General features: G+C 66.3%; 55 protein-coding genes (2 of these 55 running past the window's edge). 38 read left to right on the top strand and 17 right to left on the bottom strand.

Annotated elements, in window-relative coordinates; genetic code table 11:
- The 5 genes from ACFC0O_RS04345 to ACFC0O_RS04325 form a co-directional block, all read right to left on the bottom strand.
- A protein-coding gene (locus ACFC0O_RS04345) for a CocE/NonD family hydrolase (protein ID WP_375953733.1) crosses the window boundary here: on the bottom strand, window positions 1-548 show its 5' end (the start). Its footprint begins 1,084 nt before the window's first position; only the first 548 of its 1,632 coding nucleotides appear in the window; its start codon is at window positions 546-548; its stop codon lies off the left edge, out of view.
- 208 nt (window positions 549-756) lie between these two features.
- On the bottom strand, window positions 757-1,953 hold the full coding sequence (locus ACFC0O_RS04340; RefSeq protein ID WP_375953731.1) for an Ig-like domain-containing protein: 1,197 nt from the start codon (window positions 1,951-1,953) through the stop codon (window positions 757-759).
- A gap of 134 nt (window positions 1,954-2,087) precedes the next feature.
- The gene (locus ACFC0O_RS04335) at window positions 2,088-3,284 is read right to left on the bottom strand and encodes an acyltransferase (RefSeq protein WP_375953729.1); all 1,197 of its coding nucleotides are present in this window, start codon (window positions 3,282-3,284) and stop codon (window positions 2,088-2,090) included.
- 155 nt (window positions 3,285-3,439) lie between these two features.
- Window positions 3,440-4,390 (bottom strand): M23 family metallopeptidase, encoded by a 951-nt coding sequence (locus ACFC0O_RS04330; RefSeq protein WP_375953728.1) that lies wholly within the window; start codon window positions 4,388-4,390, stop codon window positions 3,440-3,442.
- Window positions 4,391-4,958: 568 nt separating this feature from the next.
- Window positions 4,959-5,450 carry a nuclear transport factor 2 family protein gene (locus ACFC0O_RS04325; RefSeq protein WP_375953726.1) on the bottom strand — a complete coding sequence of 164 codons (492 nt, stop codon included), beginning with the start codon at window positions 5,448-5,450 and terminating at the stop codon, window positions 4,959-4,961.
- 648 nt (window positions 5,451-6,098) lie between these two features.
- On the opposite strand from ACFC0O_RS04325, the gene ACFC0O_RS04320 reads away from it, so the two are divergent.
- From ACFC0O_RS04320 to ACFC0O_RS04285, 8 genes are all read left to right on the top strand, one after another.
- The gene (locus ACFC0O_RS04320) at window positions 6,099-6,485 is read left to right on the top strand and encodes a transcriptional regulator (RefSeq protein ID WP_375955927.1); all 387 of its coding nucleotides are present in this window, start codon (window positions 6,099-6,101) and stop codon (window positions 6,483-6,485) included.
- A gap of 134 nt (window positions 6,486-6,619) precedes the next feature.
- Window positions 6,620-7,657 carry an agmatine/peptidylarginine deiminase gene (locus tag ACFC0O_RS04315; protein WP_375953724.1) on the top strand — a complete coding sequence of 346 codons (1,038 nt, stop codon included), beginning with the start codon at window positions 6,620-6,622 and terminating at the stop codon, window positions 7,655-7,657.
- The gene (locus ACFC0O_RS04310) at window positions 7,654-8,640 is read left to right on the top strand and encodes a nitrilase-related carbon-nitrogen hydrolase (protein ID WP_375953722.1); all 987 of its coding nucleotides are present in this window, start codon (window positions 7,654-7,656) and stop codon (window positions 8,638-8,640) included. The genes ACFC0O_RS04315 and ACFC0O_RS04310 overlap by 4 nt, the downstream gene beginning before the upstream one ends.
- A 34-nt stretch (window positions 8,641-8,674) precedes the next feature.
- The gene (locus ACFC0O_RS04305) at window positions 8,675-10,321 is read left to right on the top strand and encodes an ABC transporter substrate-binding protein (protein WP_375953720.1); all 1,647 of its coding nucleotides are present in this window, start codon (window positions 8,675-8,677) and stop codon (window positions 10,319-10,321) included.
- A 1-nt stretch (window position 10,322) separates the two neighbouring features.
- Complete coding sequence (locus ACFC0O_RS04300; protein WP_364632136.1) at window positions 10,323-11,270, top strand: ABC transporter permease; 948 nt, start codon at window positions 10,323-10,325, stop codon at window positions 11,268-11,270.
- Window positions 11,270-12,127, top strand: a complete 858-nt coding sequence (locus tag ACFC0O_RS04295) for an ABC transporter permease (protein ID WP_375953717.1) — start codon at window positions 11,270-11,272, stop codon at window positions 12,125-12,127. Before ACFC0O_RS04300 ends, ACFC0O_RS04295 begins: the two co-directional genes overlap by 1 nt.
- Entirely contained in the window at window positions 12,124-13,122 is a 999-nt protein-coding gene (locus tag ACFC0O_RS04290; RefSeq protein ID WP_375953715.1) for an ABC transporter ATP-binding protein, read from the top strand. The genes ACFC0O_RS04295 and ACFC0O_RS04290 overlap by 4 nt, the downstream gene beginning before the upstream one ends.
- Window positions 13,119-13,922, top strand: a complete 804-nt coding sequence (locus ACFC0O_RS04285; RefSeq protein WP_375953713.1) for an ABC transporter ATP-binding protein — start codon at window positions 13,119-13,121, stop codon at window positions 13,920-13,922. Before ACFC0O_RS04290 ends, ACFC0O_RS04285 begins: the two co-directional genes overlap by 4 nt.
- A 10-nt stretch (window positions 13,923-13,932) precedes the next feature.
- Here the strand turns inward: ACFC0O_RS04285 and ACFC0O_RS04280 are convergent, their stop codons facing one another.
- Window positions 13,933-14,964, bottom strand: coding sequence for an agmatine deiminase family protein (locus ACFC0O_RS04280; protein WP_375953711.1), 1,032 nt, complete (start codon window positions 14,962-14,964; stop codon window positions 13,933-13,935).
- Window positions 14,965-15,055: 91 nt separating this feature from the next.
- Here ACFC0O_RS04280 and ACFC0O_RS04275 point away from each other — a divergent pair, with 91 nt between their 5' ends.
- A complete protein-coding gene (locus ACFC0O_RS04275) occupies window positions 15,056-15,628 on the top strand; it encodes a TetR/AcrR family transcriptional regulator (RefSeq protein WP_375953709.1) in 573 nt (190 codons plus the stop codon).
- A 29-nt stretch (window positions 15,629-15,657) separates the two neighbouring features.
- Here ACFC0O_RS04275 and ACFC0O_RS04270 read toward each other — a convergent pair whose 3' ends face one another.
- On the bottom strand, window positions 15,658-16,368 hold the full coding sequence (locus tag ACFC0O_RS04270; RefSeq protein ID WP_375953707.1) for a YoaK family protein: 711 nt from the start codon (window positions 16,366-16,368) through the stop codon (window positions 15,658-15,660).
- A gap of 203 nt (window positions 16,369-16,571) precedes the next feature.
- On the opposite strand from ACFC0O_RS04270, the gene ACFC0O_RS04265 reads away from it, so the two are divergent.
- A complete protein-coding gene (locus tag ACFC0O_RS04265) occupies window positions 16,572-17,708 on the top strand; it encodes an agmatine deiminase family protein (protein ID WP_375953705.1) in 1,137 nt (378 codons plus the stop codon).
- Window position 17,709: 1 nt separating this feature from the next.
- Here ACFC0O_RS04265 and ACFC0O_RS04260 read toward each other — a convergent pair whose 3' ends face one another.
- Window positions 17,710-18,441, bottom strand: coding sequence for a peptidase S1 (locus ACFC0O_RS04260; RefSeq protein ID WP_375953703.1), 732 nt, complete (start codon window positions 18,439-18,441; stop codon window positions 17,710-17,712).
- Window positions 18,442-18,650: 209 nt separating this feature from the next.
- Between ACFC0O_RS04260 and ACFC0O_RS04255 the strand changes: the two genes are divergently transcribed.
- Window positions 18,651-21,953 carry a hypothetical protein gene (locus ACFC0O_RS04255; protein WP_375953701.1) on the top strand — a complete coding sequence of 1,101 codons (3,303 nt, stop codon included), beginning with the start codon at window positions 18,651-18,653 and terminating at the stop codon, window positions 21,951-21,953.
- Between the two features lie 47 nt (window positions 21,954-22,000).
- On the opposite strand, the gene ACFC0O_RS04250 is transcribed toward ACFC0O_RS04255, so the two are convergent.
- Together ACFC0O_RS04250 and ACFC0O_RS04245 are read right to left on the bottom strand one after the other, a co-directional pair.
- Window positions 22,001-22,774, bottom strand: coding sequence for an ATP-grasp domain-containing protein (locus tag ACFC0O_RS04250; protein ID WP_375953699.1), 774 nt, complete (start codon window positions 22,772-22,774; stop codon window positions 22,001-22,003).
- An 83-nt stretch (window positions 22,775-22,857) separates the two neighbouring features.
- Window positions 22,858-23,370 (bottom strand): hypothetical protein, encoded by a 513-nt coding sequence (locus tag ACFC0O_RS04245; protein ID WP_375953698.1) that lies wholly within the window; start codon window positions 23,368-23,370, stop codon window positions 22,858-22,860.
- Between the two features lie 220 nt (window positions 23,371-23,590).
- Between ACFC0O_RS04245 and ACFC0O_RS04240 the strand changes: the two genes are divergently transcribed.
- The gene (locus ACFC0O_RS04240; protein ID WP_375953696.1) at window positions 23,591-26,002 is read left to right on the top strand and encodes a DUF4132 domain-containing protein; all 2,412 of its coding nucleotides are present in this window, start codon (window positions 23,591-23,593) and stop codon (window positions 26,000-26,002) included.
- A 10-nt stretch (window positions 26,003-26,012) separates the two neighbouring features.
- Here ACFC0O_RS04240 and ACFC0O_RS04235 read toward each other — a convergent pair whose 3' ends face one another.
- On the bottom strand, window positions 26,013-26,429 hold the full coding sequence (locus ACFC0O_RS04235; protein ID WP_375953694.1) for a hypothetical protein: 417 nt from the start codon (window positions 26,427-26,429) through the stop codon (window positions 26,013-26,015).
- 365 nt (window positions 26,430-26,794) lie between these two features.
- Between ACFC0O_RS04235 and ACFC0O_RS04230 the strand changes: the two genes are divergently transcribed.
- The 3 genes from ACFC0O_RS04230 to ACFC0O_RS04220 all read left to right on the top strand — a co-directional run bounded on the left by ACFC0O_RS04230 (window position 26,795) and on the right by ACFC0O_RS04220 (window position 31,763).
- Entirely contained in the window at window positions 26,795-29,044 is a 2,250-nt protein-coding gene (locus ACFC0O_RS04230; protein WP_375953693.1) for a SulP family inorganic anion transporter, read from the top strand.
- A gap of 209 nt (window positions 29,045-29,253) precedes the next feature.
- Window positions 29,254-31,467 carry a SulP family inorganic anion transporter gene (locus ACFC0O_RS04225; RefSeq protein ID WP_375953691.1) on the top strand — a complete coding sequence of 738 codons (2,214 nt, stop codon included), beginning with the start codon at window positions 29,254-29,256 and terminating at the stop codon, window positions 31,465-31,467.
- Window positions 31,468-31,613: 146 nt separating this feature from the next.
- On the top strand, window positions 31,614-31,763 hold the full coding sequence (locus ACFC0O_RS04220; RefSeq protein WP_364632171.1) for a hypothetical protein: 150 nt from the start codon (window positions 31,614-31,616) through the stop codon (window positions 31,761-31,763).
- Here the strand turns inward: ACFC0O_RS04220 and ACFC0O_RS04215 are convergent.
- Window positions 31,760-32,104 (bottom strand): hypothetical protein, encoded by a 345-nt coding sequence (locus ACFC0O_RS04215; RefSeq protein WP_375953689.1) that lies wholly within the window; start codon window positions 32,102-32,104, stop codon window positions 31,760-31,762. The two genes, ACFC0O_RS04220 and ACFC0O_RS04215, sit on opposite strands and share 4 nt — an antisense overlap.
- A gap of 123 nt (window positions 32,105-32,227) precedes the next feature.
- A complete protein-coding gene (locus ACFC0O_RS04210; protein ID WP_375953688.1) occupies window positions 32,228-32,689 on the bottom strand; it encodes a hypothetical protein in 462 nt (153 codons plus the stop codon).
- A 417-nt stretch (window positions 32,690-33,106) separates the two neighbouring features.
- On the opposite strand from ACFC0O_RS04210, the gene ACFC0O_RS04205 reads away from it, so the two are divergent.
- From ACFC0O_RS04205 to ACFC0O_RS04125, 17 genes are all read left to right on the top strand, one after another.
- Window positions 33,107-33,847, top strand: a complete 741-nt coding sequence (locus ACFC0O_RS04205; RefSeq protein ID WP_375953686.1) for a (2Fe-2S)-binding protein — start codon at window positions 33,107-33,109, stop codon at window positions 33,845-33,847.
- 112 nt (window positions 33,848-33,959) lie between these two features.
- Window positions 33,960-36,011, top strand: a complete 2,052-nt coding sequence (gene thrS / locus ACFC0O_RS04200; RefSeq protein WP_375953685.1) for a threonine--tRNA ligase — start codon at window positions 33,960-33,962, stop codon at window positions 36,009-36,011.
- Between the two features lie 3 nt (window positions 36,012-36,014).
- On the top strand, window positions 36,015-36,629 hold the full coding sequence (locus tag ACFC0O_RS04195) for an HIT domain-containing protein (protein ID WP_375953684.1): 615 nt from the start codon (window positions 36,015-36,017) through the stop codon (window positions 36,627-36,629).
- A gap of 1 nt (window position 36,630) precedes the next feature.
- Entirely contained in the window at window positions 36,631-37,302 is a 672-nt protein-coding gene (gene pgsA, locus ACFC0O_RS04190) for a phosphatidylinositol phosphate synthase (protein ID WP_364632185.1), read from the top strand.
- Window positions 37,299-38,315 (top strand): phosphatidylinositol mannoside acyltransferase, encoded by a 1,017-nt coding sequence (locus ACFC0O_RS04185; protein ID WP_375953682.1) that lies wholly within the window; start codon window positions 37,299-37,301, stop codon window positions 38,313-38,315. The genes pgsA and ACFC0O_RS04185 overlap by 4 nt, the downstream gene beginning before the upstream one ends.
- On the top strand, window positions 38,312-39,436 hold the full coding sequence (locus ACFC0O_RS04180; RefSeq protein WP_375953680.1) for a glycosyltransferase family 4 protein: 1,125 nt from the start codon (window positions 38,312-38,314) through the stop codon (window positions 39,434-39,436). Before ACFC0O_RS04185 ends, ACFC0O_RS04180 begins: the two co-directional genes overlap by 4 nt.
- Window positions 39,436-40,464 (top strand): NUDIX hydrolase, encoded by a 1,029-nt coding sequence (locus ACFC0O_RS04175; protein WP_375955926.1) that lies wholly within the window; start codon window positions 39,436-39,438, stop codon window positions 40,462-40,464. Before ACFC0O_RS04180 ends, ACFC0O_RS04175 begins: the two co-directional genes overlap by 1 nt.
- Before the next feature lie 454 nt (window positions 40,465-40,918).
- Window positions 40,919-41,587 (top strand): hypothetical protein, encoded by a 669-nt coding sequence (locus ACFC0O_RS04170; protein ID WP_375953678.1) that lies wholly within the window; start codon window positions 40,919-40,921, stop codon window positions 41,585-41,587.
- Window positions 41,588-41,742: 155 nt separating this feature from the next.
- Window positions 41,743-42,303, top strand: coding sequence for an RNA polymerase sigma factor (locus ACFC0O_RS04165; RefSeq protein WP_375953676.1), 561 nt, complete (start codon window positions 41,743-41,745; stop codon window positions 42,301-42,303).
- A complete protein-coding gene (locus tag ACFC0O_RS04160; RefSeq protein WP_375953674.1) occupies window positions 42,294-42,884 on the top strand; it encodes an anti-sigma factor family protein in 591 nt (196 codons plus the stop codon). The genes ACFC0O_RS04165 and ACFC0O_RS04160 overlap by 10 nt, the downstream gene beginning before the upstream one ends.
- A 34-nt stretch (window positions 42,885-42,918) precedes the next feature.
- A complete protein-coding gene (locus tag ACFC0O_RS04155; RefSeq protein ID WP_375953672.1) occupies window positions 42,919-43,290 on the top strand; it encodes an Asp23/Gls24 family envelope stress response protein in 372 nt (123 codons plus the stop codon).
- Complete coding sequence (locus ACFC0O_RS04150; protein ID WP_375953670.1) at window positions 43,287-43,589, top strand: hypothetical protein; 303 nt, start codon at window positions 43,287-43,289, stop codon at window positions 43,587-43,589. The genes ACFC0O_RS04155 and ACFC0O_RS04150 overlap by 4 nt, the downstream gene beginning before the upstream one ends.
- Window positions 43,590-43,633: 44 nt before the next feature.
- On the top strand, window positions 43,634-44,110 hold the full coding sequence (locus ACFC0O_RS04145) for an Asp23/Gls24 family envelope stress response protein (RefSeq protein WP_375953668.1): 477 nt from the start codon (window positions 43,634-43,636) through the stop codon (window positions 44,108-44,110).
- Window positions 44,111-44,135: 25 nt separating this feature from the next.
- Entirely contained in the window at window positions 44,136-44,324 is a 189-nt protein-coding gene (locus ACFC0O_RS04140; protein WP_364632201.1) for a hypothetical protein, read from the top strand.
- Complete coding sequence (locus ACFC0O_RS04135; RefSeq protein WP_375953666.1) at window positions 44,321-44,662, top strand: Asp23/Gls24 family envelope stress response protein; 342 nt, start codon at window positions 44,321-44,323, stop codon at window positions 44,660-44,662. The genes ACFC0O_RS04140 and ACFC0O_RS04135 overlap by 4 nt, the downstream gene beginning before the upstream one ends.
- Window positions 44,659-45,195: a DUF6286 domain-containing protein gene (locus ACFC0O_RS04130; protein ID WP_375953664.1), complete on the top strand. Its 537-nt coding sequence runs from the start codon at window positions 44,659-44,661 to the stop codon at window positions 45,193-45,195. The genes ACFC0O_RS04135 and ACFC0O_RS04130 overlap by 4 nt, the downstream gene beginning before the upstream one ends.
- Complete coding sequence (locus ACFC0O_RS04125; RefSeq protein WP_375953662.1) at window positions 45,196-45,765, top strand: alkaline shock response membrane anchor protein AmaP; 570 nt, start codon at window positions 45,196-45,198, stop codon at window positions 45,763-45,765. It abuts the gene before it with no gap.
- Window positions 45,766-45,964: 199 nt separating this feature from the next.
- Here ACFC0O_RS04125 and ACFC0O_RS04120 read toward each other — a convergent pair whose 3' ends face one another.
- A complete protein-coding gene (locus ACFC0O_RS04120; protein WP_375953660.1) occupies window positions 45,965-47,230 on the bottom strand; it encodes a hypothetical protein in 1,266 nt (421 codons plus the stop codon).
- A 141-nt stretch (window positions 47,231-47,371) separates the two neighbouring features.
- Between ACFC0O_RS04120 and ACFC0O_RS04115 the strand changes: the two genes are divergently transcribed.
- Window positions 47,372-49,003, top strand: a complete 1,632-nt coding sequence (locus ACFC0O_RS04115; protein ID WP_375953658.1) for a hypothetical protein — start codon at window positions 47,372-47,374, stop codon at window positions 49,001-49,003.
- A gap of 313 nt (window positions 49,004-49,316) precedes the next feature.
- Here the strand turns inward: ACFC0O_RS04115 and ACFC0O_RS04110 are convergent, their stop codons facing one another.
- The gene (locus tag ACFC0O_RS04110) at window positions 49,317-50,450 is read right to left on the bottom strand and encodes an acyl-CoA dehydrogenase family protein (protein ID WP_375953656.1); all 1,134 of its coding nucleotides are present in this window, start codon (window positions 50,448-50,450) and stop codon (window positions 49,317-49,319) included.
- Window positions 50,451-50,528: 78 nt separating this feature from the next.
- Between ACFC0O_RS04110 and ACFC0O_RS04105 the strand changes: the two genes are divergently transcribed.
- The 5 genes from ACFC0O_RS04105 (at window position 50,529) to ACFC0O_RS04085 (ending at window position 55,138) form a co-directional block, all read left to right on the top strand.
- A complete protein-coding gene (locus ACFC0O_RS04105; RefSeq protein ID WP_375953654.1) occupies window positions 50,529-51,191 on the top strand; it encodes a winged helix-turn-helix transcriptional regulator in 663 nt (220 codons plus the stop codon).
- A gap of 143 nt (window positions 51,192-51,334) precedes the next feature.
- Complete coding sequence (gene pdxS / locus ACFC0O_RS04100; RefSeq protein ID WP_364632214.1) at window positions 51,335-52,237, top strand: pyridoxal 5'-phosphate synthase lyase subunit PdxS; 903 nt, start codon at window positions 51,335-51,337, stop codon at window positions 52,235-52,237.
- 124 nt (window positions 52,238-52,361) lie between these two features.
- The gene (locus tag ACFC0O_RS04095; RefSeq protein WP_375953652.1) at window positions 52,362-53,012 is read left to right on the top strand and encodes a hypothetical protein; all 651 of its coding nucleotides are present in this window, start codon (window positions 52,362-52,364) and stop codon (window positions 53,010-53,012) included.
- Window positions 53,009-54,019, top strand: coding sequence for a nucleotidyl transferase AbiEii/AbiGii toxin family protein (locus ACFC0O_RS04090; protein WP_375953650.1), 1,011 nt, complete (start codon window positions 53,009-53,011; stop codon window positions 54,017-54,019). The genes ACFC0O_RS04095 and ACFC0O_RS04090 overlap by 4 nt, the downstream gene beginning before the upstream one ends.
- A 249-nt stretch (window positions 54,020-54,268) precedes the next feature.
- The gene (locus tag ACFC0O_RS04085; protein ID WP_375953648.1) at window positions 54,269-55,138 is read left to right on the top strand and encodes an MHYT domain-containing protein; all 870 of its coding nucleotides are present in this window, start codon (window positions 54,269-54,271) and stop codon (window positions 55,136-55,138) included.
- Between the two features lie 21 nt (window positions 55,139-55,159).
- On the opposite strand, the gene ACFC0O_RS04080 is transcribed toward ACFC0O_RS04085, so the two are convergent.
- Both ACFC0O_RS04080 and ACFC0O_RS04075 read right to left on the bottom strand, forming a co-directional pair.
- Window positions 55,160-55,807: an ester cyclase gene (locus ACFC0O_RS04080; RefSeq protein WP_375953646.1), complete on the bottom strand. Its 648-nt coding sequence runs from the start codon at window positions 55,805-55,807 to the stop codon at window positions 55,160-55,162.
- Window positions 55,804-56,829: the 3' portion of a flavin-containing monooxygenase gene (locus ACFC0O_RS04075; protein ID WP_375953645.1), read on the bottom strand. It continues 489 nt past the right edge of the window; only the last 1,026 of its 1,515 coding nucleotides appear in the window; the start codon falls outside the window, past its right edge — the gene reads right to left on this strand; its stop codon occupies window positions 55,804-55,806. Before ACFC0O_RS04075 ends, ACFC0O_RS04080 begins: the two co-directional genes overlap by 4 nt.

Below are 56,829 nucleotides of genomic sequence, written 5' to 3'. Positions count from 1 at the left end.
CTCAGTGCGGCAACGGCTTTGACCCGCTCATCGGCCTGGGCGACCAGCAGGCTGATACCGGAACCGTAGGAGATGCCCGCCATGCCGATCCGCTCCGGATCGACATCCGGCACATTCTCCAGTGCCCAATCGATCACGCTGCGGCCGTCCGCGACATCCTCGGGACCGGCGACGGTCAGTTCACCCTCCGATTCGGGCAGGCCCCGCTCGGTATAGGCAACCACCGCGTATCCGCGCATGAGCAGCCGAATAATGGCTCCGGAGTACATTTTCCAACCGGTCGGATCCAATCCGGCGGGCAGGACGATGAGCGGATGCGGACCGCCGAGCAGCGGCCGTGCGGCGAATCCGTCGAGCATGACGCCGCCATCACCGGGAATGCGCACCCGGCCGAGCGTGCTCGCGGCGCGCACCGCGACGATATCGTCGACGAGATACTCCGGTACGCCGGTGGCGGCCCCGGTGAGCAGGCCGTTCACCACCGCATCGAGGGTGATTTCCTGGTCCGGAGCCAGCAACCGCAATTGATTCGAACGCGCTTGTGACATGTTCCTATCCTTTGATGGGCAGGAGGGAGCCGCGGACGGCATTGTCGCGGAAAGGAATTCGAGCAGACGCAAATCGGTCCCCGCGCGGGCGAATCGATATTCGCCGCGCGACCATTTGCCGAAAGCTGTTTGAAAACAACAGCTTTGAAAAGGCTACCGCGACCCTCCGGCGCCCGGATGGGAATCGAAATGCATACCGCAGGTCAGGTCAGGCGGGTGCGCTGCCCTGCTGCCACTGCGGCCATGGAATGCTCCAGTCGCCGTTCTGCCAGATATCGAGGGGATCGCCGCCGGTATTGCGGACCTCCACCACATCGCCGGGGATGACGAAGTCGAAGAACCAGGCCGCGTCATCGGGGGAGATGTTCAGGCAGCCGTGCGAGACATTCGTATTGCCCTGTGCCCACATGCTTTGCGCGAGCGCGTGCACGAAAATGCCGTCGTGGCTGATGCGGACGGCATGGTCGATCTTGGTGCGATAGCCGAGACCGGAATTGGTCGGCAGGCCGTAACTGGAGGAATCCATCATCACCGGATGCTGGCGATCGAGCACGGTATAGGTGCCGGGGCGGGTCCAGAACGACAGCAGGCGACCGCCGACCATCGACGTGCCACCCATACCCATCGAGGTGGGCATGCTGCGCACCAGGTTTCCGTTCTCGAAGACATCGATCATCTTGGTGTTGTCATCGGCGATGGCCACGTGCGCGGGGCCGATGAGCACCGAAATCCGTTGATCGCGCAGGCCGAATCCGCCACCGCCCAGATCCGCGCCGAAGAGTTCGGCGGCGATGGTGACCCGGGTGCCGGGCGCGTAGTAGAACTCCGGCCGCCAGTGCGCGTTGCGATCGTCGAGCCAGTACCAGGCTCCGGGTACCGGGGGTTCGGTGGTGACCTTCAGGCGTGCCGCGGCGGCCGCACGGTCGACCGCTTCGGTGAAATGCGCCAGGATTACGAAACCGACTCCGTAGGTGTCGTTTTCGGTGAGGTCGACCATATTCTGCGAGCCCAGCGAGAAGTCGATCAGGTGATCGGGGGTCACCGTCGAACAATTCGCGGCGGCGTTCACCTCGCCGGTCGCACCGTGTGCCACGGCTTTCGCGGTGTAGGTGTGGCCGTAGCCGAGTGGTTCGGCGCTGATCCAGCTGCGCTTATCGGGTGACAGCGTGCCCGGCAGCGCCCGGCCGGTTTCATCGAGCCATTCCACGCTGCGCAGTTCGCCATCGGTGACGGTGACCGTACCGGGTTTGCGGGCGTCGACGTCATGGGCCTCGGCGACCGGATCGAAGCGGATCACCGCGGGTTTCGGTGGGGCGGGCGGGGTTTGGTCACCCGCGCAGGCGGTCAGCGTCAACCCGCTCGCACCGGCGAAGCCGATCAGCAGCTCGCGACGTCGCAATGCCACCGGTCTTCTCCCTTCGCCCTGTGCACGACCGTCCGTCAGCATGCGGCAGTCCCGCCGATTCGGCGCGGCGACAGGCCACACCTCCACCGTTCCGAGGCATAACCGTCATCCTTCCTCGATCGAGGAGGCGGGCATCAGGCGTCGGAGTGGACGCGGAAACGCGGTGGCACCAGTGCGGCCGGATCGGTGCGCAGCATGGGTCTACCGGTGAGCCACAGGCTGACCGGGCTGCGGCGCAGGACCGCCGTACCGGCCAGGGAGCCGGCGACGACGCCGAGATACAGCACGATCGTCAGCCAGAAACGGCCGATCGACGGGGCCAGCGGCAGCAGTACGGGGGTGAGGAGTTCGAGCATGAACGGATGAATCAGGAAGACGCCGAATGATCGGTCCGCGCCGTAGCGAACGACTTTGGCGAGCCGGTCGTGCTGTTGCCGCCGGTCGGCCCAGCGCGTACCGAGCAGATACAGCCCCACCGTGATGGCGATGAACCAGAGGGTGCGTTCGGGTAGGAAGACGTCCGAGGCCACCCATGCCACCTGTCCGTCGTGCACCGCGAGCTGATACTCGCCCTCCGCCGCGACCGCGATGACCAGCACCGCCGCCACGATCAAGCGGGTGTGCTCGCGCAGGAAGGCGTGCACGGCATCGATATGCCAGGCCGCGAGCGCGCCCAGCAGCGTGAAGAACTGGTACGGAAGAACTGTGGCGTACACGTGCATCCAGATCTGCGCCGGGAGACCACCGTCGAACGGCGGATAGGCGAGGGTCCACAGCACGAGCACATGCACGACGGCACTCGCCGCCAGCAACCAGCGATGCCGTCCCTCGGTGCGCCGCAACAGTTTCGGCAGCAGCGGGAACAGCAGGTACACCTGCATGGTGACCAGCAGGAAGTACAGATGGTAGTAGGCCGTTCCGAACAGCAGATCCAGACCGAGGCGGCTGAGCAGCCAGTTCACCGACCCGTGCAGCTGGCCCAGATGGATGGAATAGGCCCAGTAGATCACCGACCACAGCACATACGGAATGCCGACCAGCGCGAAGCGCCGCGGCCAGAAGCTCCGCGCGCGCAGCGACTCCTGCCCGAACTGGTAGATCAGCACGAAACCGGTCAGCGCGAAGAAGGCGTACCGGGTGAAGTGCAGTAGCGCCAGCGCCGCATTGGCTGCCACGCTGCCCGCATCGTTCACGCTGCTGATGGTGTGCACCATGATGACGCAGCAGAAGGTGATTATTCGGAACAGATCCACCTGATGCAGATACGGCCGTTTGCGCCGCCCGCCGCCGATCTCGGCGGCGGGCTGCTGAATCTCCGTGGCAGTACTCATATTCCGGCCGATTTCCCGGCTGGACCTCGGCACTCGATCGCCGCACCCATCCTCACATGTTGGCTCCTGGAACTGTGATGCCCGTTCCTGTGCCCTGTGAACCTGCTGTGTGGCGATCGTCGCGTGAACCGCGTCGACTCAGCGGTGGGCGCCGGTCAGTCGGCGCCCCAATGCTGCTGCATCAGAATGCCTTTTCCGGCGAGCCAGGCCACCGGGTCGATCTTGGTGCCGTCGGTGTCCCAGATCTCCAGGTGCAGATGTGGGCCGGTCGATTGGCCGCGATTGCCCACCGAGGCGATGATGTCGCCGACGTTCACGTGCTGACCGGCCTGTACGTACATATCGTTGACGTGGCCGTAGACCGCGATGGTGCCGTCGTCCTGCCGGACCCGGACCCATTGGCCGAAGCCCGAGGCGGGGCCCGCCTCCAGGACCGTGCCGCTCATGACCGAGCGAATGGGGGTGCCGATGGGGTCGGCGATATCGACGCCGTAGTGGAATTCGCCCCATCGATTGCCGAATCCGGAACTGATCTGACCGCCGACCACCGGCAGCACGGTGGGGCTGATGGTCAGCGCCGGTGCCGGGGCGGGCGCGGGCGCGGGTGCGAGCGGTATGGACGGCGTGATCGGCAGCGAGGCGATCACCTGCTGCTGCACCTGCACCACCTGCTCCTGCACATCGGTCACCTGCTGCTGGGTGTCGACCACCGCCTGCTGCTGTGCGTCGACCACCTGCTGCTGGATATCCCTGATGAACTGTTCGGCCTGCGCCAGCGGTGCGGCGATCTCGGGTGCGAGCCCGACCAGTCCGAAGGGTGTGGCGATGGTCGCCGGTGGCGTGACTTGTACTGGGGCGGGCGTGGTTTCGGCGACATCGGCCGGTTCCTCATCGGCGGGCGTGACCGGCGCGGCATTGGCCACGGCGGGCGTGAGATGCGCCCCCGCGGTCAATAGCGCCCCCGCCGCTACCGCGATCCCGGCCACCGCGCGAAACCGCCCGGTGGTGAAGGAATCCGCGCGATGGCTACTGGGACACTGGATCTCGGCCACATCAAGCAGATCGGTGACGGAGAGGGAACCGGGGGATACACGGTGGTTCGGCATGGCTCGTCCTCAGGTCGATCGTCGAGGCGTCGCGCCCGCCGATCGCCGGCGAGTCGAGAATCCGAATGCGCGACGTGCCGAAAACTGTACAGACCCGTGATCTTTTCCGGACCGGAATTCCCCGCCCCGTAATTCATTGCGCGGCAGGACACTCGGCCGTTCACTGGAGTTATGGGGAGATTAATAGTCGGGGTTGTCTTCGGAGTCTGGATACTCGCATCACTGGCGGACGGCGGCAGTGGTGTCGATGTACTGTGCATCCTCGCCATCGCGGGCAGCGTCTACTGGATGTGGGATCGCGCGGACGGCGGCAATTCGAATGCCTGGAACGCGGGACAACGCGGCGGGGGTTCGGGCGGAAGCTCTAGCGGGAGCGGCGGTTACGACGGCGGAGGCAGCACCAGCGACGGCGGCTCGGGCGGTTCCAGCGGCTGCGGGGGCGGCGGAGGTTGCAGCGGCGGGGGTGGTTGCGGTGGTGGGGGAGGCGGCTGCGGAGGTGGTGGTTGCGGCGGGGGTGGCGGCAGCTGACCCCGGCGCGGGCCGAGATCAGCGAAACCTGCTCCGCCCATCACCCTTTGGGCGCGACGATATGTTTCATCTCGCGAATCGGGGCGGTGCGGAAGGTGCCGCCGGCCTTCGCCCATTCACCCACCACGCGGGGAGCGTCTCGGACCGGGTTGTAGACGTCCTCCTCCGAGGAGAAGAGTCCGTTGCCCGCGTACACGATTCGGGTGACGTTCGGAAACCCGAAGTGCGCGTTCGGATCTGTGGGATGGTCCAGCACATTGCTGATCCCCACCACGATCGCGTCATTGGTCTCGTCGAACGCCGTCCACTGATGCTCGAACCGCATATGCGGGAACGGGGCCATCACATCGACGATCCAACCGCGCACCTCCTCGCGCCCGTGGAAGATGCCGTAGGCGTGCTCGATGTACTCGACATCCTCGGTGAACAGATCCGCGAACGGACTCCAATCCCCTGTCTCCGAACACTTGTCGACCACCGCGTTGTAATTCCGCAGCGCCTCCTCCAACTCGGTGCGCTCGAACCTGCCCATGGTTGCCTCCGTATTGAATTGAAACGTGTTCTCGCCGAAAGTCTATGCGTGAACGTGCGCGAATTGTCCTGATTTCAATCATGATTCCCTCGTGCGGCACCGGCAGACCGCGCATGCGAGTCGGTAGCTGAGATCCCCTCTCGCGGAGCGTGAACACTGGGAGCGATGGCTCCAGAAGTGTTCTGAACTGGTTATCTCAAGATTCTCGTACGTCCTGCGACTACAAGGTGTGACGACAACTCAGATATTGCACAGCATGCAGTCCATGATCATGCCCGTCCCGGGCACCCGCGCCGTCCGCACACATCGCTCACGTGCCAGAAAGAAAATGGCGGCGGCCCTGGATCGCCGTGATGAGGGGATGGCGGGAGGTGCTGCCGGATGAACCCGCTGGAGCCCGAGGTGTCTTGGGTCGCGTGCTTCCTCGAGTTGGACCGCTATCTCGCCGATTCGGAACCCGCCTTCGACTTCGACGTCGAGGCCGGTCTCGATGAGCTGAAGGCCGCTGCCGTATTCGATGTCGATGCGGGATTCGATCGGCTCAAATCTGCGGTGGAGACCGGAATGCTCGATGTCTCGCACCATGATTCACCTCTCGACGCGGTGGATTGGGACTCCTTCCCGCGCAACCTCGACAGGCTCTTCGAGATGGTGCGTTCTCCCGGCCGCGGGCTGTATACCGCCGGTGAAGTGTGCGGTGCGCTCACCGCGGCCGGGCATCCGATGAGCATGCGGTATCTCGCGCAGCTCAGGTCGGGCCAGCGGACCGATCTTCCCGATCGAACCGTGGCGGCGTTGGCGAAGTTCTTCAAGGTCAAGCCCCGCTACTTCACCAACGCGGCCTATCGGGCGAAGGTCGACCACGATCTCGAGTTGATGTCGCAACTTCAGGAGTATGGCTTGCGGCGTTTGTCGGCGCGAGCGTTCAACCTGAGCGATGAGTCGCAGGCGCTGCTCACGAGCATGACTGAGAAGTTGCGGGCCTTGGAGGGATTCCCGCAAATAGCGTCTGATCAGGAGGATTTCGACGAATAATTCGGACATGGGTGTGGGATCCGGCTGATCTCGGGCGTCTCGGGATCGGCCGGACCTGGGGGCCGATGTCTCGGCGGGGTTAAATCTGGGCTCAGGTCTTGACTAATTTTTTAGTCAGTTTATCGTTTGTCGGCATGACGCAGACCACAGATGAGGGAACGACGTATCGGATGCCGGCCGAGTGGGCGCCGCATGAGCGGTGCTTGATGGGGTGGCCTACCAGGGAGAGTTTGTGGGGGCCGTACTTCGCGGAGGCGAAGGCGGAGTATGCGGCGGTGGCGGATGCCATCGCGCGGTTCGAACCCGTGTTGATGATCGCCAATCCGGGGCAGGGGGACGAGGCTCGGGCCGCGTGTGGGGACGGGGTCGAGGTGGTCGAGTTGGGGATCGATGATTCCTGGTTGCGGGATTCGGGGCCGCTGATCGTGCTGGACGAGAAGGGGAATCGGGCCGCGGTGGATTTCGGGTTCAACTCGTGGGGGGAGCGGTTTCTGCCCTATGACCAGGACGCGACCATCAGTGCGCGGGTGCTGGAGACGCTCGGGATCGAGCGGTTCGGCTCGGACATGATTCTCGAGGGTGGCTCGATCACGGTGGATGGGGAGGGGACGCTCATCACCACCGAACAGTGCCTGCTGCATCCGAATCGCAATCCGGGGATGACGAAGGAGCAGATCGAGGCGGAACTGAAAGCGCGGCTGGGGATTACGAAGATCATCTGGTTGCCGTACGGGCATTTCGATGACGCGCACACCGACGGGCACGTCGACGGCGTATGCACCTATGTGCGGCCGGGCGTGGTGATCGCGCAGACCTGTGAGGATCCGGCGCTGCCCGATTTCGAGCGGATGGCCGCGAATCTGAAGGTGTTGCGGGAGAGCACCGATGCGGCGGGCCGGTCGTTCGAGATCCTGGAACTGCCGCAGTTCCCGATCAAGACGCTGCCCGACGGCACCGAGACCATGGTCGCCTACGCCAACTTCTATGTCGCCAACGGCGGTGTGGTGGTGCCGATCGGCGAGCACGAGCTCGACGGCGGAGCCCTGGAGGTGCTCGCCAAAGCCTTCCCGGATCGCGAAATCGTCGGCGTACCGGGCAATATCGTCGCCTACGGCGGTGGCGGCGTGCACTGCATCACCCAGCAGATCCCGGCCGCGGGGGTCACCCGATGAGCGACTGCGATCGAATGCCCGTGCAGCACACCGAGGATGACGGACATTTCGTCACCGTGACCGCGGTCGAGGAAACCCTGCCCTCACCCGCACGCCGGACCCCGACCACCCGGCCCGCCCTGCGCATAGGCGCGGTGCAGACCAGCTGGCACCCGGATCCGGACGAGCACAAAGCCGTTCTGGCCGAAGGCATCAAGCGCGCCGCCGATCTCGGCGCACAGGTCGTCTGCCTCCAGGAACTCACCCTGAGCGCCTACTTCGCCACCGTCCCCGACAGCCCCGACGCACCCGCCCACCGTGAACACATCCCGGACGGCCCGACGACCGCCTTCGCCCGCGAACAAGCCGTGAAAAACGGTGTCTACGTGCACGCCTCGCTCTACGAGCACAGCGATACCGGTCGCGGCTACAACACCGCCATCCTGGTCGGCCCCGATGGCACCCTGCACGCCCGCACCCGCAAGATCCACATCCCCGCCTTTCCGGGCTATCACGAGGACCACTATTTCGAACCCGGCGATACCGGCTACCCCGTAATCACCGCTGCCGGAGCACAATTCGGCTTCCCGACCTGCTGGGACCAGTGGTTCCCCGAACTCGCCCGCGCCTATTCGCTCGGCGGTGCGGAAATCCTGGTCTATCCCACCGCCATCGGCAGCGAACCCGAACCGGCGGATTTCGACACCGAACCGCTGTGGCACCGCATGATCACCGGAAACGGCTTGGCCAACGCCACTTTCATGGTGGTGATCAACCGCATCGGCGCGGAGGACGGACTCACCTTCTACGGTTCGTCCTTCATCTCCGACCCCTACGGCCGCACCCTGGTCCGCGCCCCGCGCGATCGAGACACCGTACTTGTCGCCGATCTGGACCTCGATCAACGCCGCGACTGGCTCGGTTTCGGCTTCTTCGATACCCGCCGCCCGGACGCGTATGCCGTTCTCACCGCACCCGTTTCGCCCCTGCCCGGAACTCCCTGACACACCCGCCCCAGATCGAAAACAGGTTCCGACCATGCTCACGAACAGTCGAATCCGCGCCACCCTGGTCGCCTTATGCGTGGCCGCCGTCGTCACCGGCTGCGGCGGGCGGGTGCCGTCGGCCACCCCGCCCGCCCCCGACGCCGCCGCGCTGCTGAATCTCCCGTCCACCACCACCCCCGCCACCAAGGGCGTGGACTCCGCCACCTGGGCGCTGTACCGCGACCCCACCACCGTCGATCCGGCCACCGCCTTCGACTATCCGGAGAACACCGTCATCGCCACCATGTGCGATGCCCTACTGCGCCAAAAGCCGGACGGCAGTATCGGATTCGGACTCGCCAGCGACTATCGCTACGTCACCCCGACCCAGCTGGCGCTGACCATCCGCCCCGGCGTCACCTTCTGGGATGGCAAACCGCTCACCGCCGACGATGTCGTCTACAGCCTCGAACGCCATCGCAATCCCGCACTCGGCGGCTTCTACGGCACCGTCTTCGACCGCGTCGACTCCATTACCGCGACCGGTCCGGGCACCGTCACCATCAACCTCACCAAGCCGGATTACTGGCTGCCGGGCGAACTTTCGGCCATGCCCGGCATCGTGATCGAGAAGGCGTTCGCCGAGAGCGCCGGTGCGAAATTCGGCACTCCGGAGGCGGGCACCATGTGCACCGGGGCGTACCGGCTGTCCAAGTGGACCTCCGGCGACACCCTGAAAGTGACCGCCAACCCGAACTATTGGGACTCCAGCCTCAAGCCCCTGACGAAAGAGGTCACCTTCCGGGGCGTTTCGGACGCGGCCACCCTCACCACCGGCCTCACCACCGGCGAGATCGACGGCAGCTATGTCACCGATACCTCGAACCTGGCCCAACTCCAGCGCACCGCGGGGGTTTCCGTGCATATGGGCCCGACCCTGGAAAGCGAATTCCTCATCCCCGCCAACCTGACGGGCGTGCTCGGCGATGTCCGGGTGCGGCGCGCACTGTCACTGGCGTTCGATCGGCGCAGCTTCATCAATGCCGTGTACGCCGGTAATGCCCTGGAGCCCCGCCTGTCCGCCAATCCGGGCACCTGGGGTTATGCCAAGGATGTCTTCAGCGCCGCCTGGAAGGCCGCACCCGAGGTGAAACGGGATCTGGACGAGGCCAAACGCCTCATCCGCGAGGCGGGCGCGGAGGGTAAACCGCTGGTGATCGGCACCTCCTCCGGTATGGCCACGGTCGCGACCATGTCCAATGCCTGGCTGGAAGTCGCCAACACCATCGGCCTGAATGCCAAGCTGCTCAATGTCTCCCCGGAGAACTACATCAACTTCTTCACCGATCCGAAGGCGCGGGCGGGCGTCGACGCGTTCAGCACCACGACCTACGGCGATTACGCGGATCCCGCCGCACTGATCGCGACATATGTGCTGCCGCAAGGCAATCAGAACTACTCCGGCTATGAGAATCCCGCCATCACCGACTGGCTGGACAAGGCCCGCGCCGAGGCGGACCCGACCCGCCGCGCCACCGATATGGTCGAGGTGGACAAACTCCTCATGCAGGAGCTGCCCTGGATTCCGGTCGCGCACCCGGTCACCTGCCTGGTGCTGAGCAATAAGCTCACCGGTGCGCCGACCTCGTTCGCGTACATGCAATCCCCGGTGCTGGCCATGCTGGGTGCGGGGAGCTGATATGGCCAGATTCCTGCTCCGGCGGCTCGCCCTGCTGTTCGCGACCATGTTCGCGGCGAGCATCGCAATCTACGGTGCGCTGTATCTCGCACCGGGAGACCCGATTTCGGTGCTGACCGGCGGCCGCCAGATCACCCCGGAGGCGCGCGCGATCCTGGAGGAGCGCTACCGCCTGAACGAGCCACTGCCGCAGCGGTATTGGCATTGGCTCGGCTCGGCGCTGCACGGCGACTTCGGATATTCCACCACCAGTCGTCAGGATGTCGGAACGCTCATCGCGCAGCGTGCGCCCACCAGTATCGAGCTGGTGGGGTACGCCTCGCTCATCGTGATCGTGGCGGGCATCGGGATCGGTATCGTGAGCGCGCTCAAACCGGGCATCGTCGACACCATCGCATTGCTGGTCACCACGGTGCTCGCGGCGCTGCCGTCGTTCGTGGCGGCGCTACTGCTGATCAGCGTGTTCGCCGTCAACCTGGGCTGGTTCCCGGCCCTGGGCGACGGGCACGGCTTCTCCGATCAGCTGTGGCATCTCACCCTGCCCGCGATAGCGTTGGCCAGTTCCTCACTCGCACTGGTGGCCCGGGTGACCCGGGCCTCGGTGCGGGCCGAGGCGAAAAGCGAACGGGTGCAGACCGCGATCAGCCGGGGCATTCCGCGCGGTGCGATCCTGCGCAGGCATGTGCTGCACAACGCCTCCATCCCGATCATGACCGTGACGGGGCTGACCATCGCCACCCTGATCGTGCTGGTCTCCATTGTCGAGGAGGCGTTCAGCCTCAACGGTCTGGGCTCGGCCCTGGTCAAAGCCGCCGCCAGCAAGGATTTCGCCGTGGTGCAGGCGATCTCACTGCTCATGGTGGCCGGATTCGTGATCATCAACGCCCTGGTCGATCTGCTGTTCGCGCGGCTCGATCCGCGCGTGGCGCTCGGAACGGCGGCGAGCTGATGACCCTCACCCTGACCCGCCCGGGCAGCACCCTGCTGCGCAAGTTCTCGGGCATCGGCTGGCTCGGCTACGCGAGCGCGGTGGTGATCATCCTGGCCGCGGTGGTGGCGGTCTTCGGACCGCTGCTCGCACCCTATCCGGCCAATCAGAGCAATCTCACCAATGCCTTCATCGGTCCCGGCGGGGGACATCTGCTCGGCTTCGATTCCCAAGGGCGCGACCTGTTCTCGCGCGTGCTGGTCGGTGCGCGCTCGTCCATGCTGGGCGCGCTCATCGTCATCGCGCTGGCCATGCTGGCCGGGACCGTGCTGGCGATCGTGGCCAGCTGGCGGCACGGCTGGGTCGACAATGCCATCTCCTCGGGTTCGGATCTGGTGTTCGCGTTCCCGGGACTGCTGCTCGCGGTCCTGGTCGCGGCCATCGCCGGGCCGAGCCAATGGTCCGCGGCCATCGCGCTGGCCGTGGCGTACACGCCGTACGTGGTGCGGATCGTGCGCGCCGCGGCACTGCGCGAACGATCGCTGCCCTATATCGAAGCCCTCGAAGTACAAGGGTGTTCGGCCTGGACCATCTGCGTACGCCATATCGCCCCGAATATCGCCGCCCTGCTGGTCGCGCAGTCCACCATCCTGTTCGGCTGGGCGGCACTGGATCTGGCCGCCATCTCCTTCCTCGGCCTGGGCGTACAACCGCCGCAGGCGGATTGGGGCGTCATGGCCTCGGAAGGCAAAACCGGTGTGCTCCAAGGCTATCCGGCCGAGTCATTGGTCTCGGGCACCGTGCTGGTGCTGGTGGTGGTGGCCTTCAACATCCTGGGCGAGCGCCTCAATGACCGGTATACCAAGGAGCCGCGATGAACTCAGCCGACCCGCTGCTCACCGTGCGTGAGCTCGGCGTGACCCTGTCCGCACAGGGCGAACAGCGCACCGTACTGCGCGATATCTCCTTCACCATCGAACGCGGGGAGGCGCTCGGCCTCGTCGGTGAATCCGGTGCGGGAAAATCCATGACCGCCAAGGCCGTCGCGCGCCTGCTCCCCGATCGCGCGGTGGCCACGGGTGCGATCCGGCTCGGCGAACACGAACTGCTCGCACTGCGCGGGGAACCGCTGCGCCGGGCGCGCGCGGATATGGCGGTGATCTTCCAGGATCCGCGCATCGCCATCAATCCGGTGCGCCGGATCGGGGATTTCCTCACCGAACAGCTGCGTTCGGTGGCCCGGGTGGATCGGCGCACCGCGACCCGGCAGGCGCAGGAAGTCCTTACCGCCGTTGGCATTACCGATACCGCACGCCGCATGCGGCAGTATCCCGGTGATCTGTCCGGCGGCATGCTGCAACGCGTCATGATCGCCGCGGCCCTGCTCGGCAAGCCGAAATTGATTCTCGCCGATGAACCCACCACGGCCCTGGATGTCACCACCCAATCCGAGGTCATGGCGATTCTCAATGAGCTGCGCCGGGATTCGGGCGTCGCCCTGCTGTTCATCACACACGACCTCGATCTGGCGGCGGCGGTATGCGATCGGACCGCGGTCATGTACGCCGGTCAGATCGTGGAAACGCAGACATCGCAACGGCTGCACCATGATCCGCTGCATCCCTACACCGCGGCGCTGGCTCGGGCGCGGCCCGATCTGGAGCATCCCAGCGCCCGGCTGGCCGTCATCCCCGGACAGCCCATCGGCGCGTGGCAGGCCGATCTCAATTGCGGTTTCTCGCACCGCTGCCCGCATCGGCAAGACGATTGCACCGCATCCGGCCCGATCGCACTGCACACCGAGCCGACCGGATCGGTGCGCTGCCTGCACAGCACGGAATTGCGACTCGACCTGAAGAGGACACCGGCATGACGAAATCCGTTCTGAGCGTGCGCAATCTGAGCAAACAGTTCGGCACGTTCACCGCCGTCGACGATGTCAGTTTCGAATTGGCCGCCGGATCGTCGCTCGGCATCGTCGGCGAATCCGGATCCGGGAAGACGACGGTCGCGCGCATGGTGATCGGCCTGGAACACCCCAGTTCGGGCAGTATCAGCTGCTGCGGCAACGATCGTTCACAGCCGTCTCGCTCCACTCGCGCCCGGCGCAAACGCGCCGGTGAAGCCCAAATCGTGTTCCAGGACCCGTATTCCAGCCTCGACCCGCGGCATACCGTCCGGCAGGCGCTCACCGAAGCGGTCGCACTGCACCAGTCCGGTACGCCCGCGACCGTGCGGGCGCGGGTGGAGGAACTCGCCGACATGGTCGCACTCGATGAACGACTGCTGGCCTCGCTGCCCGCGCAACTGTCCGGCGGGCAACGTCAGCGGGTCGCCATCGCGCGGGCGCTCGGTGCGAACCCCCGAGTCCTGGTGCTGGACGAGGCGGTCGCCGCGCTCGATGTGTCGATTCAGGCGCAGGTATTGAATCTGCTCGCGGATGTCCGTGCGGCGACCGGTATCTCGTACGTCTTCATCACCCATGATCTGGCGGTGGTGCGACAGGTGACCGAGTACAGCCTGGTGATGGCGCAGGGGCGGGTGGTGGAACAGGGGCCGACCGAGGAACTGCTCGGCAGTCCCCAGCACCCGTATACCCGCGCCCTTCTGGACAGCGTGCCGCGCCCGGGATGGATACCGAGTCGCCGTACACCCGCACTGGTCACCGGATGAGGGTCGTGGTTCAGTCCGCGGGCCGTCCGGGCAGATCGTGTGTGGAGCAATGGATTCCACCGCCGCCCGCCGCGATGATGTCGATGCGCACCGGCACGATATCGCGCTGCGGGAAATGCTCCTGGAGGATGTCCCGGGCGCGCCGGTCCGCCTTGCGATCACCGAATTCGGGGAGGAAGACCGCGTCATTGGCGATATAGAAATTGGCGTAGGTGGTGACCATATCGTCGTCCGCACCGGTGATCTTGTAGGGATCGGGCTGCGGCAGATCGATGATCTGCAACGGCCGCCCCATCGCATCGGTGGAATTGCTCAGCACCATGCGCGCCTGATCCGCCGCCCGCGACCAGGAGTCGGCGGGTGTGCCGGGAAACGCGTTGTCCAGCAGCACAACTCCGGGCGCGACGAAACGCACCAGACTGTCCACGTGCGCATCGGTGATGTCCTCGCCGTACACCCCGGCCAGCCAGATCACCTTGGTGACGCCGAGGGTCTGCTTCAGTTCGAAGTCGATCCGGTCCCGGTCCTTCCCGGGATTGCGATTGGCATTGAACACCGAACTCTCGGTGACCAGCAGTGTGCCCTGTCCGTCGGTCTCGAACGAGCCGCCCTCGGCGATCAGCGGGGCCTGCTCACCGCGAATCTGGAATTGGTACAGCAGATTCCGTGCGACGAACGCGTCATTGTCGTGGACCTGCTTATTGCCCCAGCCGTTGAAATTGAAGTCGACGCCGATCACGATGCCCTGCTGTTCGACGAAGACCGGCACGGTATCGCGCGCCCACAGATCGTCCACCGGCAGCGGCACCACCTCGACATGCCGTCCGCACGCGCGCTGTGCGGCATCGGCCTGATCCGGGCGCGCCAGCATCACCACGTATTCGTAGTCGGCGATGGCCCGCGCCACCCGCGCGATATCGTCCCGGATATAGCGCAGATCGCGTTTCCAGACCGACTCCAGTGCGGGCCAGGACATGAAGGTGCGGTTATGGCTTTCCCATTCCGCGCCGAGCCGGCGGCCGGTGGGGGACTGGTCGAACATGGGGTCTCCTCTTGCTGGTTGACCAAATATTCAGTCAAGATCGTACGGTAGGCTGTACTGTCGTCCGAGTTCAGAACAGTGGAGAGAGAGCATGTCTCGTCGTCGCACCGAGATAATGGAGGCCGCGGTCCGGGTCGTGGCCCAGCGTGGCATTCGCGGCCTGCGGGTGGAGGAACTCGCCAAGGAGGCCGGGGTCTCGACCGCCCTGATCTACTACCACTTCCAGGACCGCGCCGGATTGGTCTCCAGCACGCTCGACTTCGTCACCGCGCGCGCCGAGCAGTACACCGATGTGGCGGCCGATCCGGAAACCGATCCCCGCGGCCATCTCAGCGAAGCGCTGCTGCGCGAATTGCAGGACTCCTCGGTCGTGGTCGAGAACAGCAGCGCCTGGGGCGAATTGCGGGCCTCGGCGGTCTTCCAGCCCGAACTCCGCGACCAATTGCGCGCCGCCTCGGCCCGCTGGACCGATTTCAACAGCGAACTCATTCGCCGCGCCCAGACGCAGGGCACCATCGGCCCCGAGGTGGCCGCCGATGACGCCGCCGAACGCCTCACCGCACTGGTCGAAGGGCTCAGCATGCGCTGGCTCAGCGGCACCCTGGAATTGGAGCAGGCCCGCAAACTGCTGCGCGGCGCACTGCTCGCCGAACTCGGCGAATAGGTGCGAAACATCGTGCCGGTGAACGGTTTTCACGCCGACTCCAGCGGGCCGTGCCGATCCAGATGCAGGTACGTGTAGCAGGTCACCAGCAGGCAGACCCCGGCGGCGGTGATGAGCATGGCCCAGCCCGCGACCAGCAGGCTGAGTAATCCGCCGCTGAGCGCGCCCGTCGCGAACGCCGCGAACAGCAGGAAATAGCCGAGCCAATCGGCGCAGGAGCCGCCGCTGAGATGGCGTTCGATGCCCTGCGCGAGTTTGACCAGTGTGCCGGTGACATAGCTCAGCGGCACCGACACCTCACCGTTCTTCACGAACGAGGTATTGAGCGCGCCGACGCCGAACGCCACGAACAGGATCGGGACGAAATCGATGGTGGCGATATCGGCGGCGGCGTAGCTGATCGCGTCGATACCCGCCGCGGCCGCCAGGCTCAGCGTGGTGATCAGGGTCGGTCCGTGCGGATGTCCGGACCAGAAGCGGCGGCGGCACCAGGACGCGACCACCACGCCGGTCAGGAATGACGTCAGCAATAGCGCTGCGGCGGCGGCCATCTCACCCTGTTCGTCGAACCAGCCGAGTACCGCGCGTTCGGTATTGCCGGTCATGAAGGTGACGAAGTAGCCGGAGGTATGCGTGAAGGCGGCCGCGCCGATCAGTCCGGCCAGCGCCGCAAGCACCCATGACAATCTCGCCTCATTGTCGAATAGTGCCCGTATGCCTCGGGGGTCGGTGGTGGTCACGATCTCTCCTGGTCAGATTGGGTTCCGTGGATACCCAATGGTGGAATCTGACTGAAATTTAGATCAGATTCCATGAGGTTTTCGTGAGCCCGGCGGGTGGGATTCCTCATGCCCGCGCGCGGTAGCTGAACAGCAACTAGGCTTGTTACCGTCTGAGCTGACCAAAATGTTAGTCAGGTGATTCGACCTGGATAGGGGCAAAGATGGCTGAGTTCTCGCGCCGGACGATGTTTCGTTCGAGCGCTCTCGCGGTAGTCGGCGGCGCGGCGCTTCTGGCCTGTTCGCCCGAGGACGGCGGACTGCTGTCCTCCGGTTCGGCCACGCCGTCCGGGCCGGGCGGGGCGTGGCGCATGCCCGCCGAATCAGCCAGGCACGCGCGCACTTTCATGTCCTGGCCACCGCTGGACTCGGTGTGGAAGGGGCAGGACGGTCCGGCGGTCCAGGATGACATCGCCGGAATCGCCCGTGCCATCGCCGAATTCGAGCCGGTGACGCTGCTCGCCGAACCCGCCGAGGCCGATGCCGCGCAGCAGGCGTGCGGGTCCGGGGTCGAGGTGATTCCGATCGCCACCGACGATCTGTGGATTCGGGATACCGGGCCGACCTTCGTACTCGGCGCGGGCGGGCTGGCCGGGGTCGATCTGCATTTCAACGGGTGGGGCAATAAACAGCAGCATCGGCGCGACGCCGCGGTCGCGGGCACGCTGTTGAACCGGCTCGGGCTGCCGCGCGTGGACGCGCCGATCGTCGGTGAGGGCGGTTCCATCGAGATCGACGGTGAGGGCACGCTGATGGCCACCGAGAGCTCGCTGGTCAACTCCAATCGCAATCCCGGCAAATCCCGCAACGACATCGAGCGCGCACTGAAAGATCTGTTCGGCGTGTCGAAGGTCATCTGGGTCAAAGGTGTTGCCGGACAGGACATCACCGACTATCACATCGATTCGCTGGCGCGCTTCGCCGATCCGGGCGTGGTGATCATGTCGCAGCCGCCCGAAGGCGATGACGTGTGGGTGCGGGCCTACGATCAGGCGTTCGAGGTGCTGCGCAACGAGACCGACGCCAAGGGCCGCAAACTCGAGATCGTGCAACTGCCCGAGCCGGATCCCGGCAATCTCGGCGATCGCGGGGATTCGTTCCTCAGCTCGTACGTGAACTTCTATGTCGCCAATAACGCGGTCATCATGCCGCGCTTCGGCGATCGCGCGGCCGATGATCACGCCAAGGGCATCGTGGCTGATCTGCACCCCGGCCGCACCGTCGTCCAGGTCGAGATCAATACGGTCGCCGAGGGCGGCGGCGGCATTCACTGCGCCACCCAGCAGCAGCCCGCGGTGTAGCTCAGAACAATCGGAAGCCCGCGCCTGCGCCGCCGTGCGCATTGATATCGGCCAGCACATGGCCGATACCGGTGGCCAGGTCGGGCTCGTGCACCGGATTCGCGGGATTGGCGCAGGAGGGCAGGCGCAGATTCACGCTGCCCAGATTGATGGGCTGACCGGAGACGATCATGCCGACCAATTGGTCACCGACCAGCACCGGTGAACCGGAATCGCCGTAGTCCGCGCAGACGTGGCTGCTGAATCCCTCGGCCATGGTCTCCCAGACCGGGCCGCAGGTGAATCCGGTGGTGCGGCCGTTCTTACAGACCATTTGCAGCGGTCCGGGCGGTGCACCGATTCCGGCGACCGTACTCGCGGTGATTTGGCGGACCGGTATTACTTTGGCCGGATCGAATTCGATGACCGCCCAATCCCACCAGTAATCGAGTTCGGCCAGTCGGCCGATATAACCGGTGCCGATCGAATTCTCGGCGAGCACCTGGGCGCCGACCTCACCGCAATGCCCGGCGGTAATTCCCACCAGGCGATTGGCGGCGTCGAAGCCGATCGCGGTCAGCGTGCACAGCGAGAACTCATCGGGTTCGCTGGTGCCGATCGCGATACCCGAACCCGGACCGAGCACCGCCGGTCCGGCCGCGGTCGCCGTGCCCGAGGGCGTCAGCGCGAGGCCGAAAACCACTGTGGCAGTGACCGATCCGATATACGTGCAGATCTTGCCCAGGGATGCCATGCCGAACCTCTCGCGGGGAGGGACAACAGCAGAAACGCCCGCTCGCGCGGACTGGAACCGGGTGGATCTGGAAAGCGTTTGGTGCGAATCGGCCCGGGGTCGATCGGGGCCGAATAAAACATACCATTCAGGATTTTTTATCTGGAATGTCCCCTTTGTTGAGACTGTGACAGGCTGCCCCGGCCCGAGGTGAGCGGTACCGTGACCGGGTGACTGCGCAGGGGAAACGGTTTCTGGAGGAAGTCGCGGAGCTGTCGCTGCCGCGACGCGCGTCGGCCATTGCCCGGGAGGCACGCCGATTGGCCGGAACCCCGGAACTCGATCGGATGCTCACCGAGCTGTCCGGCGGGGACCGGTATGAACAATTGACCGCCATCCAGCTGGCCCTGATCGCGGGACATCGGAATCATCTACTCGGGCAATTGGATTCTCCGGACCCGGAATGCGCCGTGCGCGCGCTCACCGCGGTCGTCCGGCTCGGCGTCCCGCCCGAGGTGGTGGTGCGAGTACTGCCCGGACTGTCACAGCGCGCGCGCCGCGCCCTGGTCCGGGCATTGAGCCGGGGCGAGCGCACGGCACTCGCCGATGCGCTGCTGCCGCCGACGCGATCCGCCTTCGGCGATATCGAGGCCGCGCGACTACTGCCGTACTGCTCACCCGCGCTGGTGGCCGAGATGCTGCCGGAGCTGGCGTACGCGGTGCCGAGCTGGTCGGCGCTGTGCCGCACGCGCATCAGGGTCGTCCTGGACTACGTGGCCGAGCGCGCGCCCGCGGCCGGTCGGGATGAATGGCGGGAACTGTGGCCCCAGCTCACCGCGAGCGTGACCACGGCGGCGCTGTACGACCCGGATCGGCTGCTCGCGCTGGCCGCGCTCGCCATCGAACATGTCTCCATCGCGGCGCTGCATCCGCTGTCGGGCAGGCTGGCCCGGCACGATGCGGCGGCCATGCGCCGACTGCTGTTGCACCCCAGCGGAAATGGGCGCGGACTGGCCGGACCGGCGCTGTGGCAGGCCATGCGGGGATCCCCCGATGCCGAACTGGGGGAGTTGTACCTGGCCTGCGCACCCGGTCAGCGGTATCGGTTCCTGCGGACGCTGCCGCCGTCCCGGCGCGCGGCCGTCGCGACCCCGGCTCTCATGCGCGCCGGTCTGAATCCGGGGGATGTCGATCTGCACACCCTCGACGCCCTGCCCGGTGCGGTGCGCGTCGCCCTCGCCCGGGAACTGCTGGCCCGGCCGGGCGGCTCCGATGTGCCGGAGGTCGCCGAGCGCCTGTCCGCCCGGCTGCCCTGGGCCGAGGCGAAACCCATACTGGCCGAAGCTATTCGGCGACCCACCGCGCAGGAGCGCGCCACCGCCTACCCGCTGCTGGTGACCGCTGCCGTCGGTAGCCGCGACAGTACCGTGATCGGTGAGGTCTTCGAGCTGCTGCGGCGACTGCGCAATGAACAGGAACCGGTGCGCCGCAGCGCTTTACAGGCCGTCCGCGCCATTCCCATGTCATTGCTCGCGCCGGAGCAGCTCCCGGCGCTCGAACAGGTGGCCACCGATGCCATGCAGGCGCGGGATCGGTCCTACTTCACCTCGGGCGCGATCGGGGAGCTGGCGCGGACGCTGTTGAAACGTGGTGCGCAGACCGGGGATGCTTCCTATTCCGATGCGGCACTGCGGATTTCGGCCACTCTCGCCGAGACGTCGACGCAGCTGAACCTGTACGGATTGCGCGAGAACCTGCCGCGCGGAGCGGAGCGGCGACTGTTCGAGGCGCTGCGGCCGCGACTGGAAGCCGATGCCGCGCGCGACCGGTGGCAGCTGACCCTCGCACTGGCGGCCGGCCTGGAGCGCCGCGCGTTCGCGGTACCGGGGCTGCAGGATCTGGTGCTGCGCGCGTGCGGGGCGTCCGATGATTCGACCGTGCGCGCCGCGGCCCGATTGGCGCTGACCGATCCCGTTCGGCGCGATACGAATCTCGACGATATGCTGCGCCGCGATCGCTCGCTCATCACTGTGCCGGAGGTGGCCGAATTCATTGCCCGGCGTCGCACCGATCTGCTCGACGGACTGCTGCGCAAGGCTCCCACCGGGCGGTTTCTGTCCTCGAAGATTCACTACGTGCCGATGTTCCACGTGGGATTCGACAATTGGACGACGGCGCACATCGACCGCTACGCCGGGCTGCTGGACGCCTATGCGCACTCACCGAAAGCCTCGGCGGGTGAGCGTGCGAACGCGATCCGCCAATTGGGTCGGCTGCCGGGGACTTTCGCGCGCGTGCTTCCGTACACCGAGTCCGAGGACGTCATCGTGGCCGAGGCCGGACTCACTGCGCTGGGCCGCTGCACCGAACCCGAGCGGGCCATCGCGGTGCTGGCCCGGCATGTGGGCGATGACCGTGCGCGGGTCGCGGTGAGCTCCATCGCCACCCTGGCCCGCCTGGTGCCGCGTCCGCGACTCGGCGAAACCCTTGCGCCCCTGCTCGATTCGCCCAAGATCACCTCGGTGAAGGAGGGTGTGCGCCTGCTCGCCACCCTGCGCGCACCCGACGCCGCCGCGATCATTCGCGAAGTGAGCGCTCGGCCGGGCGTACACCGGGACATCCGGCGCGCCACCGTCTTCGCCGCCGCCCGGCTGCTGGACAGCGACGCGTCCTGGCAGCTGCTGGCCGAGGCCGCTACCGACCCGGAGGTGGCGGGCGCGGTTCTCGATATCTCCCCGTCGCTGCTGCCGGTCCCGCAGCGCCTTCGATTCGCCGCCTTCCTCCGCGATCTGGCGGCCGGACCCGATCACCGCGTCGCGGGCCAAGCACTGGGCGCTCTGACCCGCTGGTACCGCTGGTCGCCGCCCGACACCCGGGATGTCCTGGTCGCCCGCCTGACGGACCTGTCCGAAATCGGCCTCTGGACCGCTGCCATGCGCGCCCTGCTCGCCGACGTGGCCGGAACGGGTCACCCCTCGGCGATCGTGACCGCCGTGGAACAGCTCCTCGCGCACACCGCCGATACCTTCCCCGACCGCGATCTCCCTGCCCGCCAACGACTCTCGACCCTGCTGCACTGGCTCACCCCGGTCCTGCGCAACGATGACCACGCCCGCCCCCTGGCCGACCGCGTCACCGCCCTGCTCACCCCCGACCCGCTCTGGCACGAACAGGCGATCGACCTGACCGTCGCCGCCCTGCGCTGGACCGAACCCGACCGAACCATCGCGGCCGTGGAAGCCCTGTCCCCCTTGGCAACCGGCGCCCTGACCACCTACCCGGCCCGCAGCCTGTCGGCCCGCCTCGGCGCACTCCCCGACGAAATCCCCACCGCCACCTGGCAACACATCGCCACCACCCTGGCGGCCTCCCCAACCGCACCCACCGCCCTGGCAGCGGTCGACCTGATCGCCAAGTGCGGCACCAAGTTCGGCTGGACCCCACCCTGGTCCACCCTCCTGGCGTCCCTGCGCACCCACCCCGCCGCAGACGTCCGCCGCGCCGCCCACAACACCTTCACCGCGCACGAGTAGGTCCACCACGAGCAAACCCGCGCAGCCGATCGGGCACAACCTGCCCGCTATACATCCGCGCGAGCGAGAGACTCGGCCTCCATCGCGGCGATGAAGTCGGCGATATCCGACCCGTAGATACCCCAGCTGTTCACACCGCCGAGCTCGACAAGCCGCAGGACGCCGTCGGGGTCGACGCCGACATCGACGGTGACCATGGTGCTGCCCTGCGCCAGCATTCGCGCCGCCGCGGTCTCCGCGAACGCCCGGACATGATCGGGGACAGGGAGATATGGCTCGGCCGGATAGGAGCTGCCGCAGACGAAACGGCCATTGCGACAGAAGCAGCGGTATTCGCGGTCGAAGGTCACGACCTCGGATACCACGACGAGCTCATCGCGGTGCCGATCGTAAATGCGGAGCCAGTCACCCAACTCGGCGATCGTGTGCACACCCGCCGGAAACAGCTTGTAATTCGTATCGCTGCGCAGGAATACCCGATCGCTGTCGAACATGCGCCGAAGCGGTAGATCGGGAACCGCCGCGAACGGTACGAGGAAGGCGGTGCGGCCGAGAAGGTCGTACATGTGCCGGTAGTAGGACGAACAACGCAGCGCCGCATAGTCATCGAACACCGCTTCGCCGAGCCGGGGTGCTCGGCGGAGCCGCGTCATCGTCGCCATCGTCCCGTACCCGACCAGCGTGCGACCCTCTCGAATCTCAGGCCACCGTCCCATCATCGCTTCGTGCGGTTCGACGATCAGCGCATCGCCGAGCGCCGCCGCGACGACGGCCGAGCCGGGGAAGTCCTCGTGGAGATCGATGAGCCATTGCGGTCGCATGTAGCGATGCTATTCGGGTGTCTCCCGCGATGAGATCATCGATGCCCCAAGGCAATCCCGGTTCGGTCGAGTGTCGCCGGGTGCTAGCCGCCCAGGGTGCAGTTGCCGTCGCTGGACCAGTAGCAGGTGTTGTGGCCGCTGGCGGGGAAGCCGACCACCTGGAGGTTCGGGTTGGAGTGGCCGAAGCCGGTGCCGTTGAGCTGGAGGTAGAAGCCGGATGCGCCGCTGCGGCCGCCGGTGCCCCAGAGGTAGCCCTGGTTGTTGCCGGGGCCGGTGCCCTGGTAGATGACGAAGTTGCCGTCACCCTGCATGATGCCGAAAACCTGGGAGTGGCCGGAGGTTCCGGAACACCAGACGCCGCCCTGGTTGTTGCTCGGGCCGGTGCCACGGTAGACGCAGAAGTTCCCGTCGCCCTGCAGGATCGCGAACGCCCGAGAGCCGCTCTGCGGCAGGGTCGTCAGGTAATCGCCCTGGGCCAGTATCTGATTCGTGTCGAGTACCGCGCCTCTCGCGCCGGCACTGGCCTGGCCGGTATTCAGGGATACCATTGCGGCGACCGACATGGCAACGGCGGCAATGTATTTCGCGAGCTTCATGCGCACTCTCCAAAAGCGAGCCGGACCCTATCGACCCGGTCTGGCGAGGAGGCTACAGCAGGATCGATCCCCGACAACGACCTTTTGGAATGAAACATTCCAAGTTCACTTGGGTTGCGAGATTGTTGTCGGTGCGCGCTCCTACAGTGGTCCCCGTGCCTGATGTGGAAGTGCGCGGCAAAGTGATTGCCGCCGAAGGGGGTTACCGGCTGGTGGGCGGATGAGCGCGGATTCGGCGGAGCTGTCCGAGTTGCTCGCGCAGCTGCGTGCCGCCGCCGATGACCGGTTCGCGCTGACCTTGCTCGCCCGCAAGATCGACCGGGTATACAGCGCGCCAGCCGATTCCGACTTTTTCGACATGGTGGACGCCGTGTACGACACGGCCTTTCCGCTGACCGATCCGGATGACCTGATCGATGTTCTCGACGCGCCGTGGCGCACATCGGCGCGCCGGGCGGCGGTGGCCGAGTTGCCGGGGTTCCCACCGTCGCGGTACTTCTCACGACCCTCGGATCACTCGTACACCGTGCACGCGAGCGAACGAGCGGAGGAGGCGATGGCGGCCGGTGACATCGCGTCCATGCGGGCACTGTGCGGAAGTCGCATCGCCTGGGTCAGCCGGGTCGCCACCATGAGAATGTTCGAGACGCTCCACGCACTGGGCGCGCTGGACCGGGAGTCCGTCACACGGGTCTTCCTGAACGATCCGGAAGGCATCTCGACCACGCTGTCACCGGGCGCATTCGCCGCGGTACGCGATCACCTCGACGAGATCATTTGGCAGGCAACCGATCCCGAGTACGCGGTACCGATGGATCATCTCCCGTCCGATCCGCTCCCGCGCGGCTTGCGGTTCGCCGTCCGGGCCCTGGATTTCCACGGTGCGCCCGAGGTGGCGGCGGTGCTGGGGCGCGCGGAGTTGACGGCGGCCGAGACCCGGGAGTTCGTGAGTGTGCTGCGCGGTCGCGACCATCCCGAGCAACGCATCGCCTTCCGGCATCGGCTGCCGACCGGCACGGCACACGCATTACTACCCGTATTCGAACTGGAGCACGCGGAACCGCTGCTGCGCTTGATAACTCGGGTCGATGCCGATGGGGTGTGGGATCTCGCCGATATTCACGCGCGCGTCGCGGAGGCGGGCGCGGAATCCGCGCATCGACTACTCGATCTGGCCGAGAGTGAATTCGTCTCGGCCGCCCTGGGCCGCAATAGAGCGGCGGTGACCAAACGTTTCCGGCACCACGCCCTGGACGGAATCGCCGCGTACGGCTTGCTGCCGTTGAATTCCGGTGAAACCGCGCTCGATCGCTATCTGGAGTTGCGTGCCTCGGCGAAGAAGGGTGCGAAACTCGGACCCAATCGCAGGCATAGTCACGGTGCCGCCATCGCGCGGGCACTGGAGCATCTGGCGCAGGTCGCCGGATTCACCGATGCGGCAATGCTCGAAGCCGATTGTGAGGCAAGGATTGTCGAAGACCTCCCGGTCGGCTGGGAGATCGGCGAGTATCGCGCCCGCATCGAGATGAACGGTGTCAAAGCGGTCCTGGCGGTCGAGAAGGCGGGCAGAACGCTGAAGTCCGTACCGTCTGCGGTGCGCGCCGATCCGGGTTACGCCGAGATCAAGACGCATCTGGATCAGCTGCGGGATCAGGCCGCCCGGGTGCGCGGGGGTCTGATCGAGAGGCTCGTCGCCACCGGCTCGTCGCTTGCCCCCGAACAGCTTTCGCGGCTACTCCGACTGCCTGCGGCGGCGGCGATGCTGCCGGATCTGCTGTGGCGCGATACCGCCGGGATCGTCGGATTTCTCGACGAGGTGGACCGTACCGGCCCGGTGACCGCGGTCCATCCCGCCGCGCTGCCCGACCTGGAGCACTGGCAGCGTGCGGTGATGACCCGCCGCATAGTGCAGCCGGTCAAGCAGGTGTTCCGCGAACTGTATGTGCCCACGCCCGCGGAGCGGGAATCGCGCACCGGATCACACCGATTCGCCGGGCATGTGGTTGCGGGTCATATTGCCGCGCAACTGCTTTCCCAGCGCGGCTGGTCCACGCACGGCGAGTACGCGGACTTCCAGGCGACTCGGCGGGTCGACGCGGTGCACACCGCCGGGGTGCGGTGTGATGTGGACGGATACTTCGGCGGTGGTCCGGTCACGGTGCACGAGATCGTTTTTCGGCGCGGGGTCGAGGTAGCTGATCTGAGCGAGGTGGCTCCGATCGGATTCTCGGAGGTGATGCGGGATCTGGATCTGGTGGTCTCGGTGGCGGGTACGGGCGACTACGGTTCGGACGCGTGCGCAGCCACGCGAGCCGCGATGCTGGCCGCGCTGATCGGTGCACTGGGCATCGATCGGGTGACCGTGGACGGCAACGTCGCCGTCGTGCGTGGCTCGCGCGCCACCTACCGGGTGCATCTCACCAGCGGCAGTATTCATGTGCAGCCGGGCGGATATCTGTGCGTCGTCCCCGCCGGGTTCGGGCAGCGGCGGCACGACCGCCTCTTCCTGCCGTTCGCCGACGAGGACGCCATGACCAGCGTGATCCTGAGCAAGGTATTGCTACTGGCCGAGGACGAAAAGATCAGTGACCCTTCGATTCTGACTCAGCTGGATCGGCTGGCCGCTCGATGAACGCCTGCTGTCAGGGGGCCTGGTGCCAGCTGTCGCCGGCCGGGCCCTGGATCTTGTAGGGGATCGACTTCTTGGTGCCGTAGAAGTCCGTCGCGGACAGGCTGGAGCCGAATTCCTTCTTGAGCTTCTTGGCGAACTCGAAGGAGTTGCAGGTGGACATGTAGATATCGCCGGTATAGCTGACGGGGATGATCTGGGCGATGATCTTGGCCAGGGTTGTCGCATCGATCGACAGGGTCGGCCCCTCGTCGCCGATGACTTTCTTGTTGCCGTGCGCGGTGATGAAGAGGTTCTCCTTCTTCTCCAGCCGGATCCCGCCCGGCCAGAGCTTGGGAACGTAGGCGTAGGCGATGCCGAGCTCATCGCTCATATCCTTGTAGCCGTCATCGAGCACATCGATGTCTTTGGCTATGAAGACCAGAATCATAGGAATTCGTTTCTTTGGGAATGAAAGCATCCACCCCAGCGGAATATATTGTGTCCGTTACGCTTTCGTTCGATTCGGAATTCGAGCGTAGCACCGTGATTGCCGAGATCACGAGACTTTTCGGACAGTCGACCAGTCGGTTTGCGCCCAATCGGGCATACGTCCAGCAAGTGGCGCAGGTCACAGTTTGGTAGCGGTTCGCCTCAATTACCGCAAACCCTTTCCAGGTTCTTTAAAGAGTCTTTACGATTACGCCGTTCTGCCTAGCGTCGTGCTGTCACAGCCTCGCCCGTCGCTCGCTCTCGATGCCAGTACATGTTGACCGATGAACCGGGCGGCTCCCGCCGTACCGGCGAAGGAGAAATATGTCCACCGACACCGAACAGCCTCCCCGGACGTCGCTCCCCGGCCTCGCCGAGTTGGTACGCCATGATCTACCAGCCTCTCTGGTGGTGTTCCTGGTCTCGCTACCGCTTTCCATCGGCATCGCCGTCGCCGCCGGAGCACCGGTCGCCGCAGGTCTCATCGCCGCGGTAGTGGGAGGGGTGGTAGCCGGACTCATCGGCGGCTCCACACTGCAGGTCAGCGGCCCGACCGCCAGCCTCACCGTGGTGGTCGCCGAATCGATCAACCAATTCGGCTGGGCCGCCACCTGTTTCATCACCGTGCTGGCCGGACTGCTGCAAATAGTCTTCGGGCTCAGCCGCATCGCACGCGGTGCGCTGGCCATCGCGCCGGTCGTCGTGCACGCCATGCTCGCGGGCATCGGCGTGGTCATCGCGCTACAGCAGGTGCATGTGCTGCTGGGCGGCAATTCGCTCAGTTCCTCCTGGGACAGCCTGGTGGGATTGCCGCAGGAACTGCGCTCGGTGCACGGCGGCGACCTCGCGGTCGGCCTGCTCGTCATCGTGATCCTGGTGGGCTGGAAGCGATTACCCGCGCAACTGCGCGTGGTGCCCGCTCCGCTGGTCGCGGTGGTCGCGGCCACCGGGCTGGCCTTCCTGCTGCCCACCCGCGTCGAGCACATCGTGCTCAACAGCTCACTGCTGGACGAACTTCGGCTGCCGCAGGTGCCGCACGGCAGTTGGGGAGCGGTCGCGCTGATGGCCGTGACCATCGCCCTCATCGCCAGCGTGGAAACCCTGCTCTCGGCCGTGGCGGTGGACCGCATCCGCCAGAACTCCGCGCGCCGAACCGATTTGGATCGCGAACTGATCGGCCAGGGCGCGGCCAATATGGTGTCCGGCATGATCGGCGGCCTGCCGGTGGCGGCGGTCATCGTGCGCAGCATCACCAATGTCAAGGCGGGCGCGCGCGGTAAAGCCTCGACCATGCTGTGCGGCTTATGGATTCTGCTGTTCTCGGTCGCACTGGTCGGGGTGGTGCGCCAGATTCCCAAGGCGGCGCTGGCCGGACTGCTCATCGTGGTCGGCATCCAGCTCATCAAGCTCGCGCATATCCGGCGCGCCCAGCGCACCGGCGATCTGGTGGTCTACGCCGCCACCATCATCGTGGTGGTGTTCTGGAATCTATTGCTGGGCATGGTGGTCGGGCTCGCGCTGGCGTTCGCGCTGCTGCTGTGGCGGGTGGTCCGGATCGCGGTGCACACCACCCAGGTCGACAGCACCCGCTGGCTGGTCACAGTGGACGGCACCTTCACCTTCCTGGCGGTGCCCAAGCTGACGGCCGAGTTGGCCAAGGTGCCCACCGGTGCGGACGTCACCCTGGAGATGAGCGTCGACTTCCTCGATCACGCCGCCTACGACGCGGTGCAGGAATGGGTGCAGGAGCATCGATCCGAGGGCGGCACAGTGCAATTCGTGGAGGTGGGCAGCGTCCGCATGGCGGGCGCGACCGATGGCCCGCCCGCGCGCGGACATTCGCGGCACACCCTCAACGAGGTGCTGGGCCCGTGGCGGCGTACCGGGGCCGAGGTCGATCCCATCGTCGCCGGGGTCGCGGCCTACAACCGCAGTCACGCGCATGTGATGCGCCCGCACCTGGGTGTGCTGGCCGATGGGCAGGAACCGGATTCGCTCTTCGTCACCTGTGCGGATTCGCGCGTGGTGCCGAATGTGATCACCAATAGCGGTCCGGGCGATCTGTTCACCGTCCGCAATATCGGCAATCTGATTCCGGCCGATCGGCAGGACGCGTCCATGGAAGCCGCGCTCATCTACGCACTCGACAAATTGGATGTGCGTTCGGTGGTGGTGTGCGGACATTCGAGTTGCGGCGCCATGGAGGCGCTGTATTCGGAGGCGGTCACCGGATCGGATCTGGACGGCTGGCTCGCCAATGCCCGTCCGAGTCTGGTGCGATACCGGCTCGGGCATCCGGTCGCGGTGGCCGCCGCGGCCGCCGGATTCGGGCCGGTGGATCAGCTCGGCATGGTGAATGTGGCCGTGCAGTTGGAAACCCTCTACGCGCATCCCGTGGTTCGCCGCGGGGTGATCGAGCGGGGCGTGGTGCTCTCGGGTCTGTTCTTCGATATCGCCTCCGCCCGCGTGGTGGAGGTCACGGTGGACGGAATCGCGGAGATCGGGGATCGCAGAGTGGCCGACATCCATGCGGGCGGTCTCCTGCAAACCGTCGGCGCTGGTCGATCGGCGTAGGCGGACAAGCTCCGGGCGTGAATCCGAAAGGGTTCACGCCCGTTTTACATTATGGCCTCGGTTTTCTCAGCTTTTACTAAGTCTTTACTTCTAATCTTGCTACAGCTCGTCCGGTGAGTCTGTGGCCAACGCTGTCCACAGCATCAATTCGATGCCCACAGAACATGTTCGACGCTTTCGGATCGATTCGATCCGGAGAAGGAGCCGAGATGTCTACCGACACCGATTCACCGCCAGGTAGAGCGGACCGCTGGTCCAGCACGCTCCTGCGCCACGATCTACCCGCGTCCATTGTGGTCTTTCTGGTCGCACTACCGCTATCTCTCGGCATCGCCGTCGCCTCCGGCGCCCCGATCGCCGCCGGTCTCATCGCCGCAGTGGTCGGCGGCGTGGTGGTCGGCCTGGTCGGCGGATCCGTCTTGCAGGTGAGCGGCCCCGCCGCCGGTCTCACCGTGGTGGTCGCCGAGACCATCAACCAATTCGGCTGGAAGGTCGCGTGTTTCATCACCGTCGCGGCCGGACTCCTGCAGATCCTGTTCGGACTCAGCCGCATTGCCCGCGCCGCGCTGGCCATCGCACCGGTGGTGGTGCACGCCATGCTCGCCGGCATCGGCGTGACCATCGCGCTGCAACAGCTGCATGTGCTGCTCGGAGGGGCGTCGCACAGCACCGCGTGGAAGAACCTGGTCGAACTTCCCAATGAACTGCTGAACCTGCACGGCGACGACTTCTTCATCGGCGCCGTGGTCATCGCGATCATGCTGAGCTGGAAGTACGTGCCCGGGAAACTGCGCGCGCTGCCCGGACCGCTGGTCGCCATCGTCATCGCCACCGGGCTGTCCATGGTGGTGCCCGGCAATGTGGAACGAATCGTGTTGAGCGGCTCGCTGTTCGACGCCATCGGACTGCCGGAGATGCCGTCCGGCGGCTGGGGCGCGGTCGCGCTCGCCGCGTTGACCATCGCCCTCATCGCCAGTGTGGAATCGCTGCTGTCCGCGGTCGCCGTGGACAAGATGCACACCGGTCCGCGCACCAATTTCGACCGCGAGCTGATGGCGCAGGGTGCGGCCAATATGACCTCCGGCCTGCTCGGCGGTCTGCCGGTCACCGGTGTCATCGTGCGCAGTGCCACCAATGTGCAGGCCGGTGCGCGCAGTCGCGCCTCGGCGTTCCTGCACGGCATCTGGATTCTGGTGTTCTCCGTCGCGCTCGTCGGGGTGGTGCAGCAGATTCCGAAGTCGGCGCTGGCCGGTCTGCTCATCGTGATCGGCATTCAGCTGGTGAAGCTGGCCCATATTCGCCTGGCCCGGCGCACCGGAGATCTGCTGGTCTACGTGGTGACCGTGCTCGCGGTGGTCTTCCTGAACCTGCTCGAGGGCGTGCTCATCGGCCTGCTGCTGGCATTCGCGCTGCTGCTGTGGCGGGTGGTCCGGGTGAACGTCTCGGCCGATCCGGTGATCGGCACCGATCGCTGGATGGTCAGCATCGACGGCACCTGCACCTTCCTGGCGCTGCCGAAGCTCTCGGCGCAATTGGCGAAGGTGCCCGAGGGCTCCACCGTGCTGGTGGAGATGAGCGTCGACTTCCTCGACCACGCCGCCTACGAGGCCATTCACGACTGGGCCTCACAGCATGAGAACACCGGCGGCCGAGTGGAGTTCGTGGAACTCGGCTCCGCGCCGATGGCCGACGCGCTCACCGGTCCGCCGGTGCGCGGACGGTCCAAGGGGCTGCTCGACGAGGTGCTGCGGCCGTGGCGCGAGGGTGAGGGCAATCCCATCACCACCGGCGTCCGGGCCTTCCACCGCCGCAACGCGCACGTGGTTCGCCCGCACCTGGACGAACTGCGCGACGGACAGAATCCGCACTCGCTCTTCCTGACCTGTGCCGATTCCCGCGTCGTGCCGAACCTGATCACCAATACCGGTCCGGGTGACCTGTTCACCATCCGCAATGTCGGAAACCTGGTGCCGCCCAACGGCCGGGACTCCTCGGTCGAAGCCGCGCTGTCCTTCGCACTGGAGGAGCTGGAAGTGGATCACGTTGTGGTGTGCGGACATTCGTCCTGCGGTGCGATGAAGGCATTGCTGGGCGGGATCCCGGAAGGTCCGGGCCTCGGCGACTGGCTCGCCAATGCCGGATCCAGCGTGGATCGCTGGCATCGCGGCCATTCGGTCGGCCAGGCCGCCGCGGCCGCGGGCTTCGGCCCCGCCGATCAGCTGGCCATGGTGAATGTGGCGGTGCAGCTCGAGACGCTGCGCAACCATCCGGTGGTCCGAGATGCCATGCTGCGCCGCGGTGTCGCCGTCTCGGGGCTGTTCTTCGACATCGGCACCGCCCGGGTCATCCAGATCACCGCCAACGGCCTATCGGAGATCAGCGACCCCGACCTATCGGTCCTGGCCGCGTCCTCGATGAGCTGATCTGACACCCGCACTGTCGGCGATTGCGGCACCATTCGGCCCTAGAACTGCCGTAGTGCTGTCCGTACCCTGCCCTTGCTCGGATTAGGCTGGGACGCAGTGTAATTGCCTCATCTACCCTGGAATCCCCGCCAGGGAGCAAGCAGATGAAGCGGTTTCTTTTCTTCCTCATGACGATCGTCGCGGCCGCGTCGACCTACGATTACGCGAAGGCGGCGAACCCCTATCCCGTCATCATCATCGCGGGTGTGGTCGCGGCGCTCTATCTGGCCGAGAAGGTGATCCGCCAGCTCTAGTGGTTCACGAACGCCAAACACACGGTGCCATTGGCGGTTTCGTCGAATGAGCGCACCCCGCCCAATGCCGAATTGCTCATCGGCGGGCATTTCGAGGACTCGCCGATGCCCACGATCGCGGTGACCCGATACAGGGCGCGCTCATCCGAACACGGCACGACATCCTTACCCGCCACACAATCGCCGATCCTGGCCGCGGCGATATCGATCCGGGGCTTGTCCGGGGACAAGCGCAGCGAAACCAGGGTCACCGCGGTGGCGGCCAGGGCGATTCCGGCCAATATGAGCGTCCATCGCATCCACGGCCGCAGGCCCGCTCGCGTCGTATCCCCTCGATTCACGCGAGGAAGCGTAGACCGAAAGCTCCCGTAGCGCGTGCTCGGCCGATTGGCATATCTCGCCGTCTTACCGGCGAGATATGCTGCGGCTCAGTACTTTCGGACTAGGTTGGCCTGACTCGGTTTTCAGCAGGCCACTTCGGTAACCCGGGCGCCGTAGCGGGTTTCCGCCGCGCGCACCGCGGCCGAAATCGCCACCAGCGGCGGCACCCAGCGCGCCTCATCGGGTCCGATGCCCCATTCGGCCGCGCCACCGGACATCGGCAGCGGCACCGTCGCACCCTCGGTGTGGACGATCGCGCCGGATGCCCGCAGCGCCTCGATCGCCTTGGCCGCCTTACCCGCACCCACGACGAGATGAATCTCCCGCCGCTGCGCCCCGCGCACCTCGATGACCGGTCCGGACAGATTGTTCGCCCGCAGGAACCTGCGCACTCCGGCCGCCAGCGGCCCGGTGAGTTCAACAGCCGCGATCCGCTCATCGGTCACCAACCGGAGTCCCCCCGACGTCTCATCGACGTTCCAGCCGCGGTCGCGGTACTCCCGCACAACCTCCGACGAAACTCCCGAGACAGCGATCGAAACCATTGCGGGCACGGTGTTCTCCTCTTCACCAGGTGGATCGAGTTCACGCGGCAAACCTCCGCGACCACCACTTTCACGCCGAACCCTGAGACCCGGATCCGTTGAGCCTGTGAGCTTCCTGCGTAAGCGTGGCCGCCGTCCGCACCAAAAATTCTGCGCGCGAACGTCGTTGTATACATCGCTCGTTGGTCGCCTTTCGTATCAACCTCGAGGAGGATCCGGCATGTTCCCGATCACAGGAGATCTAGGGGGAGACCCTTAGCGGGAGTCAGTGAATCCGTGGCGGCGGGAGTGGCGGCGCGCCTGCGGAAGCGGGTGCGGGGGTACACATAGGGTTGAGCCCGTCCGCGGGAGCCTCGGTCGCGCCGCAGTGACATCCTGGTTGGTGAGCCCCTTCGGTGGCGGCTGGATCGGAGTCCAATGGAAATGGTTGCGCAGCCTCCTGTTCGGATCAATGTGGTGCCCGGAGCGCGACTGCTGGATCGGCAGTGGCTCGGGGAGCGGATATCCGATATGGGGATTTCCTGGGGGACCGGGGATTCCCGGGTGTCCGGGACGCTGTGGTGGTGCATGGTGGCGTCCTCGCTGGTGGACCCGATCGTGAGCGCGCAGGCCGCCGGGCTGCCGGTGATGGATCCGGCGCTCGCGAGCATCGGGCTGGAGATGCGGCCGGACGGGGGAGTCGAGCGGGTGCTGGCCATGTGCGAGCTGGGTCCCTCGGACGGGTCGGGGGTGGGCGCGGACGATCCCGATGAGCCCGCGAAGGGTACCGGCGACCCGATCATGTTGGGCGTCGGCGGCGACCCGATTCAGGTGGAACCAGTGGGGCATGCACTGCGGCATACCTTGTCCGCGGTGATTCCCGTGGTGGCCGAGGTGTCCGGTGCCGGGGTGGCGGCGCTGTGGGCGATCGTGGCCGACGCCATCGGTAATCGCGCGCTCGACGCGGGCGCGCAGGAAGTGGGATCGGCGCTGGCCAGGGAGGTTTCCGGACGGCTTCCGGTACCCCGGTTCAGTGATATCGGCGGGCGCACTTTTGTGCGCCGCATCTCGTGCTGCCTGGTGTTCGAGGCCCCCGGCTGCGAGATGTGCACGAGCTGCCCGAAACGTCCTGCGGCACAGCGCGAGGCACTGCTGGAGGAGTTGGCCGCCCGAGGCTGACACCCCGGCACCAGGTCCATCGGCACGCGGTCACAGGCGTGCCGATAGCATGGACCGGCCAGACATCGCGGGGGTTTCCCGCGCTTACGACAATGCCAAGGAGTGCACAGCCGTGACCACCACAGCCCCGAAGAGCCCAGTCGCCCTCGTCCGGGTGTCGGCCGGGACTACGGCGGGTGCCGCGGTGCGCGAGGCCGACCTGCCGAGCAAGGGACCCGACGCGGTCATCGTCGTCAAGGACGGCGAGGGCAATCTCAAGGATCTGTCCTGGATTCCGGAGACCGACGTCGAGGTCGAGGCCGTCACCGCCGATTCCGAGGACGGGCGCAGCGTGATCCGGCATTCGGCCGCGCATGTGCTGGCCCAGGCCGTGCAGCAGGAGTTCCCGGGCGCCAAGCTCGGCATCGGCCCGTTCATCAAGGACGGCTTCTACTACGACTTCCAGGTCGAGCGCCCCTTCACCCCCGAGGATCTCACCAAGCTGGAATCCCGGATGAAGAAGATCATCAAAGGCGCGCAGCGCTTTTCGCGCCGCGTCACCGATATCGAGGCCGCCCGCGTCGAACTCGCGAACGAGCCGTTCAAGCTGGAACTGATCAACGACAAGTCGGGCATCGACGATCCGGAGGTCATGGAGGTCGGCGGTAAAGAGCTGACCATCTACGACAACCTGGACCCGCGCACCGGCGAGAAGCTGTGGGGCGACCTCTGCCGCGGCCCGCACCTGCCCACCACCAAGTACATTCCCGCGTTCAAGCTGACCCGCAGCTCGGCCGCGTACTGGCGCGGTGATCAGAGCCGCGAGGATCTGCAGCGCATCTACGGCACCGCCTGGGAATCGCAGGAAGCCCAGGACCAGTACCTGCACCTGCTCGAAGAGGCCGAGAAGCGCGATCACCGCAAGCTCGGCCTGGAGCTGGACCTGTTCTCCTTCCCGGATGAGCTGGGCTCGGGTCTGCCGGTGTTCCACCCCAAGGGCGGCATCATCCGCAAGGAGCTCGAGGACTACTCGCGCCGCCGCCACACCGCCGCGGGCTATGAATTCGTCAACACCCCGCACGTGACCAAGGGCCACCTCTTCGAGGTGTCCGGCCACCTGGACTGGTACCGCGAGGGCATGTTCCCGGCCATGCACCTGGACGCCGAACTGAACGATGACGGCACCGTGCGCAAGCCCGGCCAGGACTACTACGTCAAGCCGATGAACTGCCCGATGCACAATCTGATCTTCCGGGCGCGCGGGCGCTCCTACCGCGAATTGCCGTTGCGGCTCTTCGAATTCGGCTCGGTCTACCGCTACGAGAAGTCCGGCGTCGTACACGGCCTCACTCGCGTCCGCGGTATGACCCAGGACGACGCGCACATCTACTGCACCAAGGAGCAGATGCACGCGGAGCTCACCACCACGCTCCAGTTCGTGCTGTCGCTGCTGCGCGATTACGGCCTCGACGACTTCTATCTCGAGCTCTCCACCAAGGATCCGAAGAAGTTCGTCGGCTCGGATGAGCTGTGGGAGGAAGCCACCGAAACCCTGCGCAAGGTGGCCACCGATTCCGGTCTGGACCTGGTGCCGGATCCGGGCGGCGCGGCCTTCTACGGCCCGAAGATCTCCGTGCAGGCCAAGGACGCGCTCGGCCGCACCTGGCAGATGTCCACCATCCAGCTCGACTTCAACCTGCCCGAGCGTTTCGAACTCGAGTACACCGGCGCGGACGGCGCCAAGCACCGCCCGGTCATGATCCACCGCGCGCTGTTCGGTTCCATCGAGCGCTTCTTCGGTGTGCTCACCGAGCATTACGCGGGTGCGTTCCCGGCCTGGCTCGCGCCGGTGCAGGTGGTCGGCATTCCGGTCGCCGACGCCTTCGCCGAACACCTGGACGGGGTCATCGAATCGCTGCGCGATCACGGTGTGCGCGCCGAGGTCGACCGCAGCGATGACCGCATGCAGAAGAAGATCTTCAACCACACCGCGCAGAAGGTCCCCTTCATGCTGCTGGCCGGCGCCAAGGATGTGGAGGCGGGCGCGGTCAGCTTCCGTTTCCGCGACGGCACCCAGGTGAACGGCGTCCCGGTCGCCGAGGCGGTGGCGGCGGTGGTCGAGTGGATCGCGCACCGCGAGAACGACTCTCCGACCGCTGAGCGTTTCCAGAAGACGAACGGGTAGGGCATGACTGAACGTACGGTGCCCGGCGATCTCACCGAAGATACCGCGGGGCTTGGGGATTCGGGTCCGCAGGCGATCGTCGACTGCGGACCGGGGGAGCCGGATCGATTGCAGCGGCTGTGGACGCCGTACCGGATGTCCTACATCACCGGCGCGACCGAGGAACGAAAGGCGGACGCGCCCAAGAAGACCGGGCACCCCTTCACCGATATCCCCGAGATGGCGGATGAGGACGGCCTGGTCATCGCGCGCGGTGAATGGGTGTACGCGGTACTGAACCTGTACCCGTACAACCCCGGCCACATGATGGTCGTGCCCTACCGCCGCGTGGCGAACCTCGAAGACCTCACCGTCGAGGAGAGCACCGAACTGATGGCCTTCACCCAGCAGGCGATTCGCGTGATGAAGCGCGTCTCGCGGCCGGAGGGCTTCAATGTCGGACTGAATCTCGGTGGCGTTGCCGGAGGTTCACTCGCCGATCACCTGCACCAACATATCGTGCCCCGCTGGAGTGGCGACGCCAACTTCATTACCGTCGTCGGCGGAGTGAAGGTGATGCCACAACTGCTGCGGGAGACCCGGGCATTGCTGGCTGGTGCATGGAAGGAATCCGAATAGCGTGCTGAGCTTCTTCGGTCGCGAAACGTTCGCCAAAGCGACTGCGCCCCTGGGCAAAGCACTGGTGAGCACCGGACTGACACCGGACGCGATGACGCTCATCGGCACCACCGCCTCGATCGCGGCCGCCGTGACGCTGTTCCCGTCGGGTCACCTGTTCTGGGGCACCATGGTGATCTGGCTGTTCGTCATGTTCGACATGCTGGACGGCGCCATGGCGCGCGCCCGCGGCGGCGGCACCAGATACGGTGCGGTACTGGACGCCACCTGTGACCGGGTGGCGGACGGCGCGATCTTCGGCGGGCTGGCCTGGTGGGCGGTCTACCACGAGAATTCCAAGATCCTGTTCGCCGCGACCCTGGTGGTGCTGGTGACCTCGCAGGTCATCTCGTACGCCAAGGCGCGCGCGGAGGCCAGCGGGCTCTCCGCCGACGGCGGCATCATCGAGCGTCCAGACCGCCTGGTCATCGGACTCGTCGGCGCCGGATTCACCGGTATCGGCGGCTATTTCGAGATCGAATGGCTGAGTTACGCGGTGTACGCGGCCATGTACATCCTCGCGGTGCTGAGCATCATCACCGTATTCCAGCGCGTGCTGGCCGTGCGCAATTCGCCCGGCGCGCGCGAGATCATCCCCACTGTGCCGAAAGCGCCGGAGGAACCCCAGCGGTGAGCAGCGATTTCACGTCCGCGATGACCGATAAGGCGTACGCGGCCGGGTGGGCGCTGGTGCGCGGACTCCCGGAGGGTATGGCGCGCAAGGGATTCGACGCCGGAGCCGATGCCGCCGCGCGCAAGGCGAATCGTAAGTCGCGGGCGGGAGAGCCGAATCAGTTGCGGCACAACCTCGCCCGGGTGATCGGCGCGACACCCGACGCGGTGCCCGACGATCTGGTGCGCGCGAGCATGCGGTCCTACGCCCGCTACTGGCGCGAGGCGTTCCGCCTGCCCGGTATGGATCACGCCGAAATGGTGCGCTCGGGCAGGCTTTTCGTCAATGAGGTCGAACACCTCGAAGCCGCCCTGGCCGCCGGTCGCGGTGCGGTGCTCGCCCTGCCTCATTCGGGCAACTGGGATATGGCCGGGGTGTGGCTGGTGCAGAACCACGGTACCTTCGCCACCGTCGCCGAACGGCTGCAACCGGAATCGCTGTACGAGCGCTTCGTCGAATACCGCGAGAGCCTGGGCTTCGAGGTCTTCCCGCTCACCGGCGGTGAACAGCCGCCGTTCCCGCAGCTCGCGGACCGGCTGCGGAACAACCGGGTGGTCTGCCTGATGGGTGAACGCGATCTCACCGGCAAGGGCGTACCCGTCGATTTCTTCGGCGAGCGCACCTGGATGCCCGCCGGCGCGGCGAAACTGGCCATCGAGACCGGTGCGGCGCTCATCCCCGTGCACTGCTGGAACACCGTCGACGCGCAGGGCCGCGAAGGCTGGGGTTTCAAGACCGAAGCGCCCCTCGATGTTTCGGGCGGCGCGGCGGCGGCCACCCAGTTACTCGCCGATCGTTTCGCCGCCAATATCGCCGCCCATCCGCAGGACTGGCACATGTTGCAGCCGCTGTGGGAGAGTGATTTGTCGCAGTCGCGACTCGATCGCATCGCCGCGGTACAGCAGCAGTTGGGGAATCAGCAGCCCGGGGTGAAGCAGAACGCCGACGGGCACAGGGGAGACGGCGCGCTATGAGAATCGGCATGGTCTGCCCGTATTCGTTCGACGTTCCGGGCGGGGTGCAGGCGCATGTGGTCGAACTCGCGCAGGTGCTCATCGAGCGCGGGCACAAGGTGAGCGTGCTCGCGCCCGCCGCCGATGACACCCCGCTGCCCGAGTATGTGGTGTCCGCCGGTCGCGCGGTCGCCATCCCGTACAACGGTTCGGTCGCCCGGCTCTCCTTCGGCCCCACCGCCTACACCCGGATTCGCCGCTGGATCGCCGAGAACGACTTCGACGTCCTGCACATTCACGAGCCGAACGCGCCCAGCCTGTCCATGCTGGCGTTGAAGATCGCCGAGGGGCCGATCGTGGCCACCTTCCACACCTCGACCACGAAATCGCTGGTGCTCAGTACTTTTCAGGGCGTGCTGCGGCCGTACCACGAGAAGATCAGCGGCCGGATCGCGGTCTCGGAGCTGGCCCGGCGCTGGCAGGTCGAGGCGCTCGGTGGTGACGCCGTCGAAATTCCCAATGGCGTGGACGTTCCCGCCTTCGCGCACGCTCCGCTGCTGGACGGCTATCCGCGCGCGGGCGGCACGGTGCTGTTCCTGGGCCGCTACGACGAACCGCGCAAGGGCATGGACGTACTGCTGGGCGCGCTGCCGGAACTCGTGCGCCGCCACCCGAATATCGAAGTGCTGATCGTGGGTCGCGGCGATGAGGAGCGATTGCGCCGCGAAGCCGGTGAAAATGCCTCGCACCTGCGCTTTCTCGGACAGGTCTCGGATCAGGAGAAGGCGTCGGCCATGCGCAGCGCCGATGTCTACTGCGCGCCCAACCTCGGTGGCGAGAGCTTCGGCATCGTGCTGGTGGAGGCGATGGCCGCCGGAACCGCCGTGGTCGCCAGCGATCTGGACGCCTTCCGCAGGGTGCTGCGCGATGGCACCGCGGGCATGCTGGTCCCGGTCGGGGATTCGGATCTGCTCGCCGAGGCCCTCGATAACGTGCTCACCGACGCCGGACGCCGCGAGGAACTCATCCGCACCGCGAATCAGGTTGTCGGCGAATACGACTGGCCGGTCGTCGCCGAACAGATCCTGCGCGTCTACGAGACCGTCACCGTCGGCGATATGCGCGTGCGGACCGCCGGATGATCACTTTCTCCGCCACCACGATTCTGGTTCTCGCCTTAATCGCGGCCATTGTCATCACCATTGGCGTCTGGGCCTACACCACCGCCAATCGCCTGGACCGCCTGCACGTGCGTACCGACCAGGCCCGGCACGCCCTGGACGCGGCGCTGGCCCGGCGCGCGGTGGTGGCGCGTTCGGTGTCCGCACTGCTCGGCCCGGACCAGACCGAACAGGCGCGACGACTGGCAGCCCTCGCGGGCCGCGCCGAGCGCGCGGACTGGCAGGACCGCGAACCCATTGAAAACCAGCTGGCCGCAGCGCTTTCCGCAATCGATATCGATCAGCTGCCACCGCAGATCGTGGCCGAGCTGGCCGATGCCGAGGCCCGCGTGCTGATCGCGCGCCGCTTCCACAATGACGCCGTGCGCGACACCCTCGCGCTGCGCACCCGCCGCCTGGTGCGCATCCTGCACCTGGGCGGCACCGCGCCGCTGCCGACGTATTTCGAGATCGCCGAACGGGTAACCGCCGCAGCCTCAACCGGGCTGGAAGTCGATACGGTCCGGACGTCGGCGCGAGTTGTATTGCTGGACGAAGAGAATCGCGTATTGCTGCTGCGCGGTCACGATCCGAAAGTCCCGGACGTGGAATTCTGGTTCACCATCGGCGGCGGCGTCGATCCCGGGGAATCATTGCGCGAAGCCGCTATCCGCGAGCTATACGAAGAAACGGGTTATCCCGCAGACTCTTCCGCATTGCGCGGACCGCTGTGGCGACGGGTGGCGGTGTTTCCATTCAATGGCGAGCTGATTCGCTCGGAAGAGTTGTTCTTCGCGCTGCGGGCAAAGAACTTCGAACCCAATCCGGCGAAACTCGATTTCATCGAGCGGCGTTCCATCACCGGTAATAAATGGTGCACCCCCGCGGATATCGCGGCCATCGACGCGGCGGGCGAGACCGTGTATCCGTATCACCTGGATCAGCTGCTCAGTGAGGCGATCAGCGCCGCAGACGGCGATGTCGATCCGGAAGTCCGCTCCATTCGCTGAATTATCTCCGAAAACGCCGAACGCCACCGTGGATAACCGGGGTTATCCGTGGTGGCGATCGGTCCATGTGTCAGGGGTGTCGATTGTCCTCGAGCCCCTTGCGGGTCTCTGATTCAGATCAGGATACCCAGTCCAGCGAGGAATCCGGCTACAGCGAGAGCAGCGCCGACGCCGAATGCGCCGATGAGTCCGAGCAACATGATTTCTTTCCTTTCGTCTTCCGCTGGATTGCGGATACTCGGTTAATCTCACGCAAACCCGGATGTGTTTCACGAATTTCTGCGAAAAATACAAATAGGTGTTTGACCGGCCCGATGTGAACGGCATCACACCCCGGAATGGGATCCGAACCCGCGCGGGTCCGCTGGATGGGACGGGTGTGCCGAAACGGACGGCTGGAACAGGCCCGTCGAGCTACCGTGAGCCGGTCAATGTGAGCGGTGAAGGACTCGGAATGAAGTTGATGTACGCCCTCTGGGGCGCGGATCTGGACGAGCGGCTGCACGCCGCCGAGCTACGGCATCGGCTGGCCGATATCGGCGCCACCGAATTCCAGATCAATGTGCGTGATTCCGATGTGGCCGCGGCACAGGTCAAGCACAGCACCTACGAACAACCCATCGACGCGATCGTGAGCGTGCGCACCCGGGGCGGGCATGAACCCGTCACCGCCGCACTGGGTTCGGTGGCTGATGAGGTGAACGGCTGGACCGTCGATGAGCGCACTCCGATCATTCCGCCCAAGGTCGGCAATGGTGAGCGCACCGACGCCCTGGCCAATTTCGCCCTGCTGCGCATTCCGGACGAGCTGACCCGGGGCGAATGGCTGCACCGCTGGCATGATCTGCACACCCCGGTCGCCATCGACACCCAGGACACCTTCGGATACGTGCAGAACACCGTGCTCGAGCCGATCACCCCGGGTAAGCGGGTCGACGCCCTCGTCGAGGAACTTTTCCCCATGGCCGCCATGACGAGTGCGCACGCCTTCTACGGCGCGGGCGATGACGATGCCGAACTGCAACGCCGTGTCACCCTCATGATGGAGAGCGTCGTGCGTTTCGGCGCGCATCAGAACCTGGATCTGGTCCCGACCAGCCGGTACGTGTACGCCCTGGGCTGAGTGCCCACCCCTGCGCCACCTCAGCGCATCCGGACACTCCGGACAGTCGATTCGTCACGCGGCAACCATTGAGACAACCATCACTCATACTGCTTCGTGACGATCTCCGTCCTCGTGTGTCTAACCATTGGAAGCGATGAGGAGGTGCTGGGACCATGCCGGACGCGGCGCTCACAGGTGTGTCCGACGATGCCACCCTGGCCGCACGCGTTCGTGACGGCGATATTCGCGCCTTCGAACAGCTAGTTCTCCGCTACGAGGGAGCCATGTTCCGACTGGCCTCGCGAATGCTGGCGGACCGCTCCGAGGCGCAGGACATCGTGCAGGAGGTCTTCCTGACCGCCTGGCGGCGCATCGCCCAACTCCAGGACGATGCCGCCTTCTCGGGCTGGCTCTACCGCATGACCACCAATCGCTGCCTGAATCTGCTGCGCTCGCGGCAACTTCCGGTCGACGCCGATCCCGATGCCGCCGAATCCCCGCGCGTCGAGACCCGTCCCGAACACGCGGCGCAGGTCAACGGCCAATTGGAGGCGTTGACCGCGGCCCTGGGGGAGCTCACCCCCGAACAACGAGCGTGCTGGCTGTTGCGCGAGGTGCACGGCCGCTCATACGAGGAAATCGGCGAGATCGTCGGCGCGAACGCCACCGCGGTACGCGGTCGCATCGCGCGGGCCCGAGCCCAACTGGCGGAGGTGATGCAGCCATGGCGGTGACAGATATCGATACCGAACCGGACTATCTGCTGCCCTGCGGCCGGGCATTGGACAGCGTGTGGGATCGGCTCGACACCGTGCAGAACGGTGGCGGCGACGCCCACGAGGCGAGTTGTGCGCACTGCCGGACCGCGCGCGAGAGCCTGCTCGGATTGCGCACCGCGACCCGGGAGCTGATCGACGAACCCGATCCGCCGCCAGCGGATCTGGTGGAGCGCATCATGTCCGCGGTCCGCGCGGAACGGCGGCGCGGACAGGTGCTCGGCCTGGCCACCCCGCACCGGGGCACGGTCGCGGTGAGCGAACAGGCCGTCGCGGTGGTGCTGCGTTTCGCCGCCGACAGCGTGGCCGGGGTGCGGGCGCGACGCGTACGCCTGCGCCCCGTCGGGGTCGGACCCGACGGTGAGACGGTCGTGCACATCTCCATGACCATCGCGGTCGAGGTGAACGGCGAAGGCGTACAGGGTCTGGTGCCGCAGGTGCGCGAACGCGTCACCGCCGCCGCATCGGCCCGCACGGGCCTGCTGGTCGGGCGGCTCGATATCGCGATCGTCGACGTCTATCAGGAAGGCGGCCGATGAGCCTGGGCCGCACCGATTTCCAGTGGGAGGGTCGATGAGTTCCCGGCGTGCGGAACTGGTGGTGGCGGATCCGGTGGTGGCCGGTGTGGCCGTACGGGCCGCGATCGAGGTGCCCGGGGTGGTGCGCGTCGAACACGGACTGCGCGGGCTGGTCGCCGCGTTCAACCGGGCCGGAAAGCAGCTGTGGACCGGGTATGAGCTCGCCTCGACGAAAGGTGTTCGCGTGCACCGCAATGGCGGAGTACTGGCCGTCGAGTTGGAGCTGGCGATCGCGGCCGGACAGCATGCCGGGGCGATCGGGGCCGAGGTGCAGCACGCGGTGATGCGGACCGTGCGCGCGCAGACCGGGGTGCGCGTCGACGAGGTGTCGGTGACCATCATCGATATCGAACCGGAGGCCCGATGAAGCCGCCCGCGGAGCTGATCGACAAGATCGCCGAAGTGCTCTCGGCGCTCGACGGCCTGGAACCCGAACCCTCGATCACCGGCGGCCTGCCCTGGCCGGGCCGGAACACGGCCATCGACATCGTCGCCGGAATCATCGAAATCCGGGTGGTGGCAACGGCTTTACCGCTGCCCGCACTACTCGACCGACTGTCCGAGGCGGTGCGCCCGCTACTGGCCGATACCGCCTGGGCCGATGCCACCATCCGCATGGTGGTCACCCACCTCGCCGCGAGCGCCTTCGAGGACGCGGCCCCCTGAGTTCCCGTTTGATCCGTTTCAGCACAAGCGAATTGGAGGCAGGCATGACTACGACCGCAACCGATAAGAGCAAGAGCGAAACACCGGCCGACACCGGCAGAAAGACCGCGCCGGGGACCAAGAGCGAGCTACACAGCGATCAGGGCAGCACCACCATCGCCGATATCGTGGTGCAGAAGGTGGCCGGTCTGGCCGCCCGCAATGTGCGCGGCGTGCACGATCTGGGCGGCGGCACCGCGCGTGCGTTCGGTGCGATTCGCGATCGCATTCCCGGCGCATCCGCCAGTGTGGGACAGGGTGTTTCGGTCGAGGTGGGGGAGACCCAGGCCGCGGTCGATCTGGAGATCGTCGTCGAATACGGCGTCGCCATCGCCGAATTGGCGCGGTCGATCCGCCGCAGCGTGATCGCCGCCATCGAGCAGATGACCGGACTCGAAGTGGTCGAGGTCAATATCAATGTCAACGATGTCTACATCCCCGAGGACGACGACGCTTCCGCCGCCGCCACCCGCGTCCAATAGTGCCCGCCTCGTTGAGGAGTCGCAGATGAACGCCACATCGATATGCCTGGCCGTCGGTATCGCGCTCGGATTCGCCGCGGCCTTCGGCGGTCTCGGCGCGTTCGCCATCGTGCTGGTGTTCGCCGGGCTCGGACTACTGGCCGGGCGCTGGCTCGACGGTGAGATAGATCTGTCCGGATTGCTGCGCTCGGTCCGGGACCGGGGCCGGCGATGACCGAGGCCGTCGTGCAGGAGCCCGCGGGCCGGACGACGGTGAGTGATCGTGCTGTACAGCGCATTGCCGCGCGCGCCGCACAGGAGGTCGACGGGGTGCGGGGTCAGGTCACGGTCGATGCCCGGGTGACCGGTGATTCCGCGGTGCTGTCGGTGCGCCTGGCCGTCCGGTATCCATTGCCGGTGGCCCGGATCGCGGAACAGTGCCGGGACCATCTGATCCGGCGCACCGCCGAACTGGCCGGGCTGGCGGTGACGGGACTCGATATCTCCATCTCGGAGATGGTGGTCGAATCGCATTCCACGGCAGCCGATTCCGCGGTTGCGAGGGTGCGATGACGCGCCTGCCGCGCCGGGTGATCCCGGCCGTGCTGCTGGCGCTGACCCTACTCACCGTGTGCGTCATCGCGGTGATCTCACTGTCCGAACGCCTGCTCGGCCGCACGGAATTGGTGTCCTACGACGCGATGGCGCGGCGACTGCGCGCCACCCATTGGAATGATGCCCTGGTGCTGGGCACGGGTATCGCGATCGCCGCGGCGGGACTGGTACTGCTGCTGGTCGCCGTGCTGCCCGGACGCCCCGTGGTGGTGCCGCTCGAAGAACTCGACGGTATCCCCGCCGGGATTTCCCGCCGGGGCCTGCGCGCCGCACTGCGCCGCGAAGCCGGTTCGGTACACGGCGTGGAATCGGCCCGGGTCAGCATGGGCGGTAAGCGGATTCAGGTCTCGGCGGCGACCGGCCGGGCCGAGACCGCCGGGCTGGACGGTGCCATGCGCGATGCCGTGACCGGAGCCCTGGACCGAATCGCACCGGCGTCGCGCGCACCGGTGCGGACCCGACTGCGATCGCACCGGCCTAAGGAGCGATAGATGACCGAACTCAATCGTCCCGCCCGCCTGAACCGGGCGGTGCTCGCCCTGGCGGGTTTGGCGCTACTGGCCGCGGGCGGATACGCGATCGCCGCGAATCGCGGTGGAATCGGCTGGGTCGACGCGGACGGTGCGCTTGTCCCGGGCACCGGCGCACCGCCGGACTGGGTATTGCTGGCCATCGTGCTGGGCGCGGTGGCGCTGGGCGTGCTGTGCCTGCGCTGGTTGCTCGCCCAGGTCTTCCGCCTGCCCCGCGCGGTGGAATGGGAACTGTCGCACGGGAATTCCGCCGGGGCGACGCTGCTGGCGTCCTCGGTCGCGGCCGATGCGATAGCCGCCGACATCGAACGCTATTCCGAGGTTCGCGAGGTCTCGGCCGTGCTGTCCGGGCCGGGCAGCGCCCCCGATCTGCATCTCATCGTCACCGCCGAACCCGGTGCGGATCTCACCGCGCTGCGTCGCCGCATCTTCGGTGAGGCCGTCCCGCGCCTGCGTGAAGCGCTCGAGGTCGAGATCATTCCGGTCAGCATGGAACTGCGTTTCGCCGAAAAGCCCGCGCGCACACGCTGATTCATCAGGTGTGCGCGCGGGCCTCGAGGCGATACGATTGTGCGCCGGAGAATCACTGCGACTGTGCCAGTGACCCGCAAGTACGACTTCATCTGCGACACGCAGTCCGACTGCGGCTCAGATTGACGCCACGACTGATGCCACGACGAACATTACGACTTTCGATACGACGTTAACGCTGCTCGGCTGCGACCGCGCCTCAGCCGAAGGACGAACTGCGCACCGGCCCCGGTGAATTGAGCCTGGTGCGCGGGCCGCGCAACCAGGTGTCCCGGGTCGCGGCAATGAACGCGGTGAAATCGCCAACCGAGTCCGGCGGGGTTTCACCGTCGCCGGTGTCGGGCGTTCCCTCCGCCCGCACGATCTCCGCCGCGAGTTCATCCTCGGATCGGGTGTCCGGCTCGGCCGTCGCGCCGTCGATGCGCAAGCCGGGCGACCACGGATCGTTGATCCGTTGCACCAGCAGTCCGGTGATATCCGCGCTGACGGCGGGCGGGCGGGTCCAGCAGGTGGCGTGCTCGAACAGGATCTGGCCATCCGCGCGCTCATCGAGTGTGCGGACCAGATCGTGGTCCAGTTCGCTCAGGTCGTAGGCCACCACCAGGGTGTCGGTGGCGCCGGGCGTGTACGGCAGGGTGGGCAGGCCGAGCAGCTGCGCCGCGGCCAGGCCGAGAACGCGATCGGTGCGACCCGGCAGCAGCGACACCGATCGCGGCTCCCGCCCGGTGGCCGACAGGGTCAGCGCCAGTCGGTTCAGGCTGTATCGGCACAGGTCCGGACCATCGCCGAGATAGGCCCAGCGCCCGGTCATTCCGGCGGTGAAACCGTACGGCGACAGGGTGCCGAGGTATCCGCCCGTCAGGGTGAAATGCCAGCCGCGTAGATCGGTCCAGTCCAACGGGGTGACGGTCCGGGCGCTATCGGAGCGTTCGAGCATGCGCGCCACGCGGTCGCGGGCGAACAGCCACCGCTCATCCTCCGGCGGCGGCAGCGTCGCGAATTCCGCACGGGCACGGTCGAGATCACCGGACAGGATGGCGTTGTAGATCAGCAGATAGCGATCCGGCCAGGGTCGCAGCGTCGCCTCGTGCGCCAGCAGCGTCTCGACGGCCTCATGGTGCCGGTATTCATCCTCGAACGCGGTCACGAGTTCATTGAGCGCGAGCGTGGACTCCGGATCTAGTCGCAATGCCTCGCGCAGCACCGGAATGGCCAGGAACGAGATACCGCGTTCGATGCATTCGTAGCCGAAAGTGGTGAGCGCCTTCGCATCCGAGGGCTGTTCGAGTGTCGCCTCGGCGGCCGCGGCCAAATCCTCGAAGTCGACGGCGCGGGCGAGCGGGGCCGCGATGGCGGCGAGGTCGTGCGGCGGTGTGTGATCCGCGATCGGGCGCAGGGCGCGCACCGTCCCCGGCACATCGCCTTCCGCGAGTAGCTGCCGGGCCTGTTCCAATTCTTCAATCATCGTGGTCGATCTTGGGTCGTCCCGCCGTCGCGGGCAAACCGATTTTTCCGGATCGAGGACTCGGATATCCGCTGGGGGCCGGAGGCGACCGGGCGCTATGGTCGGGTCCAGCTATTCGCACGAGGGGGCGAAACCACCGCTATGACAACGCAAGTCGCAGGACCCGCCGAAGTGCCCGCCGACGACCGGTACGACGAGTTTCTCGCCGCCGTACAGGCGCGCTTCCAAGCGCTCGTCGCCGAGCCCGCGGAATTGTTCACCGTCGATACCGAGGGGTTGTTCGAGGTCTTCCTCGGCGCGTTTCCGCCGGAGCTGGCGGCGGTGAATACCTGCGGCACCTGCCGGGCTTTCCTGCGCCGCTACGGCGGATTGGTGATCGTGGGCGCGGACGGCAAGGCGACATCCGCGCTGTGGTCGCCGGCGGGCATACCCCCGCACTACGCGAAAGCAGCTGCCGCACTGGCTGATCGAGTCGAACACGCTCCGATCGTCTCGCTCTTCCGTTCCGAGGCGACGAACTGGGGATATGCCGAGCACGGCGGGTGGACGCATCTCGCTCTGACCCCATCCGCGCATATGGTGCACGTCCGCACGCCGTTGCGGACGACCTCGCAGTACATCGCCGCCAAGAACGCGGACTCCGAGACCCTGCGGCGCGCCCTCGGCGAATTCCCCGAGTCCGTGGTGAAGCAGGCCGTGGCGCTATTGCGCACCGAACAGCTCTATCGCTCGGACGCCATTCTCGGTGTCGCCACCTGGCTGCTGGAATTGCACCGCACGCTCGGCGCGATACGCGGTCGCGGTGATGCCGCACAGGCGCAGCGCGACAACCTCATCCGACTCGCGGCCGCCACCGCACCGGCCGGATACTGTCATATCAAAAGCGGCATGATCGGCACCCTGCTCACCGATCTCGCCGAGGGTCTGCCCTTCGACAGCGTGCAACGTCGTTTCGCCGAGAAGATGCATCCGCTGCAATACCGCCGCCCCACGGCCGCGCCGACCGAGGCCATGATCGCCCGCGCCGAGCAGGTCATCGGCGAATTGCGCGCGGCCGGAGCCCTGGAGCGCCGCTTCGCGAAACTCGCCGACGTGCAACCGCTTTGGCGACCTGCCCGGTCCGGCGATGCGGCGCGGACGCGTCCCGAGGGCGTCTTCTCCCACCTCGTTCCGGCGGCGAAGCGCGATGGCGCAACCGATCTCGATTCCGCACCGGTCGTCATGACATGGGAGAAGTTCGCGCGCACCGTACTTCCCGGCGCGGAGCGCATCGACTATCAGGTGCCGGAGGCCGCCACCAGTTACGGCGCGATGGTGACCGCCGCGAATCCCGAAGCGCCGCCGATCATTCAGTGGGATCGCACCGACCGGCGCAACCCGGTGACCTGGTACGTCTACGTCAATGGTTCCGCGCCCACGCGGTGGGGACTGCGCCCGGGTGAATTCCGTGCGGTGACGGCGGTCGTCCCGCATCCGGCGAATTGGTACGAGGCCGATCGCACCGGCCGCGAACAGGCGGTGCTGTTCGCCTTGGCCGATGCGACCGATACCGGATACACCGGTGGCGCGGGTTTCTTCCCCGAGTACCTGCGCGCCGAACTGCACGAGATCCGCAAGACCCTGGAAGCGCACACCACCGGCGCGGTGGTGGCGGGCCGGGATGAGGCGCAGGTGTGCGGTCTGATCCTGTCCAAGGGCGGGTCCGGCGGACACTGTTTCCGGGTCACCGCGGACGGAATCCGCACCCGCTACACCATCGATCGCTGGGACTGACGGGCTGGCGGCCGCAACTGGCCTGCTGCGGAACGGCTTCCGGAATTTCCCCCGAATCGGTTGCCGGGGGTTTCCGGTCGCGCCCGATGGGCATTCACAGGATCGGGATGTGGCGACCGCGCATCTCGGTTAGGGTCGAGGCGGTTTGCCGGATATGAGATTCGGCGAACCGCGTGTGGAAGGTGATGGATCTCGTGTCTTATCTGCTCTACGACTTTCTGGTGCCGTACGTGGGCGAATCCGCGGCGCAGTATTGGGCCACCATGCTGGTGATCAACCCGCTGGGCACGACCAACCCGTAAAGCGTTTCTCGTCAGGCGCGCGGGGAATGTCCGAGCATCACCTGCCCGGTGAACCGGGTCTGCTTGGCGCGCGGCAGCGGATGGAACAGGCAGCCGTGAATATCGCGGTACCACATCTCCAGCGGGCAGCCGCGCGAATACCCCGCGCCGCCAACGGTTTCGATGGCCAGGCGCACTGTCTGCACGAGTGCGTCGGCGGCCACGGTCTTGCGGCTCAGCGTCTTGGCAGCATGATCATCGGTATTGGCGAAACGCAGATCGTCCGATCCGGTGAACATGGCGTCGATGAGATCCGCGGCCGTGGTGTACGAATTCATCATCTCGCCCGCCAGCTGCACGGTGTGCGCGTCCTCGCGGCCCGCGACCATATCGGTCGCCAATTCCACCGCGCGGTCCGCGATTCCGAGGTAGGCCGCCATTACCAGCGGCATGGCCGCACCGATCACCACATTGAGAATCGGCGGCCATACATCGGCCGGGCGGATCAGCGAGACCGCCGCATCGGGTACGAACACATTCTCGAAGACCACCGTATGTGAGCCGCTGGCGCGCAAACCCATGGTGTCCCAGGTCTTTTCGATGCGCACGCCGTCGGCGGTGAAGGGCACCGCGAAATGCAGCACCTTCGGACCCTCGGGTGCGTCATCCCAGCGGATACTGCTCACCGCGATGGTGCCCGCCTCACAGCCGCTGGCCGGAGCCTTGCGCGCGCTGACCCGGTAACCGCCCTCGACCCGCTCCGCGGTGCCATTGGAGTCGACCCAGTCCGAGGCCCCCGTGCTGACCAGAATCGCCCCGGCCACCACCTTCTCGAACACCGGCCGCGCGTCGATGGCGTGCTTATGCCGCCACACCTGCGCGGCGACCAGATGCGAATGCATGGCGAAGGCGACGGCGGTGGACGGATCATGCCGTCCCAGTTCGCGCAGTATCTCGCCCATCTGGCGGTGGGTGGCCCCGCCGCCGCCGAACTCGGCGGGTACCAGCGCCCGGCTGAGCCCGGAGGTACGCAGCAGATCGTAGGCGGCGGTGGCGAGCTCGCCGGTGCGGTCGCGGGTGCCGACCCCGTCGAGCAGATCCTTGCCTACGGCGGTGGCGGCGGCGATCCAGTCGCGGGTGGTGGTTTCCGGAACAGTCGATGTCATGTTGTCGAAGCTACGAATCTGCGCGATAACCGAATAGTCCAAAAACTGGACCTACCGCCGCCGATAACGAGGTGCACTGTGTCGACGATCGCTCCCGCCGGGTACGGCCAGTACTGTCCGATCTCCCGCGCGCTCGATCTGCTGGGCGAGCGCTGGTCGCTGCTGATCCTGCGCGATTTGCTCACCGGCACTTCACGATTCAATGATCTGGCGCGCGGACTGCCCGGACTCTCCCGCAGTCTGCTGACCCGTCGGCTGCGCCGGTTCGAGCGCGCCGGGCTGGTATCGAAGACCGAGGACGGTCGCTATATCCTCACCGACGCGGGCTATCAGCTCGAACCGATCCTGTTCGGATTGGGCGCGTGGGGTGCGCGCTGGACCTTCGGCGAACCGGAACCGGCGGAACTGGACGCCCAGTTGCTGGTCTGGTGGATGCATACCCGGCTGGACACCTCATCGTTCCCGGGCAAACGCCATGTGCTCGGGGTCCGATTCACCGATGATCCGCATCGCTACTGGATCGTGGTGGAGTCCGGGGTGCCCTCGGTCTGCGATTCCGATCCGGGCTATCCGGTGCATGTGACCATTACTTCCGATGTGAGTTCGCTCTATCAGGTGTGGCTGGGCCGGGTGCCGATTCACCATGCCGTGCGCACCGGCCGCCTGGAGTTCGTGGGCCCATCGGCCCTGACCCGCCGGATGGATTCGGTGCTGCGCCTGTCTCCTGTAGCGGCGCGGTAGCCCGTAAGCTGTGACCCGTCTAACAGGCTTCACCGCAAGCAGTCCAGTCGTGCCCGACTGGCTATGAAGTGGCCTGATCGCGCCGCCTAGAATCGTGGTGTTCCATTCCGATTCGATTGGCCCAGATGACACAGGAGTTCGCCGTGACCTCGTCCGACACCACCCCCTCCATCGGCACCGCCCGCGTGAAGCGCGGCATGGCCGAGATGCTGAAGGGCGGTGTGATCATGGATGTCGTCACCCCCGACCAGGCCAAGATCGCCGAAGATGCCGGCGCGGTCGCCGTTATGGCGCTCGAGCGGGTGCCCGCCGATATCCGCGCCCAGGGTGGCGTATCCCGCATGTCCGATCCGGACATGATCGACGGCATCATCTCCGCGGTCTCCATCCCGGTCATGGCCAAGGCGCGCATCGGCCACTTCGTCGAGGCCCAGGTGCTGCAGTCGCTCGGTGTCGACTACATCGACGAGTCCGAGGTGCTGACCCCGGCCGATTACGCCAACCACATCGACAAGTGGAACTTCACCGTGCCCTTCGTCTGTGGCGCGACCAACCTGGGCGAGGCGCTGCGCCGGATCACCGAGGGCGCGGCCATGATCCGCTCCAAGGGTGAGGCCGGCACCGGTGACGTCTCCAACGCCACCACCCATATGCGCAAGATCCGCGGTGAGCTGCGTCGCCTGAGCAGCCTGCCCGAGGATGAGCTGTTCGTCGCCGCCAAGGAGCTGCAGGCCCCGTACGAGCTGGTCAAGGAAGTCGCCCAGACCGGCAAGCTGCCCGTGGTGCTGTTCACCGCCGGTGGTATCGCCACCCCGGCCGACGCCGCCATGATGATGCAGCTCGGCGCCGAGGGCGTGTTCGTCGGCTCCGGCATCTTCAAGTCCGGCAACCCGGCCCAGCGTGCCGCCGCCATCGTCAAGGCCACCACCTTCTACGACGACCCGGATGTGCTCGCCAAGGTGTCGCGCGGTCTGGGTGAGGCCATGGTCGGCATCAATGTCGATGAGATCCCGCAGCCGCACCGGCTCGCCGAGCGCGGCTGGTAATTCGGCCCCGCCAACTGAATTCTTGCCGCCGGGTGGCTCTTTCGAGGGCCGCCCGGCGGTTTCGTATCACCGGGGCGCGAAAACTCCCGCGACGCGGGCCCATTCGATTTGCGAGCATATGGTCGTGATGACAGCTCCACCGATATTCCAGGGCGAGTTCGAGGCGCATCTGACCGTGCGCGCCGATGACGCCACGAGTCTGGCGGCCCTCGAACGGCATGCCGCCGCACAGGAATTGAAGTTCACCCATATTCGGCTGGCGCGCGGGCGGGTACGGGATCAGCCGATGCTGACCGCGCGGTATTCGGGAGATTTCGCGACGGTGCGTGATTCGGTGGCGGAGCTGGCGGCGCGCCTGACCGGGGCCGGATTCCCGTTGTGCCGCACGAAGATCGAGTCGACGCCGTGGACGACAGGAGTGCCCGCTACCGATGCCGAGGCGCGGGCGCTGGGGCCGGGCTATTACTTCGAACATCACGTGAAGCTGGTGCTCGCCCCCGAAGCCGATCCCGCCGCGCTCACCGCGATCGCGGTTGCGCACGCGGCGCATCTGTCCGCGAACGCGCGGCGCGTGCGAGCCGATGGCCGCGCCGAACGCTTCGTCACCCAGCGTTGCCGGTCGGTTGGCGATCCGATCGCCGCGGCCCGGTTGCGCGCGCTGCTGGCCGAACTGTCGGACTACGAAATACAGTCCGTCGAACGTGAATTCGTCGTCCTCGACAGCGATGAATCCATCGACGCCGGGTGGATCGACGAGAACGAGGAACTGTCATGACCGCGACCCCCTGGGATGAGTTCCGGCACGGCCCGTGGCAGCCCACCCAGGTGGTGCCCGCCGAACCGCCGACCGAGGAGGTTCGCGTGGCCAAGGGACTGCCGCGCACGCTGTACCCGGTGCCGGGCGCGGGTGTTGTTCAGCATCCGGTATTCGATCCGGCCATGGCCGAGTATTCCTTCGGAATGCGTTTGAGCGAGCCGCATTTCGATGATCCCGAGCGCGGCGCGGGCTGGTTCGCCGCGCGCCGCGAAGCCATCGATCACATCCTCACCGCCGTCGCGGACTCACCGTGGGCCGGGCAGCTCATGTTGCGCGGCAGCGTGCTGCTCGCCGCCTGGTTCGGTGCGGCCGCCAGGCAGCCCGGCGATGTGGATTTCATTGTGCTGCCGATGAATTGGCAGGTCGATGAACCCGCCACCGACGATATGTTCGCCGATATCGCCCGTCGTGCCGAGATCGTGGCCGATATGCCCGGCAGCACGGTGCGCATCCATCCGGATGGTGCGCTGTCCGACCACATCTGGACCTATGATCGTGTCCCCGGCCGTCGCCTGATCCTGCCGTGGACCTCGGCCGACGCCGAAATACCCTCCGGCGCGGTACAACTCGACTTCGTTTTCAATGAAAGCGTGCCGCGGCAACCGCAATGGTCGGATCTGCCACGGCTGTCCGGTCCCGGTCCGGCGGCTCACCTGCTCGCCGCTACGCCGGAACTCTCGCTGGCCTGGAAACTGCTGTGGCTGACCACCGATGTCCACCCGGAGGGCAAGGATTTCTACGATGCGGTCCTGCTGGCCGAAAACTCCCGTCTCCCTTACGAACTGCTCGCCACCGTACTGGGGCGGGATCCCGAGGGCGATTGGCTGCCCGGACTACTCGCGGATCTCGACAGCAGTGCCGACTGGGAGGAATTCGCCAAGGATCACCCGCACCTCGCCGATGCGCAATGGTCCTTCATCGATCGTCTGCGTGCCGCGCTCGAGTACCTGAAAGACCGCTCCTGATCGATTGTGCGGCAGCGGTATTCCAGTAGGTTGCTGTGATCGCTGCCGTCAAGGGCGGCATACGGATGCGCGAAATGTGTTGTGCGCTGGGTCACACCATGATTTGCCTGCGAAATCGTACCCCAGCAAACGCCAGCTACTTTTCCAGTATTGTGCTGCGGCAAATTTACTACCTGGTGCTTCCTCGCTACTGTTCGCCACAGTCGCCGATGTTTCTGCCGACTCACAGTGATCTGGCAAGGAGCCCGCATGCTGGAAATCGACCAGTTCACCTATGGTTGGTTGACCCCCACGCTCGCGTATCTGATGTCTGTCGTCGGCTCGTTGCTGGCATTGCGCTGCATGGTGCGGGCGCGCAGTCAGGCGGGGCATCGCGGCTGGATCATCACCGGCGCGATCGCCCTGGGCGGCACCGGAATCTGGGTCATGCACTTCATCGCCATGCTCGGTTTCTCGGTGCATGACGCCACCATCCGCTACAACGTCCCCGTCACCGTGCTGAGCGCGGTGATCGCCATGGGCGTTGTGTGGCTCGGCCTTTCGATCGTGGTGCATCGGCGCGGCGGCGAATGGTTCGCGCTGATCACCGGCGGCGCGATCACCGGTCTCGGGGTGGCGGCCATGCACTACGCGGGCATGTACGCCATGAAAACCGATGTGACCGTGCAATACGACCCCTGGATAGTGCTGCTGTCCCTGGTCATCGCGATCGTCGCCGCCATCGCCGCCCTCTGGTTCGCACTGCACGTGGAGGGCATCGTGGCCACCGTGGGCGCGGCCCTCATCATGGGAATCGCGGTGTGCGGCATGCATTACACCGGCATGTTCGCCATGCGCGCCCACGTCGCCGACCATATGCACGCCCCCGCGGGCGCCCAGGCGAACCAGCTGCTGACACCGTTGATCATCGCGGTGAGCATGGCAACCATGCTCATGTTCTTCCAGGTCGGCATCACCGATATCGACGAACCCGATCTGAGCCGGATTCGGGGTCAGTACGCCAGTCGTTTCTGGCCGAGCGAGTCCGATGATCCCGTCCCGCTGCCGAAATTCCGCGCGGACGACTTCCCGACCGAGAGGTTCGATCCGCACCGCGCCGATCCGCATCACCGCCGTTGACCGCCGGACGGTCTCGCCGATTCAGCCGTGTGCTCGGGGGCGCAGCCGCAGATAGGCTCGCAGCAGCGGAGCGCCGAGCCGCTGGGCGCGAATCCCGAAGCGGAAGAACGGACTTCGCGCCGCCGGCAGCATGCCGATCTGCCGGGCCAGCTCCATCAGATCCGCGACGCTGGTCCAGGTGCGGAGCCGGCCGTCACGCAGTTCGTAGAGGTCGACCCCGGTGGTGTCGAATGAGCGCCCGGTGGGTGCGAGCCCGAGCGGGGACGGTCCGCCGCCGAGATCACCGGTGAAGGTGCCGCGCGCCCGCCACGGTGCGGCCATCCCGGTGCCGATGAGCGGCAGATACGGCGTGCCGGCGAGTTCGAAGTGAATATCGGGAAAGGCGCGCCAGGTCATCAGCACGTAGTCGCGGAAGGCGGCCTTGCCGGTGACCGATTCTCCGCAGAGCGCGGGATCGGTGCAGACGATATCGTCGGTGACCAGTGCGAGTACGGCCTCCAGATCCTGAGAGTTCCACGCCCGCAGCCATGCTCGGGACCACCCTTGCAGTTCCGCCGCGAGTGTGGCGGAGCGCGCGGCCGCGACGGCGGTCAATTCCGGTAGCGCCTCGACGAGTTCGGTATTGGTCAGGCCCGCGACGAGGGTCGGTTCCGGCGATGGGGTGCTCATGAGAGGGTGCTCTCCCGTGCGGTGAAGGTGTAGTCGTCCAGCGGGAATCGGCGTGCGCGCCACCAGGCTTCGGCCCCGGTGGCGGGGCGGATGAGCGGCACATCGCCGAATTTGTCGAAGTAGAAGCTGTGCGCGTCCGCGCAATTGGAGGTGTAGAAGATGGAGGTGGACTGCCTGCGCACCATCTCCTCGAAATACCGGTCGTGCGGTCGCTGGGTGATCTCGATCCGAGTGCTGGATCGGCGGCGCGCCTCGCGCATGCATCGAATGGCGTGCCGGGCGGTGTTCTCCACCATGAGGAAGTACGACCCGGTGACCGAATAGGGTCCGAGCACCCAGAAGCCGTTGGGCCAGCCGGGTACGGTCACACCCTCGTAGGCGGACCAGCGATGGGTGTGGAAATGGTCGCCCATATCGGTGCCCGCGCCGTTGATGATCGGGAATGGCGGCGCGGCGCCGCGCTCGTAGATGTAGAAGCCGGTGGCCAGCACGAGTGTGTCGATCTCATGGTGTACGCCGTCACCGGTTACTACGCCGGTCGGGGTGATCCGTTCGATCGGATCGGTGACCAGTTCGACGTTCTCGCGCGAGAAGGTGCGGTAGTACCGGTTGGAGAAGGTCGGAAACTTGCAGCCGAAGCGGTAATTCGGGGTGAGTTTGCGGCGGATTTCGGGATCGCGCACCTGTCGGCGCATGAGCGCCAAACCCGCCCATTCCACCATGCGAACCATGGCCGGAATCTTGAATCTGATGCCGAACAGGAAGAAGCTCTCGATCATCAGCACCGAGGCGATGCGGAACGGAATCCAGGCCTGCGGCACCTTTTTCAGGAACCAGCGCAGCGGTCGCGGAATGCGGAAATCCATGGCGGGTACGGCCCAGATGGGCGTGCGCTGGAAGACGGTGAGGGTGCGGGCCCGCTCGGCCAACTCCGGAATGAGTTGTGCCGCTGATGATCCGGTGCCGATGACCGCCACTCGGGCGCCGCTGGGATCGTATTCCCGATCCCAGCGGGCGCTGTG

Source organism: Nocardia sp. NPDC056100, assembly GCF_042266325.1.
Lineage (GTDB): Bacteria > Actinomycetota > Actinomycetes > Mycobacteriales > Mycobacteriaceae > Nocardia.
This window is presented reverse-complemented; position numbering and strand designations above follow the sequence as displayed.

Coding starts and splice junctions, on each gene's coding strand:
- ACFC0O_RS04220 (WP_364632171.1), top strand. CDS start 31,614: ATGAAGCGGTTTCTTTTCTTCCTCATGACGATCGTCGCGGCCGCGTCG.
- ACFC0O_RS04165 (WP_375953676.1), top strand. CDS start 41,743: ATGCCGGACGCGGCGCTCACAGGTGTGTCCGACGATGCCACCCTGGCC.
- ACFC0O_RS04155 (WP_375953672.1), top strand. CDS start 42,919: ATGAGTTCCCGGCGTGCGGAACTGGTGGTGGCGGATCCGGTGGTGGCC.
- ACFC0O_RS04310 (WP_375953722.1), top strand. CDS start 7,654: ATGAGCGACTGCGATCGAATGCCCGTGCAGCACACCGAGGATGACGGA.
- ACFC0O_RS04135 (WP_375953666.1), top strand. CDS start 44,321: ATGACCGAGGCCGTCGTGCAGGAGCCCGCGGGCCGGACGACGGTGAGT.
- ACFC0O_RS04280 (WP_375953711.1), bottom strand. CDS start 14,964: ATGTTCGACCAGTCCCCCACCGGCCGCCGGCTCGGCGCGGAATGGGAA.
- ACFC0O_RS04335 (WP_375953729.1), bottom strand. CDS start 3,284: ATGAGTACTGCCACGGAGATTCAGCAGCCCGCCGCCGAGATCGGCGGC.
- ACFC0O_RS04240 (WP_375953696.1), top strand. CDS start 23,591: ATGAGCGCGGATTCGGCGGAGCTGTCCGAGTTGCTCGCGCAGCTGCGT.
- ACFC0O_RS04315 (WP_375953724.1), top strand. CDS start 6,620: ATGACGCAGACCACAGATGAGGGAACGACGTATCGGATGCCGGCCGAG.
- ACFC0O_RS04180 (WP_375953680.1), top strand. CDS start 38,312: ATGAGAATCGGCATGGTCTGCCCGTATTCGTTCGACGTTCCGGGCGGG.
- ACFC0O_RS04085 (WP_375953648.1), top strand. CDS start 54,269: ATGCTGGAAATCGACCAGTTCACCTATGGTTGGTTGACCCCCACGCTC.
- ACFC0O_RS04160 (WP_375953674.1), top strand. CDS start 42,294: ATGGCGGTGACAGATATCGATACCGAACCGGACTATCTGCTGCCCTGC.
- ACFC0O_RS04295 (WP_375953717.1), top strand. CDS start 11,270: ATGACCCTCACCCTGACCCGCCCGGGCAGCACCCTGCTGCGCAAGTTC.
- ACFC0O_RS04210 (WP_375953688.1), bottom strand. CDS start 32,689: ATGGTTTCGATCGCTGTCTCGGGAGTTTCGTCGGAGGTTGTGCGGGAG.
- ACFC0O_RS04275 (WP_375953709.1), top strand. CDS start 15,056: ATGTCTCGTCGTCGCACCGAGATAATGGAGGCCGCGGTCCGGGTCGTG.
- ACFC0O_RS04120 (WP_375953660.1), bottom strand. CDS start 47,230: ATGATTGAAGAATTGGAACAGGCCCGGCAGCTACTCGCGGAAGGCGAT.
- ACFC0O_RS04195 (WP_375953684.1), top strand. CDS start 36,015: ATGACTGAACGTACGGTGCCCGGCGATCTCACCGAAGATACCGCGGGG.
- ACFC0O_RS04245 (WP_375953698.1), bottom strand. CDS start 23,370: ATGAAGCTCGCGAAATACATTGCCGCCGTTGCCATGTCGGTCGCCGCA.
- ACFC0O_RS04235 (WP_375953694.1), bottom strand. CDS start 26,429: ATGATTCTGGTCTTCATAGCCAAAGACATCGATGTGCTCGATGACGGC.
- ACFC0O_RS04265 (WP_375953705.1), top strand. CDS start 16,572: ATGGCTGAGTTCTCGCGCCGGACGATGTTTCGTTCGAGCGCTCTCGCG.
- ACFC0O_RS04090 (WP_375953650.1), top strand. CDS start 53,009: ATGACCGCGACCCCCTGGGATGAGTTCCGGCACGGCCCGTGGCAGCCC.
- ACFC0O_RS04300 (WP_364632136.1), top strand. CDS start 10,323: ATGGCCAGATTCCTGCTCCGGCGGCTCGCCCTGCTGTTCGCGACCATG.
- ACFC0O_RS04150 (WP_375953670.1), top strand. CDS start 43,287: ATGAAGCCGCCCGCGGAGCTGATCGACAAGATCGCCGAAGTGCTCTCG.
- ACFC0O_RS04205 (WP_375953686.1), top strand. CDS start 33,107: ATGGAAATGGTTGCGCAGCCTCCTGTTCGGATCAATGTGGTGCCCGGA.
- ACFC0O_RS04250 (WP_375953699.1), bottom strand. CDS start 22,774: ATGCGACCGCAATGGCTCATCGATCTCCACGAGGACTTCCCCGGCTCG.
- ACFC0O_RS04080 (WP_375953646.1), bottom strand. CDS start 55,807: ATGAGCACCCCATCGCCGGAACCGACCCTCGTCGCGGGCCTGACCAAT.
- ACFC0O_RS04115 (WP_375953658.1), top strand. CDS start 47,372: ATGACAACGCAAGTCGCAGGACCCGCCGAAGTGCCCGCCGACGACCGG.
- ACFC0O_RS04325 (WP_375953726.1), bottom strand. CDS start 5,450: ATGGGCAGGTTCGAGCGCACCGAGTTGGAGGAGGCGCTGCGGAATTAC.
- ACFC0O_RS04110 (WP_375953656.1), bottom strand. CDS start 50,450: ATGACATCGACTGTTCCGGAAACCACCACCCGCGACTGGATCGCCGCC.
- ACFC0O_RS04225 (WP_375953691.1), top strand. CDS start 29,254: ATGTCTACCGACACCGATTCACCGCCAGGTAGAGCGGACCGCTGGTCC.
- ACFC0O_RS04125 (WP_375953662.1), top strand. CDS start 45,196: ATGACCGAACTCAATCGTCCCGCCCGCCTGAACCGGGCGGTGCTCGCC.
- ACFC0O_RS04170 (WP_375953678.1), top strand. CDS start 40,919: ATGAAGTTGATGTACGCCCTCTGGGGCGCGGATCTGGACGAGCGGCTG.
- ACFC0O_RS04130 (WP_375953664.1), top strand. CDS start 44,659: ATGACGCGCCTGCCGCGCCGGGTGATCCCGGCCGTGCTGCTGGCGCTG.
- ACFC0O_RS04140 (WP_364632201.1), top strand. CDS start 44,136: ATGAACGCCACATCGATATGCCTGGCCGTCGGTATCGCGCTCGGATTC.
- ACFC0O_RS04320 (WP_375955927.1), top strand. CDS start 6,099: ATGGTGCGTTCTCCCGGCCGCGGGCTGTATACCGCCGGTGAAGTGTGC.
- ACFC0O_RS04145 (WP_375953668.1), top strand. CDS start 43,634: ATGACTACGACCGCAACCGATAAGAGCAAGAGCGAAACACCGGCCGAC.
- ACFC0O_RS04305 (WP_375953720.1), top strand. CDS start 8,675: ATGCTCACGAACAGTCGAATCCGCGCCACCCTGGTCGCCTTATGCGTG.
- ACFC0O_RS04290 (WP_375953715.1), top strand. CDS start 12,124: ATGAACTCAGCCGACCCGCTGCTCACCGTGCGTGAGCTCGGCGTGACC.
- ACFC0O_RS04285 (WP_375953713.1), top strand. CDS start 13,119: ATGACGAAATCCGTTCTGAGCGTGCGCAATCTGAGCAAACAGTTCGGC.
- ACFC0O_RS04330 (WP_375953728.1), bottom strand. CDS start 4,390: ATGCCGAACCACCGTGTATCCCCCGGTTCCCTCTCCGTCACCGATCTG.
- ACFC0O_RS04260 (WP_375953703.1), bottom strand. CDS start 18,441: ATGGCATCCCTGGGCAAGATCTGCACGTATATCGGATCGGTCACTGCC.
- ACFC0O_RS04230 (WP_375953693.1), top strand. CDS start 26,795: ATGTCCACCGACACCGAACAGCCTCCCCGGACGTCGCTCCCCGGCCTC.